This window comes from Paraburkholderia sp. BR10141, assembly GCF_056155635.1.
Genome location: NZ_JBMIQH010000033.1, coordinates 1 through 57,671, shown reverse-complemented (window position 1 = coordinate 57,671; position 57,671 = coordinate 1). Strand labels below are relative to the sequence as shown.

The window sequence follows — 57,671 nt, the reverse complement described above, 5'->3', positions numbered from 1 at the left end:
GGCGCCGTGACCCTCGCAAACGCGCGGGCGCGACGAGGTTTCTGACCCGATGAAAAGACCATCGCTGTCAGCGCCCTTAAGGTTGACCCAGAGCACATTGTCGGACCTCAGGTATAGCATCTCCATTTTCACACTATCGGCACAACTATCCATAGCCCGCTTCCAGATTGCTACAGACATCAATTTTACTTGTTTGATTTCGCTACAGCAGATTGCTATCGTCGATTGCATAGACATTCCGGCGCGGCATTTTCTACTGACGAGCAACACGTTATCGGAAACGAAATATAGGATCTCGCCCCGTTCTATCGAGATTCGTGCGTCACTTCCCGCCATCATCGTCTTTCGCGTCGATGCATTGCCATTACAGGAGAGGAATTCATGAAAAACTGCGTCGCATCTTCAAAAGTACCATCGACGACCGTCGATCTACTGTATGACTATGCTCCGTTTTTGGACCGGGGCGCATCTGTAGGGGCCATCGGAACTCTCTCCTCGAATATCGAAAGTCCACGCGTTGCTATTGTGGGAGCTGGCATCAGCGGCCTTCTGGCCGCGAACGAACTGATGCGAGCAGGTGTATGCGACGTCACTGTGTTTGAAGCTCGCGATCGTATTGGCGGCAGGTTGTGGTCACAGGCGTTTGATTCAGAGCACCCACATCTCATCGCCGAAATGGGCGCAATGCGGTTTCCCCCAAGTTCGACCGGTCTTTTTCATTACCTTGACCGGTATGATATTCCCACCACAGCATCGTTCCCCGATCCTGGAGTCGTTGATACGGAACTGCATTATCGCGGCGTCCGCCATATCTGGCCGGCCGGAAATCCACCGCCGCCTCTATTCAGGCGTGTACACGAAGGGTGGAGAGCTCTTTTGCAGGATGGATGCGTGATCAATGGCACAGCTCTCGTCGCGCCAGCCGAAATTACTGCCATGTTAAAATCGCAGCGCTTGAACGAAGCACGCACCGCGTGGCAAACATGGCTGGATTTATTTCGCGACAGCTCGTTCTATGCCGCCATCGTCACCATTTTCACGGGTCCTTGCCCGCCTGGAGGTACCGCTTGGGAAAGGCCGTACGACTTCGAACTGTTTGGGTCCCTTGGGATTGGCTCAGGTGGTTTTCTCCCTGTCTATCAGGCCGGATTCACTGAAATTTTGCGTCTCGTCATTAACGGTTACATGGACGATCAACGCCTCATCTCGTGCGGAATTTCAACACTGGCTGAACGCATTGCAGGCGAGAATATTTATGGCAACACCGTTTCCGAACGAGTTCGCTTCAGCGGCGTCGGTCGCATCTACAAAGAAGGTTCAGAGATCAAGATCGTGACCGACGATAACGAAATTTCGACCTTTGACCGGGTGATCGTCACCAGCAACAACAGGGCGATGCAGATGGTTCATTGCTTGACAGATGATGAAACGTTTCTCAGCCGCGACGTATCCAGAGCAGTCAGAGAAACTCATCTGACCGGATCGTCAAAACTCTTCATGCTCACCCGAGACAAGTTCTGGATAAACAAGAAACTGCCCATAACCATCCAGTCTGACAGCTTCGCACGAGGCGTATACTGCCTTGACTACGAACCTCACAACCCAGATGGTCGGGGTGTGGTTTTGCTCAGCTACACTTGGGAGGACGATGCTCATAAGTTGCTGAGCGTTTCGGACAAAAAAGAGCGATGCGAGTGCTTCGTCGACGACCTGTCAACCTTCCATCCAGAACTTGCGCGTCACCTCGTCCCTGCAGATAAGGACTATGAACGCTGCGTCCTCCATCATGACTGGCTGACCGACCCGCATTCGTCCGGCGCCTTCAAGCTCAACTACCCCGGCGAGGACGTCTATTCGCAGCGTCTCTTTTTTCAATTTCAGACGGCAAACGATCCAGCAAGCGATACAGGACTCTACTTGGCAGGATGCGGCTGTTCTTTCACCGGTGGGTGGGTTGAGGGAGCCGTGCAGACAGCGATCAACAGCGCATGCGCCGTTATACGTAGCGTCGGGGGTGATCTTTTGCCTGGCAACCCTCTTGACGATATACGCAGTGCCTACAGCTACTAATATCGCACTCCCCGACCTCCCACTTGCAAAATTTCATGCATTTTCACAACACTCTTGAATCACTTCGCGACGTCATAAGGTCTGGAGCAGTTACAGCGGAAGAGATCCGGGATCGCGCACTGAACGCAGACGCTAACCAGACACATCTAAACTGCTTCATACGTGCTCGCAGTCCGGAGGCTCACTTCGCGAGGGCGAGGGACAATCTGCGAGGCGCGCCACTCTACGGCATTCCTTTTTCTACAAAAGACAATATTTGCGTCAAGGGACTCCCTGTAACCGCCGGGACACCGGGCATGGTAGATTGTATAGCCACACGCGACGCACTTGTGGTCAGAAAGCTCAAATCCCTCGGTGCCGTCGTCGCCGGCAAGAACAACATGCATGAACTGAGCTTTGGAATCACGTCCGTCAATCCCCATTGGGGAACCGTGGGCAATCCGGCGGCTCCGGGCCATTTGGCCGGCGGAAGCAGCGGCGGCTCCGCCGCAGCTGTGGCAGCCGGTATTGTCCCGATGGCGATCGGAACCGACACTGGCGGCTCGGTGAGGATACCCGCAGCCTTTTGCGGCATAGTCGGTTTCAGACCAACAAGTGGCCGGTGGTCTTCATCCGGGATCATTCCGGTTTCACGCACGAAGGATTCACCGGGCCTCCTGACGCGTTCGGCAAAAGACGCATTGTTTCTATACGACTTGCTGAGCTCCGATAGCCAAAGCCCGTCAAAACAAACAAATACTCGCTGTCGAATCGGTCTTCCAAGCTCCATGTGGAACGACTTGGATGATGATGTTCGGAAGCATTCCTGGCAGGCGATCAGGCGTCTCACTCGTGCAGGCTTTCAGTGCGTCGACCTCGATGACGCTGTTGTTTCAGAATTAAATAAGTTCGGCACTTTTACTATTCCAGTTTACGAATTTTTTACGGACTTTCCGCGCGCACTGCTCTCGTTTGGATGGGGAAGCAGGGTTAATGCTGTGTTCGACAACATCCATGACAAGTGCGTGAGGAGCATCATTCATCAACACCTTGACGGAAGTCTGATTTCCGCGAAAGACTATTCCGCCGCAGTGCAGAACATTAACGACTTGCGGCTACAAATGAATGCGCTGCTCAACGCTCGATGGATCGATTTTCTAGCTTATCCCACTGTCCCGCGCAGCACTCCTCACGTTAGCGATGCACAGCGTCCGGGACTGTTCGCAGACGTAATACGCAACACCGACCTCGCAAGCAATGTCGCAATGCCCTCCATTACCTTGCCTGTGGCGCCGAACGATGCATTACCCGTGGGATTGAGCCTTGATGCCGCACGTGGCCAAGACCGCCGGCTCCTTCTGATGGCGGCCGCTGTGGAGGAGATTCTTGCTTCGTAGCGTACGCGACTCTCAATCGCGCCGGCGCTGGACTTCCAAACGCTCACGCACTGCCAGGAGGTAAACAGTTCATGCAGATTTCGTTGCAAAGAGTTGGCATGCTTTTTGATGCGGGTAGCTTTGTCGAACATGATCCAAGAGCGGACGCCCACTTCCTCTGCGGCGAGGGACTAATCAATTCGGTCAAGTCATTTCTGGTCATGAATCGTGGACAAGACTGTATGTTCAATGGAACCGGACAATGGCGTACTGCCGAGCAAATCATAAGCACTGTGAATCAGGCCCGGGACCAGCGGGCTCCGTTGATATACATTCAGGATCATTCGGGAGAGGTGGGCAGTTTCGATACAACGAAAGTAATTTCATCAGATATGTCGAGATTGCTTTTGTCTCCAGCAGGGATGGGCAGGGTCAGCGCGTCGCTCGCAGAGTTAGCAGAAGCCAATCTGCTGATCTCAGCAATACTAGGACCGACGTCAGGCCCGTTGGCTCTTCCGATCATGCTCGCCGATCTGGTTTTGATGACTGAGAAAGGGGCTCTATGTATGGGCCGTCCGGATATGGTGAAGGCGATGCTGGCTGAGCAGTCGGATCTTCATTCGCTTGGCGGAACAGACGTTCACTGCCGGGGCTCGGGGTCAGTTCAGCTCGCGTTCAAAGATGAACGCCATTTGTTTGAATGCGTAAGAGATTTTCTACGCTGCCTCGTCAAAGGCACACCGTCGACCACGCTTGAATATGAGGAACCCGACGCAGTCGATTTTGAAAATTTGATTCCGTCCAATCATCGCACCCCCTATGACATGCATCATTTGCTGCTTTCTTTTGTGGACAAAGGCAGCTTCACTGAAACAAACGCCGAATACGCACGAGAAGCATTGACGGGCTATGCGCGCATTAAGGGACATTTCGCGGCAATCGTGGCAAACAACCCGCGATTCAACAGCGGCGCCATCCACCGGAAATCCGCGGCCAAGATGGCAAAAATGATAAACATAGCTGCAAAGACCAGCATGCCAATCATCTTCCTTGCCGACGTTCCCGGGTTCATGATAGGCAGGGAAGCTGAAAGTAGCGGCATATTTTTGGCAGCAGCGGAGTTGTTCAGAGCACATGTCAGATGCCACGTACCTAAGCTACTCCTTGTCGTCCGAAAAGCCTACACCGGCGGTGTGTATGCGATGAGCGGCCCCGGATTCGATCCAATAGCCGTGCTGGCGTATCCGCACGCACACATCGGCGTTTTTAGCCCGGACACGATGGGCAAACTGATGTCTGGTGCTGAAGGCGCTATTAAAGACACGATGCGGAAGCTATCTGACGAGATCCAGAATCCTAATCTTTTAAAGGCTGATGGACTGATTACTGACGTAATAGGAGTGGAAGAGACTAGACAAGAGGTTGTCAGATATCTGTTTCCGACGTGACACGGTCCGTTCCTCACGGAAGATTTGAGCGGACGGTCGCGCGCAATGGCGCCTCGAAGAGGACCGTTCTGCGCCATCAAAATCCCTCAGAAAGTTTTAGTAAAATCGAGGCATCTGACGATGCGCAATTAGCCAGACCTGATCGCTTACGCGCACATAGAACCAGACTGCACTATCAGCCGCTAATCGTCGGCGTTGTCACGTTGTCAGTCCGGCACCGGGACTTTGGACATTTCCGCCCCGAGGACACCACGTCGCTGGACCATACAGGCCCCTTCACCGAACGGCCGTTGGCTCTTCCGCACTTGCCCATCCGCTCAACTATGATGTAGGGCGATATCGGTGCATCAGGCAGGGAAGTCAAATCGTTGAATGCCAGCTGTGGTTTCTGGCGTCTCCTAGTGCCCAGATGTCCTTGAGAGACGGACTCGCTGCTGTGGGTTTCGTGCCGCGCCAACCCAACTGTGACGGCATAGGAAGGACGGTCGGCCGCGATGAGATTGCCGTCCTGTCCGCAGAAGAGCAGGATCGGTGAACAGTGTGGCAATCAACTCCTGCGGCAAGTCAGCTGTGGCTGAATGCCGCCAGTACTTACGACGGAAGCGAAAACGGCATTTAGAATACGAATGTTTCCTATCCAAACAATTGATTTTCGCAATGGCGCGAAGCGATGCATACTAAAACTTACCGTGCAGTCGTCACGGTTATAGTTTGATATGGTTTGAAGTACTACGGTACTGATGTTGCTTGATCTGCTAGGTGCAACCCGCGCACTACCGCCCTCACATCGAATGGCATGCCGAATCGGTTTTTATAGGATGCGCCGGACCAAATAGTTTCGGACCGGTGAAGCGACAGCTGTAAGGCGGCTGCCTGACGATTACCGCTTTAATCTAGGCTCGCGCATAGAGCGCCGATTCGCCGGAGCAAATGAATGCACGTTGTCGATATTGATCAGATGGCCCGGTTCTTCGTGAGATCATTAGAGCTCGTGATGGTGTTCGCTAACGTCTGCGTCGTACTCGAGCTGATCTATCCGGCCTACCGCTACAGTTTTGCGTCATACATTCGAGGCGTGCGGAACTGGATAATCCGCATTGGTTGTGGTGCATTAATCTGGCACCTTTACGCTATGGGGCTGCAGTGGCTAGGGGTGAAACCACTCCTGACAGTCGATTTTGGGGCGTTGTTCCATTCCGGCAACACGATTGTCGGCGTGTTTATGGCGGTTCTTTCTGGCGTCCTGGTTGCAATTGCCGGCGACTTCTTTTACTACTGGATGCACCGCGCACAGCACGCAATTCCGCTCCTGTGGCGCTTGCATGCCACTCATCACTCGATCCGCGAGCTGACCGCGTGGAACTGTAATCATCACATTTCCGAACCGCTTGTTTACGCGGTGTTTGTAGCACTGCCACTCGCGCTAATCCACTTCAATTCCGGCGTCGTGCCCGCGATTGCCATGACGCTAATTAGTTTTCAGGCACATCTTTCTCACTCTAGCACGCGCGTGAATCTCGGGCCGCTCCGATACATCATCGGCGATAACCAGTTTCACCGCATTCACCACTCAATGGAGTCGCATCACCGGCACCAAAACTATGGGTTCTTTACCACCATCTGGGACACGGTTTTTCGCACGGCATACTGGCCGGATAAAGAGGAATGGCCGGAAGTGGGTCTTCGCAACCAACCGGAACCGCATACGGTTCGCGACTACGTTCTGTTCCCGTTTGACCAACGCCGCTGGTTCCGACCGGCGGTCAAAAGTGGCAACAGGATGAGTGAATGATAGTTCCGCAAAGTTACCGCTCATATCCCCTAAAAGCCAAGAAAGACCAATCTCGACTGACATCATCCACCGTATAGGAGACAGCAACCTTATGCCGCGAACGCCATTCCTCGCCGGCTGTGCCGCCACAGCTTTGATGGTTTGCAGTGCAGAAGCACAGGCCGAGGGCTGGTCAGCAACTTCGCCCGAAGCCTCGTCCTGCTATCCGGCCGATCTCCTTTTTGCTTCTAGCTCCTACGGTAGCTATACGTTCAACAATGACGTTTGGGCGCCCTGCCAAGGTGTCGCCGCAGGCAAGCAGACGATCTGGGCCAAGAGCAACGTTGACTGGGGCGTCTCTTCAAAACAACCCGACACCGGCCACATCAAGTCTTATCCGCACATCGGATACGCGGTCAACAAGCCACTCAGTTCGCTTAACTCGCTGACCGCTGTCGTCTCAGCGACCACGCCTTACGGCGGCGCTTGGGAATCGACCTTCGATATCTGGGCCGGAAACAATGCGCACGAAATCATGGTCTGGCTCAACTATACCGGATTGCCTGATGGCTGCGGCAACGTCAAACCGATTTCCGCGAACTGGACGTTCTCCGGCTGTGCGATCCCAATTCAGAAAGATGTCCCGCTGTCGGGTGGTACCTGGAATGTCTACGTGGGCAGCAACGGCCGTAACACGGTCTATTCGTTTCTTCGCACAACAAAGACCGACCACACCACGCTCGACGTGCTGGCGTTCATGAATTACCTCAAGTCGCGGAATTATTTCGATGACGTCGTGCTTGGTGAGGTTCAGTACGGCTTCGAGATCACGTCGTCGCCTAGTGGTCTGTCTTTCGCGTCCAAAAACTTCGCCGTCACCACCGAGTGATGTGGCGGCCTCCCGTCCTCGCGTAAGCGTACGGCGCAGGCCGTTCTTGACACCGGTGAGTGCTTGAGGATTCTCAGGCGTGGTCGTTCTTGAGATGATCGGCAATTACCCACGGAAGCAGTTCGCCGACGCGACTGACTGGATGATCGGCGATACATGCAATGACGTAGCGCAGAGCTTCGGGGTCGAGGCCGTTCAGCTTGGCCGTGGCGACCAGCGCGTAGATTGCGGCAACCCTTTCGCCGCCACTGCCCGAGCCGAAGTGCAGGAAGTTCCGTTCCAGCGCTACCGTTTTGCGTCTTTGCCCTCATGCGATTTGCACGTTTTGATCAAACCATGCTAATCGCCCCCTTAGCGGGAGATGCCAGAATCGCTCGTGCGCTGGATCAAGTCATGCAGAAGATCGAGGTTTCTTTCCAGCGAACCCTTGACGGTGTCGAGACAAAAGGCGCGGCCCGCGGCCTCAGTGACCGTCTTGTTATAGCGGTCCGATTACCATTCGACGACGCGGTTCCACACCGTCGTCGGCAGCGGGCCGTCGCGTTCGATGCCAAGATACAGTCTGCTGGCGTGGGCCTATGTCTGACGGCCACATCCGATGCTGGCCATCAAGCGCTGGCCGCCTGATCATGCCACCGACCCGCATACACCATTCTTGACGATTTCTCGCAGACCCGATCGGAAACACGAGCGCCCCGAACCAGGGGACCTACATGCCGTCCTGCTGCGCAAGCGGCAGGACGCCGGCCAGCGCAAGCACGGGCCACACTGCATGCGGAACTTGCGGCTACCGACCGAAGGAGAGCGGCCCGAGAAAGCTGATGGCGACTGCAAGACCGAGTGACACGCACGCGCCGGACGGCTTCGAAGTAGCACAGCGTCACGCCCGCCATCGCACTACCGAGGACGATGGCGGCGATCCAGCGCCGCCGGAGAAGGTTGAAGCGGCGGTCGCACCACGATTGACGGTACCACGCCCGCGAAACAAAGGCGCACCCAAGTCGTGCTGAACGTACCATATTGTGCCATCACGGGCCGCGGCAACGCGGCACCAAGCTGTACGCTGCACATCGACGCGATGGCCATGATAGGCGCGGGCCCACTTGCACTACGATTTACGCGGACGGAATCCGATTCTTCGCTCATACACGGCTCAGTGACGATGAGGCACAAATCCTAGCAGCACCAATTCGCTTTATATAAATGGTTACTTCTTCTGGATACTTCAATCATATTGATGCCCCTTTTAGTCCATTGTATCGTTGAAAAAGCACCTTATTTGGTATCCAATGGAACACATGGAAAAGATGAACTTGACCACGCTTGGACGGTCGAGCGTCGCGCCAGGGAAGTTGCTGCGAGCCATGCTAGTCTGGATGCTTTACAGCGTTCGCTCGGAGCGCCAACTGATGGAGCAGGTGGCTACATACCGCGGAGAGTAATGCATGTTGCATGAGCACGCTGCGGGTTCGCGTGCCAAACGGCACGAAAACAAGACTTTTCATGTAGTCATGCAGAGCACTTTCCGAAATCTTAGTAGTCTTATGACCTCCGCAACTAAAAATCTGACAGATCCCTTCGGGCGTCGCTTGATTGTCTGCGCCGCCCTGTCGGTTATCCCTCGCCCGGTAGCCGGCGCCATTGAGCGTCTAACACGCTGTTGAAGCGTTTCGTCTTACCATAAATTGGCGTTGCAGATTATCTTGCAAAGGTTCACCCTGCGACTGTCAAAAAATCTCACCGTCGATGGCCGGCTCTGCCTCGAACTAGCAGCTGCTTCATCCGCCACTTACGCTTCAGTCAAAAAGGACGCGATCATCCCTGCTCAGGATATCATCCTACCGCGCTCGGAATTCCGAGCGTCTCGCACAGTCCCTGCTCGACGCGTCGCAGCTCCGCGCGGCCCTTGATGGCCGTAGCGGGTTAGCTATTGTGCGTGACAGGACGGCGAATCAGGGAAACGGCCACAGGCACAAACCGAAACCGAGATGAACTCCGCGCGGCGGGCGCCTACGTGCGGCCGCACCTGGCCAGAGACTCGCAACGAGGCTCGACGTAGCGCAGGCCGAGAGAGAGTTAACCAGCGCGAACGGCCCGCAGCGTGCCGGCTGGTGCATCGTCGCTCTCGATGAGGAACAGACTGCGATCCTTGCCAGCGATCCAGGCCGGTTCACGGCCCCGGCCGCTCCACTCGCGGCCAGTGGCCGGGTCTCGGTACTTCGCGAGAACCGGCTTCATGTGGTACGTGCCACGTCGATATCGCCGGAGCTCGTTCGAAGTAATATCCCACTCGGTCATCTTCTCACGAATCTCCCGCAAAACGTTTTGCCGTTCGTCCTGCCTCGCACTCTCAATGCGCCGGTTCAACTTTTGCAACTCGGCGATGAGGTGCTTGTACGTATCGCCTTTCACCTGATTCTGTCCTCCGTGCTAGTCGATGCGATCAGTTCGAACCGGCCGCCTTCGGTGCGGTCGGCTTCCACGTCTGGAATGCCTTGTCTGGCTTTGTCAAGTTAAGCGATGGAGTTTGCCAAACCCCATTAACAATAGGCATCCTTATCAGATAACCATGCAGTTCGTACCAGTCCACTCAAACCAGCAGCGCAGGTGCGCCTGAAGTTCAGCTCTATGGCAGGCTGCGCTCATTTGATGCCGGGGCAACGCCGAAATGCTGACGGATCGGTCCGAAGCGCGTAAGAAACGCCTGCGTTCGGTGTGGATCGCGAAACCCCTGCGTTTGACACTAACGCCCGCGCGTGGGCTGGTGGCTATTCTCGGCGCGGTTGTTGACCCCGGCAGAGGCCTTCACGAAGAGGTGCTTCACACCGACCAGCTCGGTCACTTCCGCTTTGGCTGCCGGGTAGCTCCGCAACTGGTCGGTAACGATCTTCGTGGGCACCGGGGGTGCGAGCAGAGCCCCCCTGAAGAAGCGTTTGGCCGCAGCCTTGTCGCGGCGCTCTTGCAGCAGCACATCTAAGCTCTGCTCCATGTTCGTCCACCGCGCGTCACAGCACGTACGACTCGCCGCGCAGCTTCACGAACATTTCATCGAGATGCCAGGTGGAGCCAGGCTTTGCGCGCGCGGCTTTCCCGCGCCGCGTGGGCCCCGAACCGGTCGCACCAGTTTCGCACCGACTCGTAGCTGACCATCACGCCGCGCTCGAGCAATAACTCCTCCACGTCGCTCAGGCTCAGGTTAAAGCGGTAGTACCAGCGTACCGCGCAACTGATGATCGCGGCCGGAAAACGCAAACCATAGTACGGCGTTTTGTTCCTCTTCACCCTCTCATTCTAACCGCCTTCGACTTGAAAAAGCCAAACAGACGGCCGCCAGCCATCGTTGTGTCTGCTGGTACAGGAGTTGCCACGGCGTATAAATTGGTCGGCAGCACTCGCCACGCCGCCCAAGCGCGAGCCATCCAGCGCAACGCATTGAGCATCTCGCGCAAGATCGGTTGATCGCTATTCAATGCCTCCTTGCTTGCCGTCTCGCTCGTGAATATCTTTATCGGACAGATCGTGACGGCGGGCTTTGTCGCATCGATTATTCAGATCCAGACGACAGAATGGGCTCGCGAGGATATCCTCCACGTGACTAGTTGGAAATTGTGAGCGGAGCGCCACCCCAATTGCTTGCCAATTGGTAAAGGCACCGCTTTCGGCGAATTCGAAGGCCTTTTTTCGGATTCGCTCGCGCCGCTCCATCGTGTCGGTGTCGATCATATTCTTCATAGTCGTCCAGCTTCAGTGCGAATTAAAACTTGAACTGCAACGGCGTGAGGCCCCGTACGGCTTGCGCCAGCCAGCGCATCTCCTCGGCAGTGACCTTGGCGCCCGGCCGAGGACCGGCTCGACGAGCAAGGCGCTTTGTCCGCCGTTGGCGAAGTCGGCCAGCCAACGATAGACGCTGCGTTCGTTCACCCCGCAGGCCGCCACTACACTCGCCACGTCCTGTCGTTCGCCAACGGCTTCACTGCTTGCTGGCGCATTGCCTGCAACCTCACGTGATCCAGTTTCCGGCCATAGGGATGACGTTTGGATTTCATGCTCGTACTGTCTCGTCATTGTGACAATACTTTGAAAATGTTAGTAAACGCGGTGCGCCACGCGCTAACGGCTTGCCGCACGCTTGCGCACCTGCATTCGCAAAGATACTCATGCGACTCGACATCGACGTTGATATGCATCATATGGTTCTTGGGAGACGGGCTCACCCGTAGAATTGGCGTTGTCACGTTAAGGTACGAGATGCAAGAGCGCACAGGACGTACATTCGCTCAGAAATTGGACGGATCTTGGGTGAGCCTAGTGAAGCGATGCCACCCGGCAGAGCGTGCGTCGAGCTGTTTGCGATAGAGTGATGCACGCAGTAAATGTCGCTTGAGCGCGAAGTGCTGGCGAATCGGTCCGAAGCTCGATAAGAACGCTTGTGTGCGACCAGGATCGCGGAAACCACGCATCCGGCGTTCGCGCTCACGCGTAGGTTGATGGCTGTTTTCGGCACCGTCTCGTAACTGACAACGACAGCGCGCTCGAACAGCAGTTCTTCAATATCACACAGGCTAAATTGGAACCAGAAACACCACCGAACCGCGAGACTAATGATTGCCGCTGGGAAGCGGTGGCCGTGATAAAGCGATTTTCTTTTCTTCATCGAGACATCTTACGTTACAGTGCCCTCGCTAGTCCTGATAGTCGGACATTAACGCAGTTGGGTCGACATCGGCGGTTATTCCCTTCGCGTCATGCCCACCCGCATGACGCGCCTTTTTTCGCTGCATTTACTCCTTGGCAGCATGCTTTCTGCTGAGGTGTGGCTGGCCTGCCGTTAAGAATCTAAACGCGGGTTAGCATCGCTCGCGCCGGGTTTTGACGGCGCCGCACCGATCGACTTCCAGCATGCAAGCATACAGCTCAACGCCATGTGGATAAGACGATTGTCACGCGCGGTGAACGCGAAACCGTCAACTGGAATATCTGAGCGGTCATCTCTCGGCGATGCAATGATTGCGACATTACTATAACTGAACGACATTTCAATTCTTTTGATATTAATTGCCTTGTGTCTCTGCTGAACGCGAGGCACACTTTCTGAAAGTGTGTATAAAGTATTAGATCCGTCGACGAACAATAGATTTGTCAACCCGAGGCCGAACCGCGAGTGCCTATTTGCGCGGGTCTTGCATTCCAACCACGCTAAGCGCACAGGAGGAAAACCCATGGTCCGGCTCACCAATCCCCCGCCTACAGCCACAATTGATGCTTGCCACATAAACCACAGAAATGAACGCACGCTGCCCGTCACAGAACCAATAGCATATAGACTGCAGCCGGGTAGGCGATTAGCACGAGAACCGCGTAATGCTGGTCAATCATGACGTAAGGCGCAACAACTAACCACCGCCGCACTGAACCTGTCATAGGTGAAGGCATGCTCGCTCATTTAATTAATCAGACACATGCTGAAACTAATGAAGCAAGGTAATGCTCTACACGAGTCAGATCGCCCGGTGCCAAAGGGGCATCAAGCTGAAATTCAAGCCCCCTCTGACGACGAGGGCTTGGAGATCTCGTCAGTTGCAGCCGGTCGGATCCTCGACGCGATTCGCGATCTTGCCCCGGACATGCTCGCGCGCGTAACCGAAATCGAAGCCGGACGATGCATGCCGTCCGACCTTATCGAGAAATTGCGATCGATCGGGGTGTTCCGCGTGTTCGTGCCACGCAGCCGTGGAGGATTAGAGTTAGATTTGCCTTGGGGAATGGAAGTGATCAGCGCGTTGGCTCGGCTCGACGGGTCAGTCGGCTGGACCGCGATGATCGGCATTTCATCGGCAATTATGAGCCCTCGATTGCCGAGACGGACTTACGATCTGATGTATCAGGAGAAGTCGGACATCATCATAGCTAGCGTATCCATGCCTGGAGGCACCGCCGAGAAAGTGCCAGGTGGGTGGCAGATCAGCGGCCGTTGGCCGTTCGCCAGTTGTTGCCGCAACGCCGACTGGATGGCGGGTCTGTGTGTCATGTCGGAAGGAGGAAAGCCACTCCTTGGCCCGGCAGGGGATGCCGGGCCAGCCTTGGTCCGGGGTGTCGCCTTGCCGGCCTCGGCTTGGCATATTGAAGACACGTGGCACGCCTCCGGCCTCAGAGGTACCGGCAGTCACCACATAGCCCTACAGAACGTACTCGCGTCGGAGGCCAATTTTTTCGACTTTCCGGCTGGCGCATCATGCGAACCGGGACCGCTTTATCAAGCTTGGCGGCACCTCCAGTCGGTGCTTATTGGCGCGGTCTGCGTAGGCATCGCGGAGGGCGCGTTGTCGGATGTTGCCGAGCTCGCCCAAAGCGGCAGGCAACAACTTCGAGCGCCGGCTCCTATGCGCGACTCGGAGATGGTCTTGGGCGAGCTGGGCCGAATTGAGGCAGATGTGCGTGCGGCGCGGGCGGCCATGCAGGTTCAGGCGGAGAGTCACTGGCGGCACGCCTTGGCCGGCACGCTGAATGGCCAAGCGCTGTACAGCGAGGGCATACAGACTGGAATCTGGATTGCGACGATCTGTGCCCGCGCAGCGCATGCCTGCTTTACCCTGGCCGGCGGTGTCGCAGTGTATGAATCTTCACCACTTCAGCGGCGGCTGCGCGATCTGCAGGCGGCTGCGCAACACGCCATGGTCCACCAGCGGCACTACGCGGAAGCTGGTCGGATGATGCTGGAGCGGGTCGTATGAACGTCAAGGTCGGACAAATGGCCATAGAACGGATTGGGGAACGGCAGGAGGCTTTAGGAGTGGCAGGCCTGCGTATCAGCCTTCCGCATGGCCATACTCAGCGAATTCCAAGCGCGCCAACCTCCCGATCGGTCGGCTTTCCTCCTATATGGTTAGTTATCCGATCGGCGTTGGCAATGCCAGTTCAACCCCTCGCAAGCACACCGGGGCCACACCATGATGACCGTTATAAGGCGCAACTAAGATGCAGAGTATCCAGCTCGCCCCAAACTACGAGATTTCACGAGTGATCCACGGAGGCTGGCAACTCGCGAGTGGCCACTGCACGCCCCGAAGCGAAGATCCCGTGGCGGACCTGGTGGCCTTCGCGGATGCCGGAATAACCACCTTCGACTGTGCCGACATCTATACCGGGGTCGAAGAACTGATCGGTCATTTTAGAAGGCGCTATCGCGATCTGCGAGGGGAAGAGGCCCTCGCCCGAATCAAAGTCCATACCAAATTTGTGCCGCATTTAGACATACTACGGCGCATCAGCAAGTCTTATGTCGAGAGGGTGATCGACCAGTCACTGCAACGCCTCAACCAGGAGCGGCTCGACCTCGTACAACTCCACTGGTGGGAATACCGAGAGCCACGTTGGATCGAGGTGGCGCTGTGGCTCGATGATCTTCGCCGCGCCGGCAAGATTGATAAGATCGGCGGCACCAATTTCGACACTTACCATATGCTGGAGATCGTGAACGCAGGAGTGCCGTTTACCTGCATGCAGGTGCAGTATTCGCTGCTCGACGGACGTCCAGAGCGGCGGATGGCTGCGGCGGCAGTCGAGTACGGTATCCCCCTTCTGTGCTATGGAACCGTGGCTGGCGGCTTCCTCGCCGACAGATGGTTCGGCGCACCGGAACCGACATGGGAGCTGGAGAACCGTTCGCTGGTCAAATATAAGCGGATTATCGACGACATCGGCGGTTGGGATCTATTCCAGGCCCTTCTGACAATGCTCCGCCAGATCGCGGACCGGCACGGATCCGACATCGCCACAGTCGCCAGCGCTGCGATGCTCGACCGACCGGGGGTGGCGGCCGTCATCATCGGCGCGCGCGACCGCACTCATCTAGCCTCGAACGTCGCCATCTCAGGTCTCACCTTGACCGCCAAGGATATGGACCTTATCACCGGAGTTCTGGCAGAAGCGACGGAGCTTGAGGGGGATGTCTATGGGCTGGAGCGCGACGACCAAAACCGTAATCGCACCCGCAAACCCTGATTCACCTCAATCTAGGCCGGTATCCGGATATAAGTTGGAGAGAGTTGAATGAGAAACGCTTTACCGCCTAAGCGGGCCTTCGGCATCTTGGACGACGACGATTTGCGCAATTGGACAACAATACGTGGACCGCCTCGGGCTAGCCGAAGCCTGTCAACAGCGAGGCTTTTACGCCTACCCTCTGGCGGAGCACCATTTTACGGCGCATTGACGACGCCGTTCCTGTCGAGCGTCGCACAGCGCGCCGCGTAATTTCGTCTCGGCCCTCTAGTCATGCTGCTTATAGCCTTCGTCATCCGCTACTTGCGCTTGAAGAGATCTGCATGCTTTATCACCTGAACGGTGGTGGGTTCGAAACAGCACAGGCTCGGCTCTCTTCCGATCAAGCGAGGTTACTTCGGGATAGATGTGGACGCGGTGCCAGAACGTTACTTCAAAGCAAGCGAGATTCTAATGGAGGCGATAAAAGGTGGCGCCCTTTCGTGTCGGGACCACCGTTTTCAGCTAGACAACGGCCCTTTGACTGATGCCCCCATCAAGGTCCGTGCCAACCGCCACCAATGGACCAGAGTCTGCGGGCAGGGCCGCTGCAATCGGCGCAAATATCGCATCCGCAGCGCCCGCGTCGTCTTTCGCAAGACGGCCCCTGAAATGCGAAAACCCGAGGGCACATCACCAGGGGCCAAGACGAGAGCATAACGGTTGCAAAAGCCGCGTCACTCAATCGAAATTAAGAATTCTCAATGAGGCAATATGGGCTACATCATAAAAACGGATGACAGTGCCAGGCTAAGACTCGGCATCCAAAGCCGGTTATACGAACAGTCCAGTGTCGACCTTATAAGCAGAGCCGGCACGCTTCGCGGAAGGAAGATCCTTGAAGTTGGCTGCGGTAGTGGCGCAATGACACTGAATCTGGCGCGCGCGGTTGGACATCAAGGAACGGTGACGGCTATAGATAACAGTCCGGCGCAGCTAGATGCGTCCCGCGAATTGGTAAGAGAAAATGGTTTCAAGAATGTTCGCTTTTTCGAAGGTGACGTTAATTGCCTAGATCATTTGGATAACTCATATGACTTAGTCTATTGTCGGATGGTGCTCCATCATGTGGCGGATGCTGATCACGCGATTCGTGAAATGGTGAATGCGCTCCGCCCAGATGGCCATTTGCTGTGCGAAGAGCCGGTGATTCATGACGGCTCATTCTCTTTTCCACCGTCTGAAGCAATCGATGAGTTTATAAGAATCTTAAGATCTTGTTTTATCGTGAACGGCCGTGATTACAATATCGCCTTCCGTATGGAGAGTGTTATCAGGAATCTCGGTTTGACAATTGAACATTACCGCTTATATCACCCGTTACTCAATTCAGCCAAAGATAGGTTGCTTTACGCGATGAGCTTGAGTGACCTCGCGCCGCAGATGATCAAAAACGGAATAATCGATCCTTCGTCAGCTTCTGAACTTCATGAGAAACTAGTACACGTGGCGAATTCTGAGACAACAATGACTTGGGCGAGGATGCACAGCGTTCTGGCACGGAATTGTTCAAAGGCTTAGAGACGGCTTCATAAAATTGTTGGGCTTGCTGAAAGGTGTTCCAGCAGATCACCCAACAGCCAGCTTAGAAGGCGCTTTGCAGCTCTGTTAAGGGCTGCGCAGTGGAAGAGAATAAGCAGGGAGAACACGACGAAATGCAAACCAGCCAAGGTTTTGGGCAAACCCTCGTAGTTTCTGGCCAGTCGTCTGAGGCGGTTGAGCCAGCCGAAACTGCGCTCCCCCACCCAACGACGCCGCAACAGTACAAAGCCTTCATTTGCCTCCGGCAACCTGACCACGCGAAGCTCGATGCCTTCATCGCGAGCGGCTTCTGTGGGCTCTTCGCCGGTGTAGCCTTGGTCAGCGAACGCGATTCTCACCGTCTCCCCCGTAGCCTGCTCGACCTGTCGCGCCAGTTCCCGATCTATGCACGCTCCTGTTCACTGGGCGGCGTGACATGCGCGCCCAGTGGTTGCCCAAATGTACGCACGGGCAGGGTATATGAGCTTACTACCCGTCATAGCCTGCGCGTGGACCACGCTACCACTTCGACTGCAGAGCGCGTCCATCGAGAATGCCCCCACTGACCCCGGCGATCGTGCGTCACGCAGATAATCAACCGCAGACACTTACCATTTATTTGAAACAGCCTGCCTGGAACCAGCGCTGCGTCTACTGGTAGACCGTCTCCCAAGGCGGAAAGTCATTGGGGGTTAGTTTCCCCAGTCTGGCCTACTGCCGCAGCCCTCTCCCATAGCATCGGACGTCGGATTTCGACGAAGTAATACGATTGATTCGCGAATTATCAACTTCACCAGTCTAACGGACTCCTAGTGTCTGACTATCAAAGCATTCTTGTTTATTACGACGGATCGGAAGAAAGCCAGCAAGCTCTGAATCGTATTCCCGAGCTGCGCTGGCAAGGAGCGGGTGAACTCCATGTGCTTGCTGTTGCCGACATTTCCACTGCACTCATATCGACAGCTGGGATCGTGACCGACCTTGCTTATTCAACATATGTAAGCAATACATCACAGTTGCTGGACAACGCGCTTTGTCGTCTGAAAAGCGAAGGCATTAGGGCGAGCGGCTACCTTTCTCACGGTACAGTGGTCGACAGTGTCGTGCACTACGCGGAGCGATTGAATGCTGGTTTGATCGTGGCGGGATTTCGCCATCGTCAAGGAATTTCGAGGCTATGGCGTGGCCGCCCTTGGCAATTCGATTTGATCGAGCGTTTGGTTGGCCGAATGGTTGTTATTGTCTCTCAAATCTGACGCCAGCATTGAGGTTCCCTCGGTTTTTCGCCTTCCAGAGTTTTCTGGTTACGCGGCCACATCCTTGGCCTGCTGAGCTTTGATGCAGTCTTGCAGCAACCGAACCGGCGATACAAAGCCGAGCGACGAATGAGGACGACCGCGGTTATAAAACACTTCAATGTATCCGAACAGGTCCACCATCGCTTCCTGATGGGTACGGTATCGCGTAGCATGCCCCCGTTCGTTCTTCAGGCTGTTGAAGAAGCTCTCCGTCGGGGCGTGTCCCAACAGTTTCCCTTGCGGCTCATCGAGCAGCACATACCGTATTGCGCCAGCTTGCGCTGGAAGTCGTCGCTGGCATATTCGCTACCCCTGTCCGAATGGTGCAGCGCGCCGGGCTCGGGCTGGCGTCGGAACCATGCCATTGTCAGCGCGTCCGTCACGATGTCAGCCGTCATGCGCGGCTTGATCGATCAGCTGACAACTTCCCGCTTAAACAGGTCCAGCACGATCGCAAGATACAGCCAGCCCTCATCGGTCTAGATGTACGTGATGTCCGATGTATAGACCTGATTCGGCGCTGTCGGCGTGAAAATCGCGCCCCAGCAGATTTTCCGCGACCGGGAGCTTGTGCTTCGAGTTCGTCGTGACAGGGTAACGTCGCTTGTGCCGAGCCCGCATGCCGTTCTCGCGCATGAGCCGCTCGACCCGCTCCTTGCAGGCCGGAAAGCCGCGTGCGCAAACTTCCTCGGTCATCCGTGGCGAGCCATAGGCGTTCTTGACCGCGGCGTGGATAGACTGGATCAGGGCGAGCAACTGGGCCTCTGTGAGACGCTCGCGCCCGGGCGTGCCGCCGCGCATCCACGTCCGATACCGACAGGACCCGCACAGCGCCGACAGCGGATAGTGCCGGCGATGCGAATCAATCCGGGCATACTTCACAGGAGGTCCTTCACGAACAACGCCGCCGCTTTTTTTTCCGATTTCAAGTTCCATCTGCACACGCTTGTTCTCAGCCCGCAGGCGTGAGAACTCCATCTGTTCCGGCGTGGCAGCCTTTGTCCCCGGGACATTGAGTGTGCCTGCCTCATCGGCCTTGACCCAGTTGCGCAGCGACTGGTGGGAAATCCCAAGTTCACGAGCAACATCCCGCGCGCTTTGCCCGTCCTTCACTCGCTTTACCGCGATCGTCCTGAACTCAGCGGTGTATGCCTGCTTTGGTACCTTGAACATCGATTCTTTCCTTCCTTCGGGTCGAGTTTACACATGACCTACTGGAAGGCGAAAATTCTGGGGAAGCTCATATATCCTTATGTCTTACTGTGTCACATAATTAGTTGCGCGCTCTATTGCCGCGCAGGAAGAGAGCCATCGTTGCATGAGTCTTTGTCCAAGCAGGATGCGCAACGTAGTGATGGAATCAGGAATGTGGCGTTGAGCGCGCTGGACTGCCCCGCGGGATGTAATCCGGAGGAAGGGCAGGCAGCGCGCGTTCAAGGAAGTTTTTTATCGCGTCCATCTGGTCGCATTCGGAGTCGCTGAGCCATCAGAAACGCATACGAGGCGATACTCAGTGTGGCGTGGTGGTGAAAGCCACGCCAGCCCCTCCCTTCATGATGACCGAGCCCAAATTCCTGTTTCAGGTCCTGATAGTCGCGCTCGATGCGCCAGCGCATCTTGGTCACGAACACAAGCTGCTCAAGTGTCGCTTCCTCGGGGGCGGTAGCGAGAAAGTATTTGAGCGGCTCCGTTTTGCCATCGGGCCATTCGATGAGCAGCCATTCTTCGTCGCGGACGGCGCTTCGCCAATAGTCGCGATGTGCGGGACGAACCCGTACGGCGGCAAAGCGTGAGGATAGTGCTGCGTTGCTGCCTTCCCGCCAGGTTACGGATTGCCAGGCGTTCACGGGTAATTGCATGTCCAGCTCCTTCACGGCGATCGGCTCGTGGCCGGGCGCACGGCGCAACAATGTCGGCGGCTTGCCGCGCCCGCTCCAGGGCTTGGGCGGAAGCGGCTCCATACCGGGCGCCCACACTGAAGTGCCAGGCCGGATCCCTACCGCATACAACAAACCCAGTTCAGTTATGCTTTCCCGAAAAGCGGTTTTATCGCCGTACCCGGCATCTGCGAGCACAATGCCCGGTGCAATGCCGTATGCTATAGCCTCTCGAAGTTGGGCCAGCGCAATCTGTGGTTTCGTCTCGAAGGTGAGATCGTCGGGAGTGCCGGCATAACGCGCTCGTTCACGGTCGTCAATCCATTCCTTGGGGACATACAGCTGCCAGGCAATCGGCAGACTGCCGCGTTGCGTCGCGATCGACAGGCTCACGGCGACCTGACAGTTGTCCTGCTTTCCGAGCTGCCCGCAGTACTGACGTGCCACCTCGACCGAATGACGTCCCTTCTTTGGAAAACCGGTGTCGTCAATAATCCAGTAATAACCGTTCTCTTCGGCTGCGTGTGCGTTTAACGCAGGCATCACCCATTCTCGTACCCGCTGCAAGACCGCACGGTCAGACCAGTCTGCCCTGGCTACAAAGTGGTGGAGAGACTAGTGCTTCGCACTCGCGTGAAGTGGGTCAATGTGCGCGGCCATTGGCTCGACACTCTTGCGCGACAGGGGCAAAACCAGGCCCGAACAGTAGCCGCTGAGGCCGGCATGGCGATCGGCATGCCCTAACGCCTGCCCAAGTTGATTCGGATATGTCTCAAATTCGTCGACATCTTCTCTCATCGATCGCCCGAAGTCTATAGTATTCAATGCGACCAGGTATCGCTTTGCTGCAAACAGATTTTGTGACAGAGTAAGACTTCTATGGTGCAATGGAAGTCAAGCCCTTTCGCGATCCGTTTTCCCGTCAGTTATCTCCCGAGCGCGACAGGTGGTTATCCACGGCCGGCCGGCGGGGTCGTCTGTTACGACCACGACGCTGGCCGTGGACAACCTGCTCGATCAGATGTTTTGCAATCCTCCATATCAAGCGAGAACAGTAGTGAGGTCGGGGTGTCTGAAGTCCGGACACTTGACCGGACCAACTTCTATCCGTTCCGCCACGAGACCGGGCACCACATACCGCATGCGCAAGGCGCTGGAACCGCCCCTTATGGACGCGCCCCATCTAGAACTACGGTCACCTGCGAAGGTAACCCGCTTACTGTCCGGGCGCGCCGAACCTTCAAATGCTGCTGCCGCTCGACGTTGGCTACTCAGGTCGCTGTCACCTTCTTCGCAGGGGGCTTGAGGGTTGCCCCGAGGGAATCTCGCCGAATTCCAGATAGCGCCATAGCGCGACCGCCAGACGTCTGGCAAGTGCCACAATGCCGATACGTCGCATACGCTTGTCGCCGCCTGCAAAGCGCTCGTTGAACCAATCGCTTAGCTGGCTGCTGGGCTGGAAGCGCAACCAGTTCCACCATCAGCCATCGCGCTCGCTTGTTGCCGATCTTGCTGATGCCCTGCTCAACTTCACTGGTGCCGCTGGCATAGGGCGTCGGGGCTAAGCCCAGGCAGCCGGCCACTTCACGGCGGTTGTGAAACTGCCGCCAACCAAACAGTTCCCTGATCAGGACCCAGGCACTGCCGGTGCCGATACCCGCAAGGAGCGCGAGCCGCGCAATCGCGGGTTGCGCACCGCTGCGCACTTCGCGCTGCTGCTGTACCTCGAGCGCCCTGATCTGGCCTGGCAGCGAGCAACAGCCGTTCGAATTCGCGTTCGATCTCGGAGCGCAGGGCAGGCAACAGCTGTGCAGTGTGCTGCGTCCACCAGTGCGCCCACGCGCGGCCACCGATTCGCTCGGGCCGCAGGTTGTGGAGTACAGCAGCGAGCGGATGCGGTTGCTATGGGCAGTGCGCTCCTGCCTCAGGCGAGCGAGTTCACGGTGTACCCGCCGCTCATCTTCCTGTTCGGGGGTGGGGATACGTGCGACCGCCCAAACCCGGCGCTCACCACCGTAGTAACGCATCAGCATCGACAGAAGCTTGTCGCTGTCGAGACGGTCGGTCTTGACGCGACGTCTGCGCCGGTTCACTTCGATACTGGCTGAATCCACCACCAGGTTCGTGATCTGATGTGCTTCCAGGCAGCGGCGAAGCCAGAAGCCGTCACGCCCGGCTTCATAACAGCTGCGCACCGGGGCATCGATGGTCAGATGACAGCGCGCTTTGGCTTTTGAAATCGCCGTAAAGACCGCGGCCGTATCGCCAGCGGCCACTGTGCAGCGGCTCGGGAGTGCACTCCATCGCCCAGCGAGAGCTTCCAGTTCTTGTCACCCAGTTCAAAGGCGACGTACAGCGATCCGGTGATGGTTGTATCCTGCCCATGAAGGGCCGTGCGAGGCGCATTCATTTGCGTACCACCTCGGAATCCTCGTTTTACTCCAGGAGGCTTACTTCCGCGGCCCTTCCATAGTATCTAGCAGGCTGTTGAAATACACCTCACTGATGCGCGGGATGCCTTTCCAAGAGTCGCTGCGTCGGTTGGGTTTGTGTCGATTTGTTACCGGGCGCTCCCGCGCAAGCCCACTCCTGCCGAGAAGCGTGCGGTCGGTTCCGTCACTTTACAAGACGTGCATTCTAGCGCTCCGATCTTACCGCGACAAAACCATTTACCTGCAGAACAAGCTTTTTCTGGATCGCGAATCATCGATATGATTGATGCGCTCAAAAATATTAACGGCTCATACGAAGCGGATCTGCGCTGTTAGGATTCTCCCGTCGTTGCCACGGAGCCGAGTATGAGCGAAGATTTAGATGCCGTCCAAGCGAATCGTATCGACACGGGGCTCGAGCCAGTTAACGGCGATGCGTTTGATGCTAACGCCCTTGGTTCTGAGCCGTCTTCGCAACGTTTTTCCAGCGTGCTCGCGCCTGCCATGGCTATCGCATCGATGTGCAGCAGCGTGCAGCTTGGTGCTGCATTGTCGCGACCCGTGATGATCCGATACGGTACGCTCAGCACGACTTGGCTGCGTCTTTGTTTCGCGGGATTGGTACTCGCGATCGCGATGCGACCGCCGCTCCATGCCTACTCCCGACAGCGCTGGATCGCCGCTCTCGTTCTCGGTAGCGCCATGGCCGGCATGATGCTGTGCTACTTCGAAGCCGTGCAACGCGTGCCCCTTGGTCTCGGAGTCGCCATCAGCTTCATTGGCGCCCTCTTCGTCGCGATGGCCGGCATCCGCAAATTCCGGATGCTAGTGTGGTGTGGCCCATGGTGGCGATGGTCGGCGTCGTCCTGATTGCGCGGCAGGGCGGCATATGGACCACCTCGCTCGCCGCGCTGGTCTTTCCGATTGGGGCTGCGCTCGGCTGCGCAACCTACATCGTGATGATGAAACGAGTCGGCACGCTGTTCGATGGCCTGCAGGGGCTCTCAATGTCGCTGATCGTCGCGGCCCTTGTCACCACGCCGTTTGGTCTTGCGCAAAGCGGTGGCCATCTGCCCCGCCGCTCAACTGATTGACGCCGCATATCTCGCGGTACTCGTGCCGCTCCTGCCCTACGTACTCGAAATGTTCGCGCTGCGGCGCATGACGGCGTCCGCGTTCGGCATTCTGATGAGCGTCGAACCCGCCATTGCCGCCGCAATCGGTTTTATCGTCCTCGGTCAGCCTATGACGGGCTTGCAAAGCATCGGCACGTTGCTCGTGGTCTGCGCCAGTATAGCCTGCTGTCGCCAAAAATAGGCCGGTGTTGCCGGCAATTGGATCGTCGTCTCGCACTGCATTTTCTTCCAAGTCTTCGAATGTTGCCGAGACACTAACTAGGGATGATTCGCTTCGTCGTTGTATGTGTCGCGCTCGCGATGCTGTTTCCCTTCATGTAGTTTTACTGGAGACTGAAAATGGCCCACCAAGATCGTGCCCGTTTCGAACCGGTTGCAGACTGTGAAATGCAGGCGCTCTTTTCCGCCTCGCCCGACACCGCCGCGTTTCACCGCGGCGAACGGATCGACCGCGAATACTATCGGCGGCATCTCGTCGAGACAGTGCTGCGCATCCGCCTGAACAATGAAATCGATGCATTCGCGCTCTGCAAGATTGGCTTCAAGGACAATCAACTCGCGCAGATCCTCTCGCAATACCTCGCCGAGCAATACGGCCACGAAGGACTCTTTCTGCGCGACATCAAAAAATTTGACCTCACCGCCGAACAGATTGACACCATTCAGCCGCTCCACTCGACCAGCAAGCTGATCAATTACTTGTATCTCAGCATCGAACGCGATGGCCCGTTGCCGACGATGGTGTGGAACTGGTTCGTCGAATGGTATTCGGGCCGCTACAATAAGACGATCACCGAGGCTGCGGGTCGAGCCTTCGGCCACCACACCGTTAAGGGTTCACTTGGCCATATCCAATACGACGAACCGCGCGACCGCGACGGTCTGATGTGCGCCTCCCTCCAGCGGGCGATCGACGGATGGGGTGGCATCGACAAGGCCGAAATGCATCTGCGCAACTTGCTTGGTCGGCGATTACTTCGACGAACTGAAGGCAGAAACCGGGCGCCAGTCGGAGGTGGTCGTCGCATGAGGAGCGCATCATGGCTACTGTCGTAGCAGAGCCCGTCTCATCGGGCACCGCGCCGGTCGCTGCAGCGCAGCGGCTCGGGCATCCGGTACACGCGTTCTGCGCAGATACTCGCATCGTGCCGCCAACGCACCTACGGACCGTCGCGTCGCTGACGAGTGTCGACACTGGCTCGGCTGATGACGTCGCTGCGGCGGTGCGGACAGTCGGAGGCATCGACGCGCTCGTTGCCGGCTTTGAGTACGCGGTCGACATCGTCGCGCAGACGGCCGCACAATTGGGCTTACCTCATCTAGCGCCCGAAGCGGCCGCGCTCACAACGCGACAAATACCGTTGCCGTCGGCGACTTAGCATGTCCAGGCTCGCCGTCCCGCGTTTCGCGTCGATCGCGAAGCGTGGCGACTTCGCCCGCGCGGCGGCGCACGTCGGATTTCCTGCCATAGTGAAGGCGGTCGATGGTTGCGGCAGCCTACTGGTGCGCCGCGTCGATTCCCTCGCGCAGTTGCACGCGATAATCCGCAGCGTCGCGAATCGATCTGTGCCGGACATGGGCCGCGAAGTCGGTCAAGCGATGATGCTTGAAAGTATCTCGACGGCCCCGAGTACAGCGTAGAAGGCTACGTCGGTCCACTCGGTCCGCGCGTGCTTGCCGTTACCGAAAAGATCCTCGGGCCCGAGCCGTACTTCGTCGAGATGGGACATGTGGTCGACGCTACGCTCGACGAGCGCGACCCAGCTCGGCTGAGCGCGTATGTCGAAACGGTGGCGAGACAGATCGGCTTGACGCTGGGCGTGTTTCATGCGGAAGTGCGCATGACGCGCGACGGTCCCACGCTGATCGAAATCACCGTGCGGCTCGGTGGCGACCGGATCTATCGGCTCGTTGAGCTAGCGAAGTCAATCTCGATTACTGTCAACGCTACGCGCAGACCAGTACTGCCGATGTTCTTATTGGATACACGGCTGCCTGTAGTCGCTGAACGCCTCCCCATGTCAGAGCTCCGCATTGCAGCTCAGAAACCACATGAGGCCCGGCACAATAGCTACCAGTATTCGTCTTCTCGAACATTCCAGTGCTTGCACTCCACGCTGGCTCGCCTGTTGCCCACCGCCTACAAGGCAACACCGTCACCGAAAGACCCTTCTTCCCCGGAATCAGTTGACCGCGACAGTTCGCTTTAACGTTGTCCGAGTTTTTGTCGAAGAAGTGCCACATTGCGCGTTATCTATATAACAATCCAGACATTCCCGCCTAGTGCATTCAGGTCGCGGCAGACGCGCTAACTCATTCGGAATCAAGGATCGGGGGCTTGGGTCTGTGGTTATGCCGGCAGACAGAACAATCCCTCGACGAGAAGGACCGGGGACGCACTCTCAGTTAATGCCGAGTGGATTCGGTCCTGCGAAAAAAGACCGGGTACCGGCCTTGTGTCACGCGGCAGCTTTCGCGCTTGCCCGCGTTGCTGGTTTTCTAACTCCTCGCCCGTGGAAACTAGCGCATTCGGATCGCCCCCCCGGCAACGGGCGCGTATATCTTCGATCTCCCTTTCCCGGGACTTCTTCCTCGCCGATGCAATCAGGTCGGCACATTGGCACCGATTTTGCTCTGAGGTAACCCGCCCGGCGGATGCAATAGTGCTCCGGCAAACCAAATCGCGACTTACGAAGGAGACTTGACCATGGCGTTATTGGAACGCGTCGACTGGTACGACATCGCCCGCGCCAACAATTGGACCCCGTCCTACGTGTCGGATTCGGATCTCTTTCCCGACATCATGTCTGGCGCACAAGGTATTCCGATGGTCCAATGGGAGAGCTACGACGAGCCGTACAAGACGTCGTATCCCGAGTACGTCCGTATCCAGCGCGAAAAAGACGCTGGTGCCTATGCTGTGAAGGCAGCCCTGAATTGCTGCCGCAGCTTCGAGGATACCGATCCAGGCTGGCTTTCCATCCTTAAGGCCCATTACGGCGCCATTGCACTCGGCGAGTATGCGGCAATGAGCGCCGAAGCACGCATGGTTCGCTTCGGCCGTGCACCAGGGATGCGCAACATGGCCACCTTCGGCATGCTCGACGAAAACCGTCACGGGCAGTTGCAGCTCTACTTCCCTCATGACTACTGTGCAAAAGACAGGCAGTTTGACTGGGCTCACAAGGCCTGTCACACGAACCAGTGGGGTGCAATTGCCGCCCGCAACACATTTGACGACCTTTTTATGTCCCGCAGCGCGATCGAGATCGCGGTTATGCTCACCTTCGCGCTCGAAACGGGCTTCACCAATGTACAGTTCCTCGGTCTGGCAGCCGACGCAGTCAACGTCGGCGATTTCACTTTCGCAAGCCTGATCTCCAGCATTCAAACGGACGAATCGCGACATGCGCAAATCGGCGGCCCGGCGCTGCACATTCTGATTGCAAACGGCCGTAAGACGGAGGCCCAGAAGCTCGTGGATGTCGCAATCGCACGGACATGGCGCCTGTTCTGTCTGCTCACGGGATCGTCGATGGACTACGCCACGCCGATCGAGCACCGCAACCAGTCGTTCAAGGAATTCGCGCGCGAGTGGATCGTCAGTCAGTTTGAGCGGACACTCATCGATCTCGGCCTCGATTTGCCCTGGTACTGGGACCAGTTGATCAATGAATTCGATTACCAGCACCACGCCTATCAGCTAGGCATCTGGTTTTGGCGTCCCACGGTTTGGTGGGACCCCGCAGCTGGCGTGACGCCCGAATGCCGCGACTGGCTGGAAGAAAAATATCCCGGCTGGAACAACTCGTTCGGCAAGGTATGGGACGTCATTATCGAAAACCTGCTCCTCGGCCGCCGGGAACTTACGATGCCCGAAACGCTGCCTGTCCTCTGCAACATGAGCCAGTTGCCCATTTGCGCCATTCCGGGCGATGGCTGGAACGTGAAGGACTACCCTCTAGACCATAACGGCCGCAGGTATCACTTCAATTCGGAAATCGACCGCTGGGTCTTCCAGCAGGACCCGGTTCGTTACCGCGATCACCTCACGCTCGTCGATCGCCTCCTCGCCGGTCATATCCAGCCACCCGACCTGTTGGGCGCGTTGAACTACATGGGGCTCGCGCCGGGCGAAATGGGCGACGACGCGCACCAGTATGCATGGGTCGAATCGTACCGAGGACCCGTGACAACAAAACAAGCCGCCTGAGGCTGCCACGCAAACGAGGACGACATGGCACTCTTCCATGTGATCTCAAATTTTCAATACGACTTCGTATTGCAGCTGTTGCCGGTGGATACCGGCAATACGATGGATGAAGTTGCGGCCGCCGCCGCGTTCCATTCCGTGGGCCGACGCGTCATCCCACGGCCTGACAAGGTTGTGCGCGTGCGGCGCCAGGGCGCCGGGCAGTTCTACGCGCGCGACGCAAAGCTCGGCGAGACGGATATCAAGCCGATGGAAACGCTCGAATTCATCTTTTGCGACGAATGAGGTCGAAATGAAGTACCAGAAAGTCTGCACGCTCGACGACCTTTGGGCAGGCGAGATGATCGAAGCGGAGGTGGATGGCCGCGTGATTGTGGTGGTGAACTCAGAAGGCGGCGAGCCGCACGCCTTTCGGGGCGCTTGTCCGCATCAGGCGATTCCGCTCGGGGAAGGAAAGTTCGACGGCCGCGTGCTGATGTGCCGCGCGCATCAATGGACCTTCGACGTGAATACCGGCAAAGGAATCAATCCTGGCGACTCCCGGCTTTGCGAATACCCCGCAAAGATCGAGGGCGAAGACGTTCTCGTTGCGGTGGGCAGCGTTGAAACCCTCTTTGCCCATTCCTGAACGTCACAGAGAACCGATCATGACCATCGAAACCACCGCCTTGGCTTACCGCAACAACCGCGTGGGCCCCGTGCTTCGTGCGGGCAGCATTACGGCGGGCGTCATCGAAGCCGCGCACGAAGACAACCCCGGCAAGACGATCCGCGTGGACGACAAATTCGCGTATGTGCGCATCGATACGGATGGCGAACTGATCCTCCGCCGCTCCACGCTTGAGGAAACGCTTGGCCGACCGTTCATGATGTGCGAGCTGGAAGTCAGCCTCAGCTCGTTTTCAGGCCGCATCGAAACAACCGAATGCTACGTGCGGTTTTACTACGAGAAAACGCTTTAACCGGAGACGAGCATGACTGAGCCCGAAGTCCTCAAGCCGCTGAAAACATGGAGCCATCTAGCCGCGCGGCGGCGCAAGCCAAGCGAGTATGAGATCGTCTCGACGAACTTGCACTATACCACCGACAACCCCGACGCCCCCTTCGAACTGGACCCTAACTTCGAAATGGCGCAATGGTTCAAGCGCAACCGCAACGCCTCGCCGCTGCGACATCCCGACTGGAACGCATTTCGTGATCCAGACCAGATCGTCTATCGCACGTACAACCTGCTGCAGGATGGTCAGGAAACTTACGTATATGGTCTCCTCGACCAGTTCTCCACGCGCGGTCACGACGCCCAACTCGCCCGGCCATGGGCGGCCTCGCTCGCACGCGTCTATACCCCCGCTCGCTTCCTGTTTCATGCGCTGCAGATGGGCTCAGCGTATCTGGTCCAGATGGCCCCCGCTTCCACGATCTCCAACTGTGCCGCATACCAGACCGCTGACTCTCTGCGCTGGCTCACGCACACCGCGTATCGCACCAAAGAACTGTCCCTGACTTTTGCGGACCTCGGCTTCGGCAGCGATGAGCGGCGCCGCTGGGAACTCGACCCGCCTTGGCAGGGCTGGCGAAAACTAGTTGAAGAAGCACTCACCGCGTGGGACTGGGCTGAATGCTTCGTCGCGCTAAATCTCGTGGTACGCCCGGCAGTGGAAGAGACCGTATTGCGCGGCCTCGGCGTCACGGCGCGCCAAAACGGCGATATCCTACTCGGCCTTCTTACCGATGCGCAGCTCATTGATACCGAGCGGCATCGGCGTTGGGCCAGGGAGCTCGTTCGCATGGCCATCGAACAGGAAGGCAATCACGCCGTGCTGCGTGCGTGGGTGCACAAATGGGAGCCGCTTGCCATTGACGCCATAACAGCATGGTGCGCCGTCTTGCCGGACGCACGCGGAGCTAGCGCACGCGCGAAGGTAGCCACGCGCGAATTCCGGCGTTCGATCCGACTGTGAGTCAATAGGCCTTGAATGAAGGAAGTGTCGTCGGAAGCCCGCCCGCTCCGACAATTTGGGGAACGTCAAACGTAACAACACCTAGAGCGGAGCTTTAGATCATGAGGACAATCCTTGCAGCTTCGGCGATTGTATGCACCCATCTGCACGATTACCTAAGCCAAGACCATCGGCAGCGGGCTCACGGAGGCGGGCACGCTTCGAGCAAATGTATCGGTGTCGTGGCTTGGTGATCCCGGCTAGCCCTTGCTCCGAATGAATGATGTTGCGGCGTGAGCCCGAGCCAAGCGGCGAGTTTCCCTGGGCGTGTCGATGTCTATCGTTTGTAGGATCCGTCCGTCTGCTCCGACATAAGCGACGGGCTAATTAATCAGTATTTCCTTTCCAAATAGGAAAAATATGAGAGTTCTTTGTGAAATTCTTATTCGTGGCACGTTACTGCTATCTTTTCTTTATGGGGTGCCGGCCCATGCTTGCCTCTCAAAAGTTATCCCGGAAGCGGATCGAAGATACGACGTATTGAATAGCAAAATATTCTATACAGGGCCCGTTACAATTCAAAAGGCGAATGACTTGATAGCGGCGCTGGACGAGTTGAACGCGAAGTACCCGAAGCTAAAATCGATCTATCTATACATCGACAGCGGTGGTGGAGATACGGACGCGGGGTATATTACTTACCGCGCCATCCAGAGTTCGAGGGTTCCGGTAATAACAGTTAATTTAGCCACGGTGATGTCGGCTGCTACGATGATGTTTTGCGGCGCTCAGGATCGCCTCTCCTTTCCTGGGGGACGCTTTATTCTGCACCCGCCAAGCATAGACCTGAGCAACAGGTTTCAGCCGGATCAGCTCAATGTTGCCACGGAAAATTTGGATACCGTCAAGCAAATGCTTTCAGATATCTACAGAAGTTGCACCAACCTGAACGGCAAGGAAATAAATTCAATGATTTACAGTGAAAATAACAGAAAGGTTCTCAGTCCAGATGAGGCTTCTGCAAATGGAATGGTGACTGGCATAGCTCATGAGATTATTGATGCACCGGTGTCCTACTATGTAACGGATCGCGCAAAGTAAGCTTTCTGGGATGGACTGGCTTCCGGTCGCTTTGTCATTAAACAAATCGAACTTGCGCCGGCATTCATGTGACCGAATGCCGGCTCGATCGCACCGCAATCTTGTGGCCCCAATGAATAAATGCGCGCCGGCAAGCTGTTTGCGATAAAGTGAGGCACGTAGGACGCGTCGCTTGAGAGCGAAATGCTGATGGACCGGACTGAAACAATCGCCACCATCACGGAACGCGGTTTCCAGTCGTTCGCATTGCGCTAGGCGATCCTCGATCGTGTTGCGGTGTTCATTGAACGCCAGCCGCTGTCGAACTTGCGCGCGCTCAAGCGGCGTCGGTGTGTCGGCCCCCAATCCGCACGTCCAATGTAGTTCACACCATGCTGGAGCAGGAACGATTTCAGCCCGCATCGCAGCTGTTTAAGGTCTTCTCGCGCCGATGACCAAGCACTGGCCAGATCGCGACACGCTTCATCTTCCACCGCATGGCACATGCACCGCGGACAGATCGCCCGCTCGCAGCGAACGCACCAGCTTGATGGCGTCACGCCGGTCGGTCTTGACGGGCTCGCCGGGTTTGCGCGGGATGAGCGATGGTGCACATACAACATGTCGAGGCCTTCTGCATCAGTCGCCGGCAAAGGCCATAGCCGCGTGGAACTGCTTCGTAGACGATGCGGATGCGCGTCGCTTTGAACTGCAGTCGTTTGCATAAGCGATCATCTTCCATCTGTGACGTGCCGATCTCGCCGAGCAGTTCCACATCGCTCATACCGACCGCATAGGCAACCATGATCGAATCCTTATGAACGTCGCGCCCTACATACAACGTGCTATCGTCTTGCATGCTAGCTTCCGTGCCGGAAACAGTACCTGTTTGGCACCAGTCCCCCGTCCAGGCAGCACACTCGCGCCCGCCGCGAAATGCCTTCTTGACATTCCTGTCTTCCTTTTTCCACTCGCGCATACGTCGCTCGATCCGGGCGATTTGCTCATCAAATCCGCTCAATCCGTTCCACTACTAGCGCAGCGTGTCCGTCCACGCGGCAGGCATCCGCCGCGCTACGTAAGGCAGTAGACCTTGCTCACCGTTCCCTGGAACAGTGCTTCGCGCTCATCGGCGCCAGCTTGCGCAGTCAATTTCCTGAAAGCGTTCCAACCGTTTCTGAATGGGTGGCATCCCTTATCGACAGGGAAATTGCTCTCGCACATGCAGCGCTCCGCACCGAACGCTTCGATACACGCATGCATCCAAGGCTTCCACGCGTGCGCCAGCTCATCCGATGACGGCGGACGTTCGCCCTTTTCAAACGCGAAGCCATTCATACGCATGCCGAGGCCACCAAGCTTCACATAAACATTCGGCAACCCGGCGAGCATGCGCATCGAACGGGACCAGGCATCGAACACTTCCACGCGCTGATTCGCATAGCACGCGATGCGGACGACACCGCCGCAATGGTTGATGATGAAAGGCGTATCCGGAAAGGCCTTTGCCATGTCGAACAGCTCCGGCAATTGCGGAAAGAATAGCCATGCGTCGTACGACAGGCCCAGCGGAGCCAGTTGTGCAACGCCCGCCCGATAGTCGGGGTCAAGCAGCAGCCCTCGCGGCGGCGCCGAAAAGGGATTGGCGAGTGTCTGGTCCGCGTCCCATGTAACGAGATGTCGAATGCCACAGAACCGGCCATCGCCGGCGTGCAGTTCCGCTTCGAGAACATCGCGCACCGCCGCGCCCCGTCGAAGATCCGCGTAGCCGATCATACCTTTCGCTACCTGTGGCTTGCCGCCTTGCAACGCCGCGGTGACGCCAGCCACGTATTCGATTTCGCCGACCGGGCGCAACGACTCCGGACCCGAGGCGCGATACCGTGTCAGCGCCTGCATGAACACGGAGGCGGTGATGTTATGACCCGTGCGCGCGTCCTCGAGGTACTCGTCGAGAAGGTAGGTCCAGCCCGGTCGTTCGTAAAAGTGATGATGCGCGTCGATGATCGGCATATCGGGTTCGAGCGCCCCTTCGCCACCGGAGGCGAGCCAGTCGGCACTAACGGGGCAGCTAGTTGTTGGTTATACTCACGGAATGCGTTTCCTCTTTTTCAAATGCAAGACGCGCGCTGATAGCGGGCAACAACATCGATGTTGCGAGAGCGCCGAGGACCTGAGGGCGTCGGAACGAGGGACGTGGCTCCATTCTTAATCTCCGCGACCGAAGGCGTAGAGGGAAAAGGTCAGCAAGGTCGTGATACCCAGCACGATCGAAAGACCAGAAGCCGGCCTCGCCGATGCCCAGCAGCAGCCGGATCGCGTAAAAGCTCTTTGGGCCCACGGCCAGCGCTGTTGCCGCTGCGAAGAAGCCCCACGTGATCACGATTCGCGCGAGCCAGCGCGGCCCACCGAAGCGGTACAACGCCAGGTTGCTCGGAACCTCGAACACGCAGTACCCGGCGAACATGATGCCCGCGCCCCACCCGAACTGTGTGGCGGTCAAACCAAGATCGCGATTCATCGTCAACGCCGCGAAACCGACGCTCGTGCGATCCAGGTCGTTGAAGAAGTACGCAAGCGCGATCAGCGGAATGAAACGCCACGCCGCCTTCCTGACCGCGGACTGCACATGAGCGGACGCGAACGCGCTGCCCGTTGCGATGTTTGATGAGATGGATGTCATGTCGTTTCTCCGCGCGGCGGCCTCTCCTGCTTCCGCGGCTCGATGATTCCATGTGTCTTTCGTGTTACGTGGCTGCTTCAGGCGCTGGCGAGTTCGTTCGCCGAAGGCTTCGACGCATCGCCAGGCTGCCTGTACGCACACTTGAGGACACCGAACTCGGTCAATTGCCTCACATCCTCCGGCCTGTATTCGAGACCCATCAGAAGCGCTCGCGTGTCCTGACCCAGTGAGGGCGGTCCCGCGCGCAGTTGCAAGCGCTCGCCGCCGAGCGTCAAGGGCCGCAGCGGCGTCCTCGTCTCGATGGGCCGCCCTGCGCCACTGGCATCGGACGGCAAAGCCACCTCGGCGAGCCCGAAAGCGTCGCAGAACAGTGCCCATTGGGTATCGGAGACCACCACCAAAAAATCTGCTCGCCGTTCTTGACCGAAAACACGTCGTAGACAGCCCACGCGAAAATGCGGTTCGGCATCGGCGCCGCGGCCTGGCCCGTCACGGCAAACTGCATCATGTGCTGGGCTACGAGGAACACATTGTTCTCGAACAACGCGCTGGGCACTTCCTGACCGCGGCCCGTGCCTTCGCGTTGAGCCAGCGCCGCCATTGCGCCGAACATACCGCCCATGATGTCGTTGACGCTCGTCCCGGCGCTTAGCCGTCTGCCCTCGGGCCCCGTCATGTAAGCGAGTCCGCCCATCATTTGCACGACTTCGTCGAGCGCGGTGCGATGATCGTACGGGCCGGGCAGAAACCCCTTGTGCGACGCATAGACGAGACGTGGATTGACCCTGGAAAGCGCGACATACCCGAGGCCTAGCTTGTCCACTCTTGAAGTTTTCGCTGAACACCGCAGCCCCGGCAAGCAGCTTGTGGACGATTTCCACGCCACGCGGGTCTTTCACATCGACCGCAATGCTTTTCCTGTTCCCGTTGAACGTGCCGAAGAAGCCCACTCCGGAGCCGCACAAGGCACGTTCGCTGGCACCGATCCCTGCCCCCCGCGAAATCAATACTTCCCCAACCGGTCGGATAATCCCAGCCTAGGCCGACGCGGTACCCGTGACCCAGAAAGCCGTGGTTACCTTTGACTACATCGTGAAACGCCGGCGGATTAGCGGCCGCAGTCTTATATATCGATGCGCCGGGGAAACCGAATGTATTGTCACTGGCTGACAGCAAGCGAGCGAAGAGCCCGACGAATCTCGGTGAGGCCAAGCTTGTTCCGCCAAACGGCGAGGCATTGCCGTGCCGTAGATAAGCGCCCCAGTTTCCGCCTTTGCATCAAAGGGAATGTCGGGCACGCCGCGCCCAGATGGACCCGCAGAGGACCTTAGCGCAGATTGCCACGGCGGCATTGGTCCGTAGGGGCGAGTGCCGCCCCCTGTCGCCCACAGGACTCCTTCTTCCACCCATCGTTCCAGACGCATAAGCTCCGCTATGAGTTGTGTAAAGCGCTGTTCCGCCAACAGAAATGACGTGCGGGGACGAAGACGGCAATGAAAGCATCGAAACCGCTCCTGTCCGCTCGTCAGCCGGACTTGAGGCTGCTGATGGACCACTCCCGGCAGATGTTCAAAAGACAAGTCAACCGAAGTTCACAACGTGCATCAAGCGATGAGTCGCATCGTGACGACTCAGACAAGCACCAATATGACTCGCTCACCAACTTCAATTGTTAGCCCGAGCCGGCAGGGATTCACGCAGGCTATCAAGAGAGATATGACGCTCTCCGTCGGCTTCCTGAAGAACTCTGAACACCTTTTGCTCAGCGGGCGTGGAAATGACAAAGTCGTTGTACGCTTTCAGCAGGAGATTTCGATAAACCAAGAATAAGGTTGCGTCGTGATCCGCGGACAGGTCCTCCGACTGTCTGATGTACTGGAAGAAACGCCTTAGTATATGTAATCGACTTACGTCCACCACCTTGTCGTCATATGAGATGGCGAAGAATCGGAAGAAGTCCTCAGCCGACGAAAGCCGGTGCAGTTTATCGATCAGTACTTTCATGTTGTTACTCCGCATGACAAAGTTGGCCGCAAAGCCGTGCGTAGCGAGGCGGCGAGTTTTATATGCCATCGTTAAGCGCTTTCAAATTGACGAAAGGTATTAACTTGTCTGCGCCTTCTAACTTAGCGGCCGACGGCACGCAAGGTCCGTGCCTGTCCCACCTAAACCTGGAAGGTGTTGTGGCATGCATCGCCATTCCCGATCACCGTAACAGGGGGCCGGTCTCACGTTGCCTTTGTCTGAATCGTCGGGATTGTCTGGATTGTGACAGCGTGGCGCGTTGCGCGAAGCGCATCCAGTCCGCTTCGGTTGCCGGCGAAACTTTACTGAACATGAGTTGGGACGTTGCTGGCGCAACTCAGTCTGCTCGGGCCACTAAGAACGGACTTGGTCGCCGGATAGGTCAATAGTTTATCCGTCACGAGTTTGGTCTGCGAAAGCCAGCGGGGCGATTCGAAGCGTGTCGTTTGGTTACGACTAGAACCTGTCTGATGAGTGACACAGGTCAAGACTACCTTTCCAAGCGTTTGCGGTTACAGCGGTATCGCCTGCGTCGATAAGACTTCCTTTAACACCTTGAAGCTATGCAGTTCCCGTACTCCCGGCAGGTGCAACGCTTGTGCAGCATGCAACCGGTTGAAGCTTTCGTTGCCGCGTGCTCGAACGAGCAAGATATAGTCAAACCTCCCGCTCACTGCGTGGCACGCTACGCAGCCAGACACCTTCTGCGCCGCTTTCTCGAATGAGACAAACGCCTCGGGCGTCGAGCCGTCCAGCACGATCCCGATTACGGCGAACATGCCCGCGCCTAGAGCCTTCGCGTCGAGCAGTGCGACGACTCTTCGTATCAGTCCCGTCTCCTTGAGTCGTTCCACACGCCGCAGGCACGCAGGAGCACTGCGTTTCACTTTCGCTGCAAGGCTGACAATCGATAGCGAGGCGTCTTGCTGCAAGTGTCTGAGGATCGCGCGGTCTACGGAATCCAAGACGGCTATGCCCTTCTGGGCGACGACTGGATGCTCTATCAATTTCATTTCACTCATCTCCCATCCGAAGAATTAGATGTCATCCGAAAAATGTATCGTTGTTTCATGCGTTATCCGTGCAACTCGCTCTCCCCGAGCGAGAGTCGCCTGCGCCAACCATTCTATTTCTGCTAACTTCGCGCCGTTGTTCCGCCTGCGTTTCCCGAGCGTGGCGCTAGTTTCTCTGTGTATAGGATAAACTTAGTTTAACGTCGAATGTAGACGTCCAAGATCGCAAACTTCAACTGGTTAAAGAGAACGTGTATCGACTCGCGATGAGTCGCAAGGCTCGCGCCGCGGATCTCGCTCACTTGTTTGCTATGGCGCAAGGAGATCTCCACCTTGCCGTTCCGCGCATTGCTTCACTCTTGCACACTCACCTCAGCAATCTAATTCCGTACCTGAGCGATAGTATTGCGAGCGATGTGGCGCAGTACTTGCTTTCCTTCCTCGTGCAGATTCACATTGTAGAGACGGATATAGTTCTCTATTAATTTTCCAGGAAAATCTATGATCTCCCAACGATCAAGCATATCGACAGAACCCGCGTGTGAATTTTTTACGTTCACGGCCCGAGCAGCAAAAGAAGCCGCCGAGCTTGTCGCGCAGAGCCACGAAGCGCCGCTTTATATTCGACTGCGTGCCGAATTTCATGCGGGAAGACAGCCGGAATATTTTATTGTCCTGGTTGACTCCGTAAGCGATTCCGACACGAAGGTGCTTACACAGGGCCTCACTGTGTTCGTGGACGAGACTAACCTACGTTATTTTATCGGCACGCAGATCGACTATGAGGAAGATACCCCGCTTCCGCGCTTCGTGATTGAAAGTCCGATCGCATCAACATCCTGCGGCCGAAGTGAATCATTTTCCTCATGTCCGCGCTAACATCGTAGCAGCCTGATATTTATCCCGCTTGCACGTGGTCTCGATGCAGAACAAGATGGTGAAGCGGCGACGCGCGGACCACCGAATGCAATGAGAGTCGTGCAAGCCTAGGTTGGTTTGCGCGCTGGTATCAACAGTACCAGAATGAACGCACTTACGGGTTCATTCAGTCACCTAACACCCGTTGCCCAGCCATATGTGAGTACCGCTGGGCAAGCAATCATGCTGGCATCAGCCTGCGGAGCACCAGTCGCAACTGCGCTGGATTGACGCCATACCGTGGTGCGCACACGCGTACCGGGTTCAATCTCGATGCCAAGCGCTGTCGGCAAGAGCCGCGGACTCGACAAGGGTCTCGTCGCTCGCCAGCTTTGATTGGATCCGCAATGCACAGAACCTGATCCTGACAGGGCCACTGGCGCCGGAAAAGACTGCTTGCCTGCGCCTTCGGCCAGCAGACTTGCCGACACGTGCCTTTCCGTGCTTTACGTGGGCTTCGCCCGGCTATTTGAGGTATTGAAGCGACAATCACGCCGGCACGCGGTACTCGATCATTACCAACCAATTTCCCCCAAGCACTGGCGCGCCCGGCTCAAATCGCCCACGCTTCCCGATACGAACTGAGCATCCATTGATGCTCCCAAGCTTGCAGCGAAGAGGCGATTCGATGTGCAAGAATGACGCGCCTAGTCCGATCTCGAACAGTCGCGGTAGAATTGAACTCTACGCCGCACTCCCCCTAGCATGGTCGACTTCACCAAAACGGCCGCTCAACTCGCCGGAAATAGGCAGCTGCACCTCAGTCCTGGACGACGGTTCGAAATCGCAACAAACTTCACGGCGATCAAATTGATCGGGATCGACGTGGCGAACGGGCGGAGCTTCCAGTTCTTCTCGCCCAGCTCAAGAACCATGTCCAGGCGGACACCTAGCGTCGTATTCGTCCACGGAGGGCTGTGTCAGACGCGTCCGTTTGCGTGCTCCTCGGAGAAGATGAGCGCGCGAATCCCGCTCTACACCAGTAGGGCTTACTTCCCCTGCCCTCTTTCATTGCATCAAGTCAATTCATCGAGATTTACAACTTCCAGCAGGGGCTTTTAGAGGATAGTTGCTAATCGGACTACGGAGCGCGGCCATACCCGCGTGCTGTGGACAACTAGTAAAAAAATCGTGCGGACCGCGATCCGCCGAGCGGCCGCGCACGATCGCCCACGTCGAGGGGCTGGGCAAACCAAGTCTAGGCAACAATCATTCTGTCATCAGCGAACAATGTCATAACTGTAATCAGTCTTTGCAATGTCGATTGTACTCGCATCGAGCTTTTCGAAGAATTCGTCAAGTAGTGCTAATAGAACGCGCAATCCTCCCTCATATCCCCACGTCGGGAAACGGTGATAGTGGTGCCGGTCAAAAATAGGAAACACGAGTCGCACTAGCGGTGTTCGCGTATCACGCTCCAAGTATTTCCCATGAGTGTTGCCGATCAGGAAATCGACTGGTTCGGTAAATAGCAGCGAGCGCAGATGCCAGAGATCGCGCTTCGGATAGGCGCTGCATCCCGCACCGTATGGCGACGCGTCCAACAACGCCTTGACCTTCTCGGCCCAGCCGTCGTTACCGTTTGTCGACACAACATGCACCGGCTCTGCACCGAGCTCGAGCAGGAATTGCGTGTAACCTAGCATCTGATCGGGATCGCCGTAGAGCGCATAGCGTTTGCCATGGAGAATAGCCTGACTGTCCGCCATTGCATCAACGAGTTGCCCCCGCTCCCTTTCCAGTTCAGGCGGAATCGGTCGGCCCGTGACACGCGATATCTCCATGAGGAAATGGTCGGTACCAGAAACGCCGACTGGCGAATTAAGCACAATTACCTCTTGGCCGTGTTCCGCGATATACTTCGCCGTCTTTTCGCAGCAATATTCTTGAAAAATGAACGTTGCTTTCGCATTCAGGGCACGTTCAACTTCTTCCTTCGTGGTCCCACCCTCGTACATGCGGAATTCGCCATCCGTTGGTGTGTTCCATGTGTCGGAAGGATCGCAGATGATGTTGACATTCACGCCGAACAGATCGAAGATACGTCGAACCTCCTTGATGTTGCCCACCACGAAACCGTCAAAGCCACCGATAAAGTTTACACTCTCGTCCTGCACACGTATGAGTGGTGTTGCGGTACCGGCCTTGCCGTCCCAGAAGTGTTTGAGAATGCCCAGTAGAGCGTTGTCGTAACCCGTCACATGACTGCCGACAAACGCGGGCGTATGAGCGAACGGCACGTCGTAGTCTTGCGGAACGCTTCCCTTCTGCTTACTATTCTTGATGAATGCATCGAGGTCGTCACCGATGACCTCTGCCATGCAGGTCGTCGATACGGCGATCATCTCGGGCTTATAAAGGTTGTATGCATTCGCCAGACCGTCGATCATATTATTGAGACCCCCGAAAACCGCCGCGTCTTCGGTCATTGACGAACTCACGCACGACGTCGGCTCCTTGAAGTGCCGCGAAAAGTGTGAGCGATAATAGGCCACGCAGCCCTGAGAGCCGTGCACGAACGGCAGTGTCTTATGAAAGCCGTTTGCCACAAATACCGCCCCCAGAGGCTGGCAGGCCTTCGCTGGATTGATGGTTAGCGAGTCGCGCGCGAAGTTTTTCTGCTTGTAGTCTTCAGTCTTTGTCCATTCGGCAACCTCTCTCACCGCCTCATCAGGATGGTTAAACTCAAAATGTTGCTTCTTGTTTCGCAAAAGCTCCTGATATTCCGGCTCGCGAAAGAGCAGTTCGTGATCGAGAATTTTGTCGCTTGATTGGGGCATGACTCGCTCCTGAATCGATTTCCTGAAGAGCCGTCCGGCGACACGGCCGTACCGCCAACGGGGCCACCTGGCTCACGCTGCCTTTTTCCAAGGTGACTTGGAGAGATTCCAGACAGGACTCGAAATTGCCATGTCCATGTCGCGCGCAAAGATCGCGAATCCGTCGTAGCCGTGGTACGGTCCTGAATAATCCCAACTGTGCATCTGGCGGAAAGGAACACCCATCTTCTGAAAGACGTACTTTTCCTTGATTCCTGAACCTACGAGGTCCGGCCGCATGCATTCGACGAACCGCTCGAATTCGTAGCCGGTCACGTCGTCGTAAATTAGCGTGCCGTCGTGAATGTGATGCGTAGTGCGCTGATAGTCATCGTTGTGGGCAAACTCGTAGCCTGTGCCAATGACTTCCATGCCGAGGTCTTCGTACGCCCCGATGACGTGGCGCGGGCGAAGGCCGCCTACAAAAAGCATCACTTTCTTACCCTCGAGGCGTGGCTTATATCTCGCGATTACCGCATCCGTGAGCAGACGGTATTTGGCGATCACTTTCTCGGCCTTGGTCTTGATCGTGTCGTCAAATCGGCTCGCAATCTCTCTCAAGCTCCTTTCAATCATTGTGGGACCAAAAAAGTTGTATTCGAGCCAAGGGACACCATACTTCTCTTCCATATGCCGGCTTATGTAATTCATTGACCGGTAGCAGTGGAGCAGGTTAAGCTTTGAGCGCGGCGTATTCTCCAGTTCAGCGAGCGTGCCGTCGCCCGACCACTGCGCAATAACGCGCAAACCCATCTCCTCAAGGAGAATGCGGCTTGACCATGCGTCGCCACCGATATTGTAGTCACCGATGATCGCAACGTCGTACGGAGTTGACTCGAGCGCGGAATATTTATTCGGATCGACACGGTCGAACACGCAATCGCGAATCGCATCGTTTGCGAGATGATGCCCAAGCGACTGCGATACGCCGCGAAATCCCTCGCAGCGTACGGGTACGATTGTGTGCCCGCCATACTGTGCGCTCTTCTTCTTCGAAACTGCCTCGATGTCATCGCCGATCAGACCGATCGGGCATTCGGTTTGAACTGATATGCCTCTGTTGAGCGGAAACAGCTCCTGAATCTCATCGACGATTTTGTCGAGTTTCTTGTCGCCACCGAACACAATGTCCTTCTCCTGAAAGTCAGAAGTAAATTGCATTGTGACAAACGTATCGACTCCGGTTGTTCCGACATAATAATTGCGGCGCGAACCCCACGAATACTGGCCGCAGCCGACTGGTCCGTGACTGATGTGAATCATGTCCTTGATCGGCCCCCAGACCACGCCCTTCGAACCGGCATATGCGCAGCCGCGAATCGTCATCACACCAGGCAGCGACTTAATGTTGGACTTCACCCCACAGTCCGGCTTACCCTGCTCGAAAGTGCATAAATGCTTGGCCCGCCGCTTGGCCATCTTCTCCGGGTAAGCTCGCAGCACTTCGTCAATGAGAGCCTTGTGAGCGGCCTTACGTTCTTCAACCGTTTCGGTCATTACATATCCATAAGTGGAGAAATGGGATCGCCGGGATCGGTTGCCGTACGCCGCACGGCAACCGTCATCCCCGCAGCCGTCAAGCGGTCAGCTCAGCCGCTGTCTTGCCAACCTTCGCCTCATCGACCTGCGACATGATTCCTTTTTCCATCAGGAGATCTTCGAGTTCGTCCATCGTGATCGGCGTTGGGATCACGCCATTGCCGGCGTTGTTATGCACCTTCTCTGCAAGCGCACGATACTGGCCGGCCTGTGCGCTCTCTGGCGCGTACTCGATCACAGTCATGCGGCGTAGTTCCGCATGTTGCACGACGTTGTCGCGCGGCACGAAGTGGATCAGACGTGTGCCGAGCATCGCTGCGAGCGATTCCGCAAGCTCGAGTTCCTTGTCGGTCTTGCGCTCGTTGCAAATGAGGCCGCCCAAACGCACACCACCGCTGTTGGCATACTTGAGAATCCCTTTTGAGATATTGTTCGCAGCGTACATAGCCATCATCTCGCCTGACATCACGATATAAATCTCCTGTGCCTTGTTCTCGCGAATTGGCATTGCAAAGCCTCCGCACACCACGTCGCCCAGCACATCGTATGAGACGTAGTCCACTCCGTCGTAGGCGCCATTCTCCTCCAGGAAATTGATCGACGTAATCACACCGCGACCCGCGCAGCCGACACCCGGCTCGGGACCGCCCGACTCCACACAGCGTATGTCTTTGTAGCCAATCTTCATGACATCCTCGAGTTCGAGGTCCTCCACAGAGCCGGCTTCCGCCGCGAGAGAGAGAATTGTGTCCTGCGCCTTCGCGTGCAGTATCAGCCGTGTCGAGTCTGCCTTCGGATCGCAGCCGACAATGAGGATCTTTTGCCCAAGGTCGCTGAGCGCCGCGAGCGTGTTTTGCGACGTGGTCGATTTTCCAATCCCGCCCTTTCCGTAGAATGCGATCTGCCGAAGTTGAGCCATCGTGGTACTCCATTGAGATAGAAGGATTAAACCAAGGTTGCCAATCAAGGCTGCAAAGCCGCGATCATGTCCTCAGCGTGCAGTGTCCATATGATCTTCTTCTGTGGAGTCACGCATTGGCCGGATGGTGTCCGCGCGGATCGCTATAGTGCAGTTTCTATGCCAACACTCCAGAATCGTTGAAATGCCATGCACATCGCGCTTTGAGAAAACATGTCGGCATGGCGCCTACCGACGTTCGCAGCGTCGGCTTCCTGACAAATCGTGCGTTGTTGTCACAAACCAGATTTTCACCACCATTTTCGGCCCACCTCGCTCAATGGCAGTGGGCCAGAAAGGGAGGGAGGGAGGGAGGGAGGGAGGGAGGGAGGGAGGGATGTGGTGGTACGAAAGTTGCAAGTGAAACTCCATCCTTCTTGACCGATTGCGAACTGTCACTGCCAATTCACAAGTTATTCAAACTTAAGAGGAGAACCTAATGAACGATATGACTATTGACAAGGAACTTGACCAGACCGTTTTCGCCCGCTTGCAACTCGAGGGCCGTTTACTCAATGCAGTGTTCAAGGGTCCCACCAGTACACCTCGGCGCATCGGTTTTCGCGGCGAACTCGCGCTGCGCTTCGGACCGCAACTCGCTGATGAAGCGCGCCCGCCAGAGCTGTCTTGCGAGCAGGTCATGGCAGTGGCCGACGTCGGCAACCCGCATCTCATATTTTTCGCGGGGTGGTTATTGAGCTTCGAACATCTGAAAGACGTCGCCGAAGTGTTGGGAGACGCACTCTCGCCCAACGGAAAGTACTTTCTGTTCTGCGACAACATCGATCTCTCGAGTCGCTATCAGGCGCACTATCAGGGCGCAGTATTCTATGTCCTCCCTATCGTGGAATCGACGGTCTACAACGAAATACTTGAGCTCCTGTATCTCGACAAGGCAGAGCTGAAGAAAAAGGACACAGCGGGAAAACTCGACGCCGTCGCCGACGCCGGGTCGAAGTTCGACTTGTGTTTCGATCCCATCAGTTACGCGCATGGACTCGAACTGATGGGCCCAGTCCGTGATCCTAACGAAAACAGACCGGTCTAGGTTGCATTCCGCAGCGATGCTTCCTCATGAAGAATCCTCCACCATGCACACAAGCTATCACAACGCTCACCTAATCTAACTGGAGAATTTCCATGGCACTGCTAATCGATGATGCCGCACGTCGAAAAGGGAACGCTCAAAGCCTCCCGCACGCTGATGAGGGTCTGCAAGCTCGTGCACGTTCGTCAGTCGCTAGATGGCTGTCGGCACACGACTTTCCGGATGCCCATTCCTGCAGCGTTGACGGAATAACGCCGCTGATGCTCGCAGCGATGCATGGGGAAGACCGTATCGTCGCCGCGTTGCTCGACGAAGGTGCACCCGTCAGTGCGCTCGACGACAACGGAAACGATGCGCTATGGTACGCATGTCTATGCGGAACGCCCGGACCGATTCTACGGTTGATCAGTGCCGGTCTTAATGTCGATCATGCCAATGCGCACGACGTCACATACCTGATGCAGGCAGCCGCCAACGGCAGAGTCGACGTCATGTGGTTGCTAATATCCCTTGGTGCGAGTAACAGCTTGGTCGCGCCAGATGGGCGAACCGCTTTCGACATGGCCACGGATTTTGGACTACAGCTGCTGCTAACGGTAGACCGACTCAAAAACGGCATGTGCGAATCGTCGCGTTTCGCCGATGATGCTCCGTCGCACAACCTTGCCCATTGAGGAAAACTTCTCGTGCCGCTTTACGACTATGTATGCCGCAACTGCAATTTTCGGTTCGAGACACTTGTGCGCACCAATTCGTTGGCGTCTTGTCCGCGCTGTAGCAGTAATGCGATGGATAAGCAGGTCAGCGCACCGTCCGCCCCTCCACGCAACAAGGCACTCATTACGGCAGCACGCCGCCAGGCCGCTCGTGAAGGGCATTTGAGCAATTATTCCGCGGCTGAGCGCATGCAATTATTGAATCGACCTTGAAACGCCACAATGAGCCGGCGCCTGTCATTCCATATCTGGCTTGCAAAAAAGTTAAGTCCAAGGAACATCATATGTCGCCGCAGTCTATTTACCTCTGTGCACAAGAATTCCTCGTTGTAAATCCTCGCAACGGGAAACAACTCGGTAGACTTGCAAACACAATTCAATATGTCTCTTCTGCGTTCCTGATCGGGATATCAACATGGACAATGCCCGCATACTCGCAGAGCATGGATTCCCATATGGAATCATTTGACAGATTCATGGCTGACACGAAAGCTGCCGCCGCTCAGGATTTTATTGGTCACCCTTGGCTAGGGTCCGGGGCGCATCTTGAGTCAGACAATCAGCCTCCAATATCGCGCACCTACAAAGTCAATGATCCGTCTGCTTTCGAAGTGATGCGCCAAGCGATTATTGAACGTTACAACGGAGTACACGTCTCAGGGAGCTTTATTGCGAACGGCCAAACCTATGACTGCGTTCCGGTGATGGAGCAACCTGCTGTCCGGAGATATCAAATAAGGAAAATCGCAACACCTCCACAGTTAGCGTCAGCGACAAACCTCAACGGTGACTTATCCAGCCGATCGGTAGGGTCGTCGGAACAGTTGCAAAACGGCGTGAATACGCCAAGCTGTGGTACGGGCAGCGTCCCCTTGAATAGAGTCACACTGGAAGAGCTTAGTCGATTTACGACAGTAGATGCATATCACAGAAAGGCGCCTCCACCGATGACCAGGCTCCCGTCAAGCAGCGAATCAGCGAATGCACCCTTTATCGCGAGTCAATTACTCTCCGCGGATACCTATACACACAAATATGCGACATTCGAGCAAAACGTCGAGAATCTCGGGGGCAACGTCACGTTCAATGTCTGGAATCCGAAAGTGGATGCTGCGGCGGGTCAGTTCTTTAGTTTGTCCCAGATCTGGATTATTGGTGGAGACAGAGCCGGCGGTGCAAACCCTTTACAGTCAGAAGAGACTGGCTGGGTAGTCTCGCCTTCCAAGTTTGGGGACAATCTGCCGCACTTCTTCATCTACAGCACCGCCGATAACTACGTGAACACCGGATGCTGGAACAACAGCTGCGGGGATTTCGTGCAGGTTTCGGAGAAAGCGGTACTCGGGGGCGCGTTAGTTGACATCAGTTCTCCCGGCGGTCAACAGCACGAGTTCAGTGCCGGATATCATCGCGACGCACACGGGAACTGGTGGCTCTTTCGTGACGGCGTGGCGATTGGTTACTACCCCGCGGAGTTCTATCAAGGCGGACAGAACAGTCATAACGCGACCTTGATTTCGTTTGGTACAGAAACAACTGGGCTTACGTCTTGGCCAGGCGCCGGTAGTGGTAATTGGGACAGCCCACTATATGGCCACGCAGCTTATCAGCGCAACCTCTACTACTACAACCTCGCTGACACTGCTGCCTGGGATGATCCGCACTTGTCGGTGCGATCGACCTGCTACCACGCGGCCGGTCCATTCAGCAACGGAGATGGCGGTTATATTTCCGCCGATAACCACAATCCAAGTTGGTGGACCCGATACGTCTTCGTTGGCGGCCCAGGCGGAACACAGTGCAGGTGAAGACGGCATAGAGCGCGTGATTCCTATTGTTCTATGATGCATAGCACCGCCTAACATCCCGACGCCTCGCGCTAGCGAGGTTTCCACATGTTGCGTTTGGCAGTTGGTTCATCGAGGCATCCTACGTGCGCGATGCCGAACGAGGCGGCGAGCTGACCCGGAGCCAGCCTTAAACGGCACACGAAAACCGCGAGACACCGACGGTCAACCCACCTTCCCGTGACCGAAAACCGGTATTGCAATTCGTAGGCCAAGCGTTCGCCGTCACTGACTAATTGCGTACGTCCGCTCACCGATATTCTGCACTGTCCTCCTCACGTCGAGGCAGTTGATATCGGCAAATACAGGCGAGGCCCTAAGCCGGCCAAGATAATCCATGTGCAATCTATGGGATGAGATGTGCAGGGTGCGCTGGCAATTGCGTCACCCAGCCCGATGCCCAGCACACGCAGGGTCATCGAGCTGCCGAGCGTCGATTCACCGCGACAACGGCATCGCTGCGCCGAGCGACCGTAAGCTCGAACGAATCGAGCGTCGGACCACCGCTCCAACGACTCAAAAGCCCGGGAAAACACTAGATCGCCGTAGTGTGGTATTCAAGCTCGCAAAGTGCGAATTCTTCAGTCGCCATCGCAAAACGCCTCTTCTGCCAATATTAGCATATCCGCTTGCGCTGCCTCCGTGGTCACATTAATGCAAAAGCCGGTCCATGTCGCTAGATAGACCCGGCGACCACGGAACTCGAGGAAGGGCTTCTCATCGCTTAGCTCGACTGCGGTGATCCGAATGATACGCACATCGGGATAGCGCTTTCGCCAAATTACCGCGGCTTCCTGCAGCGTCGGTTCGGTACAAACCAGCTCAGTTATCGCATGAATCTGTTCCACAGTAAGGCCCATGTCATTCCCACCCGCCTGACACGCGCCGCGCCTCGACAGTTACCGGAAGCGAGGTGTCGCTCGCAAGTTCGGGCAACTGAAACTCCCAGCCGTTAGCAAGCGTAATACGTCCACCCCAAAGCTGCGCTCCATCGATGTAGACGATTGGCTCCTCGACATCCTTCTTCGGAACATAGGCCCTGAATACGCCATTGTCATCCTTTCGGATTGTGACCTTCACGTTGATATCTCCCGGGTTGGTTAAGCGATTCGCGCCACCAGACGTATGGCTGCAACAACCGGCGGACATGCCGCACGTGCGCAGTACGATCCCGCCTTATCCCACACAAACTGGCTGAGTTAAGGGAGTCCACCATCATCGAACGGCTCGCTAATGCGCTCAGCGCTTAGCGTCGGCATCTGCGCGCAGTTCTCCTTCTCCATATCGGCGTGCCACGAACCGATCCAGCGAAGCGCGTCGGCGCGCCTCCCCAGTTGGGCGAGCACGTCCTGCGGCAGGCGATCGAGCGTGCAGAGCTCCTTCGCGCGCATTCCAACGCGGCGGTCTCCTTCGAAAAAGTGAACCGCATAGACGTAGAACCGCTGCAGAAACGTGCCGATTGCAGTGACATAACCGGCATCGCCTTGGCTCACGAGCAGCTCCCCCATAGCCTTACCGTTGTATGTACCGTCGTTACGAATCACGGCACGTGCAATCACTCGCTCGCCAACGGCGAACCGTGGTGGAAAAGCAAGTTCGACTGCATCGTCGCTCTCGACGTCCCTCACGCCCAGCTCATTTAAATACCGCGATGCACGCTTCATGACACCTCCCGTGGCAATGAGTTACGTCGGCGTCCGATCGCACTCGCGTCGATGCGCGAGACGCTCAACTCGCCTGCGCCGCCGCGCGCGCGGCGGCGCCAAATGCATGATTGCCACTGTTGAATGCAAGGCCACACCTGTCTTGTGTTTCGACGAAGTCGACGGTAAAGCCGTCGAGCAACAGCCGAGTTTCTGCCGGCAAGAAAATCCGCAGTCCATTGATCTCCGTAGTCTCATCACCGGGCTGCGCATCGGCCGTGGCGCTCAGTCCGGCTTCGTATCTGGAGCAACCGCAAGTACTCACACAAATACGAACGCCCGCACCGGATGGCAGACCGGAAAAGCGCACGATACGGTGAAGGAACTCTTCGGCGGCGGGTGTCACTGCAAAATTTGGCAACATGATTTAAAAATCGTCGAATTGAACAATCGTCGGGTACACTGCGCAAGGCAAGCGGAACAGAGCGCTAGGCCGGCACGATGCACCCGTCCACAGGGCACGCCGCCACGCATTGCGGACTATCGAATTGCCCCTCGCACACGGTACATTTTCTCGGATCAATTGCGAAGACGCCGCCTTTCTCGATGATGGCGACGTTTGGGCATTGTGGCTCGCAAGCCGAGCAGCCAGTGCAGGCGGAGGAAATGATCTTTAGGGCCATACCATGCACTCCTTGTGATGATTTTCGGTGTAACCGAGCACGTCAGGACGACTGCGCTACCTGCCGCTCAAACAGGGGCGTCTTCTCCCACCCTAGTCAACCCGATCTGTGGGATTGTCGCGTCGCCGCGGTCCGCGTGGTCAATTTCGCCAGTCGTGAGACGGCCACAATAATCGGTGAGCCATGCAAGCGCGGCTTTTTCGATTGGTTCGTGGGCGTACATATCCACGGGTTCGATTCCCGCTTCTAATAGCGACTTCCGTGGGCACAAGCCAATCTTTGCAACCAGCACAGCATGGCAATCGTTGATCGCGTGTACGATCGGCCGCAAGTCATCCTCATCGCCATCGCCGCCGCGGCAATAGGCGCCCACGCGGCGGTGCGCGACAAAGAGGGCTCCAGCGGCGCTGACCTGGAAAATCTGGAACTCGGAAGCGTGGCCGAAATGTGCGTTGACGAGCCCATCTCCCTTCGTCGCAACGGCAATCCGCACCTCGACATCGCCTAGCACCTGGGTCGCTCCTGACAAGCTTCGTGTCTTATGTTTCATCTCGCGCTCTCCATCGCTTGCGGCGTCCACGCGGCGTTGACGTGTACTGCCAAGATCAAGCTTGTCCACGGCGTCCATGTGTTCGATGCTTGCAAGCGAAAACTCGTGATGGCGGTCTTCGCCCAGAAGGCCTACGGCATCTGCACGACATTGCCGGCAATGGCGCATTAGGGCCGCGCCGCCCATGCAGGCGTCCTGCACGGCCTTCAACTCGCGAGCGGTAGGCTCGCGCTGGCCACGGCCACCGAAATACGTGCCGTGCGTAGGATCCGAGATCAGCGGCATGATGTTGTGCAAAAACGCACCCCGCCTCTTTACTTCACGATTCACTTCGACCAGGTGCTCGTCGTTGATGCCAGGGATGAGTACCGAGTTGATCTTCGTAAGTACGCCACGCGCGCTCAACATGTCGAGCCCTAGCATCTGCCGCTCGTGCAGAATTCGCGCGGCCTCTTCGCCCGTGACTCTGCTGTGATCCCAAAAGATCCATGGATAGATCTTTTCGCCGATGACAGGGTCGACCATGTTGATAGTGATCGTCACGTGATCAATGCCGTAATCGCAAATTTCGTCGACATAGTCAGGCAGAGAAAGGCCGTTCGTCGAAAGACATAGCTTAATTTTCGGCGCGAGTTCGCGAAGCATACGAAAGGTGTCGAACGTTTTGTTCGGATTGGCCAGTGCATCCCCCGGGCCCGCGATCCCGACGACAGTCAATTGCGGAATCCTCGAGGCGACGGTCATCACCTTTTTCACGGCCTGATCCGGCGCGAGCTTCTCTGATACCACACCAGGCCGCGACTCGTTCGAGCAATCATACTTTCGGTTGCAGTAGTTGCATTGGATATTGCAGGCGGGCGCCACTGCGACATGCATGCGCGCATAATGGCGATGCGCTTCCTCCGAATAACACGGGTGATCTCTGATCCTTTCCCACACCTCCGCATTGATGTTCTCTGGTGCGTCGGTCGAACAGCAACTTGACCCGGCTGGTGCGCCATTTGAATCGGGGCGGCCGTATCCGGCAAGTGGATCCGCGGCCGACACCGATGGCATGATGTGTGTGACTCCGGCGCCGTCGGCCAAGATCAGAGCGCCGGCATTCGCGCAGTCGTGCATGGTATCTCTCCGCAATGAACGGTGGGTGTGCCATTGCTCCCAGCGAAATCCATGCCATCGCGAAAACGCACGATGTGCGAGTGGACGATACTTGAAGCCGAGAGCATCGCCGTGTGCTCCGTCACCATGACACATGGGTAGTCCAGCCACGCTGGCGCTGTGTCTCAGTTCTTATTCATTTGAATTACTCGCGATCAAAGCAACCGCTTTCGCGTTCGCCGATAACCCGATCGGCCAGATTCAAGCGCGACACTGTTGGGAATGGCACATTCCCGACGCGACTTATCACACCAAGTACTCCGAATCCCGACATGATGCCTTTCAGGTTCAAACAGAACCATACTCCGGCCGGAACGTCCCATTGGCACGATGTTTGCGGCGCAATCGACACCTCTGGAGAGACTTGACATGCATCTTCCAATTATCAATGACACGACGCTCCGCGATGATGAGCAGACTGCAGGAGTCGCATTTCGCGCCGAGAAAAAATGCGCGATCGCGAGCGCCGTGTCTCAGGCCGGCGTGACGGAACTCGAAGTCGGGGTTCCCGCAATGGGCGACGAGGGAATGGCGTGCATAGCGGAAATTTCCGGCTTAAGTCTCGACTCTCGTATAGTCGTTTGGGGACGCCTCACCGAAGGCGACCTCGCGGCGGCATTGCGTTGCAATGCCGATATCGCTCACCTCTCCATCCCTGTTTCGGATATTCATCTGCGCCACAAGCTGCAGCAGTCCCGTACGTGCGTTCTGCGTCAAATTGACCGCATAGTCGACATAGCAATCGGAAGTCGCGCAACCATTTCTCTCGGCATGGAAGACGCCTCGCGCGCGGATCCTTCCTTTGTCATCGAAGTGGCTCAATGCGCACAGCAGCAAGGGGTTCAGCGCTTGCGTTTCGCAGACACGGTCGGCGTGCTGGATCCGTTTAAGACATACCAGGCGATTGCGGCGCTGCGCGTTGCCGTGGACCTCGAGATCGAAATCCACGCGCACGACGATCTCGGGCTTGCCACAGCCAACACGTTAACGGCCCTTGCGGCAGGCGCAACACATGCCAGCACCACCGTCAACGGTCTAGGCAAGCGAGCCGGCAACGCGGCGCTAGAGGAAGTCGTGATGGGAGCACGTCATCTTCTGCGACGAGATACCGGCGTCGACACTAACGCGCCGCCCGGTATTTCGTTGCTGGTCGAACATGCGTCGGGCCGAGCCGTCTCCTTTGGAAAAAGCATCATCGGTCGAGGCATTTTTACTCACGAAGCGGGAATTCACACAGACGGCCTTTCCAAACACGTCGCAACCGACGAAGGATTCGATCCTGCAGAGGTCCGCCGGCAACGGTCTACAGTGCTAGGCAACCATTCTGGGTCTCAAGGCGAACGTGACGCATATGACGCTTCGGGCCTGAAGGTATCGGAGCGGCTTGTGCCGCTACTGCCGCCGCACATCCGCGCCTTCGCCACGCGACATAAGAAGGCGCCTAGCGCAATCGATCTCCGCCGCTTTTTGAGTGAGGTACGGAGCACGCGAGTCAGAGCGTCCTGGAGGCCGCTCATAGCGAGAAACGGACTTAGGAGGAGCAAACCCATGGAAGGACTTATCCGAGACTTCGTCCATTTTCATCTATGGAGGATTTCCGCGTCTCTTTTGCATTGCCCTCGACAAAAGGATAGTGAAGTTGAACCGCCTGCACATCATGAAACGTTTCTTTCGGTACATCGAACAACAGGACGACGCGCCGCCCTCCACGACGGCTGATCTATCACGGCTTGCTGCGGAAGGCCTGCGACGACTTCGTTGTATCCGCGCCCCCTGAACAACGAGTGTTTAAAGTCTTTAGAAGGCCGCCGACCGCCATGTCGTCTTCCTGAAAAGCCTGTGCGCGTCGCAGTCGGCACCCAGCGGCGTCTGATTAGGAGAATCTCAATGCATATTGTCGTTTGCATCAAGCAAGTACCGGATTCTGCCCAGATTCGGGTTCACCCTGTGACCAACACCATCATGCGGCAAGGCGTGCCGGCAATCGTCAATCCTTACGATCTCTTCTCGCTAGAAGAAGCGTTACGGCTAAAAGACCGCTTCGACGCATGGGTCACGATACTTTCTATGGGACCACCACAGGCCGAGGACGCACTGCGTAGATGCATCAGCTACGGTGCAGACGACGCCGTGCTCATCACCGACCGGTCGTTCGCCGGCGCCGACACCCTCGCCACTTCTTATGCGTTGGCCGCCGCGATCCGCCAGATCGCGAGTGAACGCTCAGTGGATATGATCTTTGCAGGCAAACAAACGATCGACGGTGATACAGCCCAAGTCGGCCCGGGCATCGCGACGCGCATGGACATCCAACTGCTTACCTACGTGTCGAGAATCCTCGAGATCGACCTCGGCAGACGCACGATCATGGCCGAACGCCGTGCTGAAGGGGGCGTTCAGGTACTCGAGACTGCGTTGCCGTGCCTTGTCACGATGCTTGAGAACACGAACGATCTGCGTTTCGCAACACTGCCCAGAGTAATCCATGCCGCTGGCTTCCCCGTGCGCAAGTGGAACCGCCAGCAGGCCGGGATCGATGACGCCAGCAAGATCGGGCTGAAGGGTTCACCTACCGTCGTACGTAAGGTGTTCGGCGCAACGCCGCGTGCAGAAGATACCGAGATGATCGAATTCGACGAGTCGAGTCTCCAGGACGCGGCGGCTCAACTTGTGCGTAAGATCTTTACTCGCCATCCGACGCTAGAGATGGACCTGCGGCTCACGGAGAGGAATGGATGAATTCGCTTGTTGCTTGGAAACAAAAACCGGCCGAGCCGATCGCACACGCTAACGGCTGCAGCGTAGAACTCCCCGACCGTATGAAAGACTATCGGGGCGTGTGGGTCTTCATCGAGCACGATCGTGGCCGTGCGCACAGCGTATCGTGGGAACTGGTCGGTGAGGCTCGCAAGCTCGCCGATAAACTCGGCAGCGACGTCGCTGTCGCGGTACTCGGTGGTACTGAAGAGCCACTCGAGCAGTTTGCCGCTGAGGCGTTCACCTTGGGTGCGGACAAAGCGTATGTCATCCACGATCCGGTGTTGCGCGGTTATCGCAACGAACCGTTCACGAAAGGCCTGTCAGATCTGGCTAGCAAGTACTGCCCCGAGATACTGTTGCTCGGTGCGACTTCAATGGGCCGAGATCTCGCGGGCTCTGTCGCAACACGGCTTCTGACTGGCCTTACAGCCGACTGCACTGAGTTGAATATCGATCCCGCCTCGCGTGTACTAGCTGCGACGCGGCCGACCTTCGGCGGCTCTCTGCTTTGTACGATCATGACGCTCGAATCCCGCCCTCAGATGGCGACTGTGCGTCCACGAGTCATGCCCATGCCGCCGGCGCAGCAAGGCCGCAGTGGCGAGATCGTGCAGGAAACGCTCGGGATGATCGAGGCCAATATAGTAACCAAATTGCTTGACTTCATCCCTGACGAGACAAGTGATCAAATCAACCTTGCCTACGCGGACGTGATCGTGAGCGGCGGCAAGGGACTCAAGAATCGCGAGAACTTCATGCTGCTATTCGAGCTGGCGCAGGTGCTCGGTGGCGAAGTCGGCGCGAGCCGCCCATGCGTTCAGGCGGGTTGGGTCCGAGCCGAACGCCAGATCGGACAGACCGGCAAAACTGTCAGGCCCAAGCTTTATATCGCCGCGGGAATCTCTGGTGCGATCCAGCATCGGGTCGGAATGGAAAGCTCTGACGTCATCGTCGCGATCAACACCGACCCAAACGCACCGATTTTTGATTTCGCACACTACGGCGTTGTGGGGGACGCAATGCGCGTACTACCGGAACTAACACAGGCCTTTAAGCAGCACCTGATACCGCAGCGGCTAGACTCGTAAGGAAAACAAACATGATAACCTCCCCCAAATTCGACGCCATTGTGGTCGGAGCTGGACCATCAGGCAACGCCGCAGCCTACGTTATGGCGAAAGGCGGCCTGAAAGTGCTTCAGATTGAACGCGGCGAGTATCCCGGAAGCAAAAACGTTCAGGGCGCGATCCTTTACGCCAATGCACTGGAACAGATCATTCCGGACTTCCGTGACGATGCCCCTCTCGAGCGCCACATCATCGAGCAACGCCTGTGGATGCTCGACGATACCTCGTTTGTGGGCACGCACGCGCGCAGCGAAGACTACAACAATCCCCCATATAACCGTTACACGATCATACGGGCACAGTTCGACAAGTGGTTTTCGTCGAAAGTACGTGAAGCAGGCGCTTTGCTGATCTGCGAGACCACCGTGAATCGCCTGATAATGGACGGAGACCAGGTTGTCGGCGTGCAATGCGACCGCCAACACGGTGAAGTTTATGCGGACATCGTGGTCCTCGCGGACGGCGTCAATTCGACATTGGCGCGTAAGGCAGGTTTTCACGGCGAAATCAAGGCGGGCAATGTCGCGCTGGCTGTGAAGGAGATTCTCTTTTTTCCTGAGGAAACAATTTGCCAGCGGTTTAATGTTGCCGATAACGAAGGCGTCGTCATTGAGATGGTCGGCCGAATCACCGATGGCATGGCTGGAACCGGCTTCTTGTACACTAACAAGGAGTCGCTGACAATCGGCGTCGGCTGTATGCTGAGCGACTTCAAAAACAACTCGAACCGTACAAGCCCATATGTGTTACTTGAAAAAATGAAACGTCATCCGTCCATCGCCCCGCTCATCGCTGGCGGTGAAATGAAGGAGTACTGTGCGCATCTGATCCCCGAGGGGGGCTTCAATGCAATCCCGGAAGTGTACGGGAACGGCTGGATGATCGTCGGCGATTCCGGTGGCTTCGTCAATTCCGTACATCGCGAAGGTTCTAATCTTGCCATGACGACAGGACGTCTCGCCGCGGAGACCGCGATAGCCGCAAAAGCCTCCGGAGGCCACAGCTATCGGGCTAGCGCCCTCTCCGGGTACAAGGCCGCGCTCGACAAGAGTTTCGTTATGAAGGACCTGTTCAAGTACCGAGACATGCCGAAGATCTTGCATCACAATCCGCAGTTTTTCACCACATATCCTGATCTAGTCGCTAAAGCGGCTCGGACAATGATTACGGTCGACGGCGTGGACAAGCAGACAAAGAAAGTGGATGTCATGGCGAGCTTCCGCAAAAGTCGCTCACTAACAGGCCTGGTGGGCGACGCATACAAACTCTGGAGGGCCTTCCGATGACCAGACTTACTGTGAACATCGACGAGAAGCTATTCCAAAACCGTTACCGCGTTGACGTTGGCCGGCCACACGTCAAAATAAGAAATCCCGAAACCTGCATTAATGAATGTAGCGATAAAAGCTGTACGTTCGTCTGCCCCGCTTCCTGTTATCGGAATGAGAACAACGGCGCCGTGACACTAATTACCGACGGTTGCCTTGAATGCGGCAGTTGTCGCATTCTATGCGGGGAACACCACAACCTTTCCTGGGAGTATCCGAGGGGTGGTCACGGAATCCAGTTCAAGTTCGGATAGACGAAAACGACCTCGTCATTTCGGCTTCCGCCTACCACAGGAAGGTGCAGAAGGCTTATCGCTTCGGAGCAAATCAATGAATATCCTTACTGGCATTGAGTCGGCAGATCTGTTTGGCGGCGCCGTGCCTCCTTCCGTATTGCGCTTAATCGAGGACACACGTGGCGGCCGCTGGGACGATGTGACCGCTGCATTGTGGACCGCCGTTCTTTCTCACCCGCGCTGCCTGCCACCCTACTATCTGCTATACAAGTTTCACGCGAACCGGGGCGAACTTGGCGAGGCGAAGGAAGTTGCAACCAAGGCTTTGACAGCTGCAGCCCGGGAAGCGTCAATTGACATTGACTGGTGTGCCGTACAGCCAGGCGACACAGATTTCACGATTCCTGGACCGGCACGCTTTTGGCTCTTCACGCTGAAGGCGCTGGCCTTTATCAGCGTTCGCCGCTGCGAACGCGCGGTTGCCCTGAGGCTCCTTGCGAAGCTGCGCCGGCTGGATCCGGCCGACTGCGTCGGCTTCAACGTGGTGGAAGCCCTTCTCGCGCAGTCCGGGCGTCGATAAGCCCTACCGGCAGGCCAGCCGTCGGCTCTGATGTGATGGACGACCCCCGCTACCCAGCGAGGGGTTTATGCCAAAGTGGAGAAGTCGTGACGTTCACGGCAAAGGAGCGTTCATCATGAATATAGCGACTGTTGGACTGGATCTGGCCAAGAGCGTGATGCAGGCTCACGCAGTGAATTCGCAAGGCGAAATCGTTGTACGCAAACAGCTAAGACGCGCGAATGTACTTCGGTATTTTGCTACGCTCGAACCGTGTGTAATCGGCATGGAAGCGTGCGCCTCGTCGCACTACTGCGGCCGTGAGCTCACCAAGCTCGGACACACCGTTCGACTGATCGCCCCGCAGTTCGTCCGGCCTTACGTAAAGAGCAACAAGACCGACGCGGCCGACGCCGAAGCAATCTGCGAGGCGATAACGCGACCAAACATGCGCTTTGTACCGCTCAAGACGCAGGCGCAACAGACAGTGCTGTCGCTGCATCGCGCACGCGCCGGCCTAGTCAAATCACGCACAGCACTTGCCAACCAAATACGCGGGCTTCTTGGCGAATTCGGCATCGTGCTGTCACAGGGTATCCAACTGCGTGGCCAACGGGCCATGGCCGCTCCTTCCACACGTGATGATGGACATTCTCAGCCGTTCCGGGCGTTAATCCAAATGCTCGTCGAGCACTTGCGCGAACTTGGCAGCAAGGTGGCTGAGCTCAAAGGTCGTATCCGCGCGATCCATCGCACGGATGCGCCCGGTCGGCTTCTCGAAACAATACCCGGGATCGGGCCACTTACCGCGTCGGCCCTCGCAGCCTCGATCGGCAACGCCGGATCTTTTCGCAGCGGCCGCGAACTTGCTGCATGGCTGGGTGTGGTGCCGCGTCAGCATTCTTAGGGCGGCACGCCGCGTCTGCTGGGCATCAGCCTCGATCCGTGCACGCGCGCAGGTCTTCGTCGATCCCCGCTCGATCGAACTGCT

The 57,671-nt window shown here is 56.7% G+C and carries 47 protein-coding genes and 17 pseudogenes; 37 read left to right on the top strand and 27 right to left on the bottom strand.

Going from position 1 to position 57,671, the window contains the following annotated elements; all coding sequences use genetic code 11:
* The first annotated feature begins 381 nt into the window (after positions 1-381).
* The 5 genes from ACOJB8_RS32685 to ACOJB8_RS32665 all read left to right on the top strand — a co-directional run bounded on the left by ACOJB8_RS32685 (position 382) and on the right by ACOJB8_RS32665 (position 7,533).
* The gene (locus ACOJB8_RS32685; protein WP_475016244.1) at positions 382-2,070 is read left to right on the top strand and encodes an NAD(P)/FAD-dependent oxidoreductase; all 1,689 of its coding nucleotides are present in this window, start codon (positions 382-384) and stop codon (positions 2,068-2,070) included.
* Between the two features lie 35 nt (positions 2,071-2,105).
* On the top strand, positions 2,106-3,446 hold the full coding sequence (locus tag ACOJB8_RS32680; RefSeq protein ID WP_069268319.1) for an amidase family protein: 1,341 nt from the start codon (positions 2,106-2,108) through the stop codon (positions 3,444-3,446).
* 71 nt (positions 3,447-3,517) lie between these two features.
* Positions 3,518-4,873: a carboxyl transferase domain-containing protein gene (locus tag ACOJB8_RS32675; protein WP_475016242.1), complete on the top strand. Its 1,356-nt coding sequence runs from the start codon at positions 3,518-3,520 to the stop codon at positions 4,871-4,873.
* Between the two features lie 934 nt (positions 4,874-5,807).
* Positions 5,808-6,665, top strand: coding sequence for a sterol desaturase family protein (locus tag ACOJB8_RS32670; protein WP_475016240.1), 858 nt, complete (start codon positions 5,808-5,810; stop codon positions 6,663-6,665).
* A 91-nt stretch (positions 6,666-6,756) separates the two neighbouring features.
* The gene (locus tag ACOJB8_RS32665; protein WP_475016238.1) at positions 6,757-7,533 is read left to right on the top strand and encodes a GH12 family glycosyl hydrolase domain-containing protein; all 777 of its coding nucleotides are present in this window, start codon (positions 6,757-6,759) and stop codon (positions 7,531-7,533) included.
* Between the two features lie 73 nt (positions 7,534-7,606).
* On the opposite strand, the pseudogene ACOJB8_RS32660 reads toward ACOJB8_RS32665, so the two are convergent.
* Positions 7,607-7,810 (bottom strand): annotated as a pseudogene (locus tag ACOJB8_RS32660) (transposase domain-containing protein); the annotation flags it as partial.
* A gap of 116 nt (positions 7,811-7,926) precedes the next feature.
* Between ACOJB8_RS32660 and ACOJB8_RS32655 the strand changes: the two are divergent.
* Together ACOJB8_RS32655 and ACOJB8_RS32650 are read left to right on the top strand one after the other, a co-directional pair.
* Positions 7,927-8,160, top strand: coding sequence for a hypothetical protein (locus ACOJB8_RS32655; RefSeq protein ID WP_475016237.1), 234 nt, complete (start codon positions 7,927-7,929; stop codon positions 8,158-8,160).
* Between the two features lie 662 nt (positions 8,161-8,822).
* Positions 8,823-8,954, top strand: a pseudogene (locus ACOJB8_RS32650) (transposase); the annotation flags it as partial.
* Between the two features lie 655 nt (positions 8,955-9,609).
* Here ACOJB8_RS32650 and ACOJB8_RS32645 read toward each other — a convergent pair.
* The 6 genes and pseudogenes from ACOJB8_RS32645 to ACOJB8_RS32620 form a co-directional block, all read right to left on the bottom strand.
* Entirely contained in the window at positions 9,610-9,945 is a 336-nt protein-coding gene (locus tag ACOJB8_RS32645; RefSeq protein ID WP_069268313.1) for an H-NS histone family protein, read from the bottom strand.
* 147 nt (positions 9,946-10,092) lie between these two features.
* A pseudogene (locus ACOJB8_RS32640) lies at positions 10,093-10,815 on the bottom strand (IS6 family transposase).
* 37 nt (positions 10,816-10,852) lie between these two features.
* Positions 10,853-11,042, bottom strand: a pseudogene (locus ACOJB8_RS32635) (transposase); the annotation flags it as partial.
* A complete protein-coding gene (locus ACOJB8_RS32630) occupies positions 10,996-11,265 on the bottom strand; it encodes a hypothetical protein (protein ID WP_069268312.1) in 270 nt (89 codons plus the stop codon). The pseudogene ACOJB8_RS32635 and the gene ACOJB8_RS32630, both read right to left, overlap by 47 nt.
* 25 nt (positions 11,266-11,290) lie before the next feature.
* Positions 11,291-11,579: pseudogene (locus ACOJB8_RS32625) on the bottom strand (helix-turn-helix domain-containing protein); the annotation flags it as partial.
* Between the two features lie 231 nt (positions 11,580-11,810).
* Positions 11,811-12,187: pseudogene (locus ACOJB8_RS32620) on the bottom strand (transposase).
* A gap of 805 nt (positions 12,188-12,992) precedes the next feature.
* On the opposite strand from ACOJB8_RS32620, the gene ACOJB8_RS32615 reads away from it, so the two are divergent.
* The 3 genes from ACOJB8_RS32615 to ACOJB8_RS32605 all read left to right on the top strand — a co-directional run bounded on the left by ACOJB8_RS32615 (position 12,993) and on the right by ACOJB8_RS32605 (position 17,094).
* Positions 12,993-14,264 (top strand): acyl-CoA dehydrogenase family protein, encoded by a 1,272-nt coding sequence (locus ACOJB8_RS32615; RefSeq protein ID WP_475016235.1) that lies wholly within the window; start codon positions 12,993-12,995, stop codon positions 14,262-14,264.
* Positions 14,265-14,508: 244 nt separating this feature from the next.
* A complete protein-coding gene (locus ACOJB8_RS32610; RefSeq protein ID WP_475016234.1) occupies positions 14,509-15,534 on the top strand; it encodes an aldo/keto reductase in 1,026 nt (341 codons plus the stop codon).
* A gap of 753 nt (positions 15,535-16,287) precedes the next feature.
* A complete protein-coding gene (locus tag ACOJB8_RS32605; RefSeq protein ID WP_342950197.1) occupies positions 16,288-17,094 on the top strand; it encodes a class I SAM-dependent methyltransferase in 807 nt (268 codons plus the stop codon).
* Positions 17,095-17,201: 107 nt separating this feature from the next.
* Here the strand turns inward: ACOJB8_RS32605 and ACOJB8_RS32600 are convergent.
* Positions 17,202-17,453 (bottom strand): annotated as a pseudogene (locus tag ACOJB8_RS32600) (transposase); the annotation flags it as partial.
* A gap of 453 nt (positions 17,454-17,906) precedes the next feature.
* Here ACOJB8_RS32600 and ACOJB8_RS32595 point away from each other — a divergent pair.
* Complete coding sequence (locus ACOJB8_RS32595; protein WP_342950196.1) at positions 17,907-18,350, top strand: universal stress protein; 444 nt, start codon at positions 17,907-17,909, stop codon at positions 18,348-18,350.
* 48 nt (positions 18,351-18,398) lie between these two features.
* Here the strand turns inward: ACOJB8_RS32595 and ACOJB8_RS32590 are convergent.
* The 3 pseudogenes from ACOJB8_RS32590 to ACOJB8_RS32580 form a co-directional block, all read right to left on the bottom strand.
* Positions 18,399-19,565 (bottom strand): annotated as a pseudogene (locus ACOJB8_RS32590) (IS3 family transposase).
* Positions 19,566-19,752: 187 nt separating this feature from the next.
* Positions 19,753-21,067: pseudogene (locus ACOJB8_RS32585) on the bottom strand (IS701 family transposase).
* Positions 21,068-21,551: 484 nt separating this feature from the next.
* Positions 21,552-22,679, bottom strand: a pseudogene (locus tag ACOJB8_RS32580) (IS110 family transposase).
* 388 nt (positions 22,680-23,067) lie between these two features.
* On the opposite strand from ACOJB8_RS32580, the gene ACOJB8_RS32575 reads away from it, so the two are divergent.
* The 12 genes from ACOJB8_RS32575 to ACOJB8_RS32520 all read left to right on the top strand — a co-directional run bounded on the left by ACOJB8_RS32575 (position 23,068) and on the right by ACOJB8_RS32520 (position 31,091).
* Positions 23,068-23,571 carry an EamA family transporter gene (locus ACOJB8_RS32575; protein WP_475016232.1) on the top strand — a complete coding sequence of 168 codons (504 nt, stop codon included), beginning with the start codon at positions 23,068-23,070 and terminating at the stop codon, positions 23,569-23,571.
* Positions 23,544-23,795: a DMT family transporter gene (locus ACOJB8_RS32570; protein WP_342950270.1), complete on the top strand. Its 252-nt coding sequence runs from the start codon at positions 23,544-23,546 to the stop codon at positions 23,793-23,795. The genes ACOJB8_RS32575 and ACOJB8_RS32570 overlap by 28 nt, the downstream gene beginning before the upstream one ends.
* On the top strand, positions 23,752-24,018 hold the full coding sequence (locus ACOJB8_RS32565) for an EamA family transporter (RefSeq protein ID WP_475016230.1): 267 nt from the start codon (positions 23,752-23,754) through the stop codon (positions 24,016-24,018). The genes ACOJB8_RS32570 and ACOJB8_RS32565 overlap by 44 nt, the downstream gene beginning before the upstream one ends.
* Positions 24,019-24,176: 158 nt before the next feature.
* Positions 24,177-24,893, top strand: a complete 717-nt coding sequence (locus ACOJB8_RS32560) for a hypothetical protein (RefSeq protein WP_475016228.1) — start codon at positions 24,177-24,179, stop codon at positions 24,891-24,893.
* A gap of 324 nt (positions 24,894-25,217) precedes the next feature.
* Positions 25,218-25,478 (top strand): hypothetical protein, encoded by a 261-nt coding sequence (locus tag ACOJB8_RS32555; RefSeq protein ID WP_475016227.1) that lies wholly within the window; start codon positions 25,218-25,220, stop codon positions 25,476-25,478.
* A gap of 29 nt (positions 25,479-25,507) precedes the next feature.
* The gene (locus tag ACOJB8_RS32550; protein WP_475016225.1) at positions 25,508-26,047 is read left to right on the top strand and encodes an ATP-grasp domain-containing protein; all 540 of its coding nucleotides are present in this window, start codon (positions 25,508-25,510) and stop codon (positions 26,045-26,047) included.
* Positions 26,048-26,544: 497 nt separating this feature from the next.
* On the top strand, positions 26,545-28,050 hold the full coding sequence (locus tag ACOJB8_RS32545) for a ferritin family protein (protein WP_069268306.1): 1,506 nt from the start codon (positions 26,545-26,547) through the stop codon (positions 28,048-28,050).
* A gap of 24 nt (positions 28,051-28,074) precedes the next feature.
* The gene (locus ACOJB8_RS32540; RefSeq protein ID WP_342925261.1) at positions 28,075-28,335 is read left to right on the top strand and encodes a toluene-4-monooxygenase system B family protein; all 261 of its coding nucleotides are present in this window, start codon (positions 28,075-28,077) and stop codon (positions 28,333-28,335) included.
* Positions 28,336-28,342: 7 nt separating this feature from the next.
* A complete protein-coding gene (locus ACOJB8_RS32535; RefSeq protein WP_475016222.1) occupies positions 28,343-28,678 on the top strand; it encodes a monooxygenase system ferredoxin subunit in 336 nt (111 codons plus the stop codon).
* Between the two features lie 19 nt (positions 28,679-28,697).
* Positions 28,698-29,012: an MmoB/DmpM family protein gene (locus ACOJB8_RS32530; protein WP_342925259.1), complete on the top strand. Its 315-nt coding sequence runs from the start codon at positions 28,698-28,700 to the stop codon at positions 29,010-29,012.
* Positions 29,013-29,024: 12 nt separating this feature from the next.
* Positions 29,025-30,011, top strand: coding sequence for an aromatic/alkene monooxygenase hydroxylase subunit beta (locus ACOJB8_RS32525; protein WP_475016221.1), 987 nt, complete (start codon positions 29,025-29,027; stop codon positions 30,009-30,011).
* 399 nt (positions 30,012-30,410) lie between these two features.
* Complete coding sequence (locus ACOJB8_RS32520) at positions 30,411-31,091, top strand: ATP-dependent Clp protease proteolytic subunit (RefSeq protein WP_342925257.1); 681 nt, start codon at positions 30,411-30,413, stop codon at positions 31,089-31,091.
* A 216-nt stretch (positions 31,092-31,307) separates the two neighbouring features.
* Here ACOJB8_RS32520 and ACOJB8_RS32515 read toward each other — a convergent pair.
* The 7 genes and pseudogenes from ACOJB8_RS32515 to ACOJB8_RS32485 form a co-directional block, all read right to left on the bottom strand.
* Positions 31,308-31,929, bottom strand: a pseudogene (locus ACOJB8_RS32515) (transposase); the annotation flags it as partial.
* A 42-nt stretch (positions 31,930-31,971) separates the two neighbouring features.
* Positions 31,972-32,100: pseudogene (locus ACOJB8_RS32510) on the bottom strand (IS110 family transposase); the annotation flags it as partial.
* A gap of 44 nt (positions 32,101-32,144) precedes the next feature.
* A pseudogene (locus tag ACOJB8_RS32505) lies at positions 32,145-33,219 on the bottom strand (amidohydrolase family protein).
* A gap of 60 nt (positions 33,220-33,279) precedes the next feature.
* Positions 33,280-33,753: pseudogene (locus tag ACOJB8_RS32500) on the bottom strand (MFS transporter); the annotation flags it as partial.
* Positions 33,754-33,830: 77 nt separating this feature from the next.
* Positions 33,831-34,769 (bottom strand): annotated as a pseudogene (locus tag ACOJB8_RS32495) (CoA transferase); the annotation flags it as partial.
* A 649-nt stretch (positions 34,770-35,418) separates the two neighbouring features.
* Positions 35,419-35,757 (bottom strand): nitrogenase stabilizing/protective protein NifW, encoded by a 339-nt coding sequence (gene nifW, locus ACOJB8_RS32490; RefSeq protein WP_069268345.1) that lies wholly within the window; start codon positions 35,755-35,757, stop codon positions 35,419-35,421.
* Between the two features lie 533 nt (positions 35,758-36,290).
* Positions 36,291-36,791, bottom strand: coding sequence for an Lrp/AsnC family transcriptional regulator (locus ACOJB8_RS32485; RefSeq protein ID WP_475016271.1), 501 nt, complete (start codon positions 36,789-36,791; stop codon positions 36,291-36,293).
* 501 nt (positions 36,792-37,292) lie between these two features.
* On the opposite strand from ACOJB8_RS32485, the gene ACOJB8_RS32480 reads away from it, so the two are divergent.
* The gene (locus ACOJB8_RS32480; RefSeq protein WP_083245583.1) at positions 37,293-37,670 is read left to right on the top strand and encodes a HesB/IscA family protein; all 378 of its coding nucleotides are present in this window, start codon (positions 37,293-37,295) and stop codon (positions 37,668-37,670) included.
* Positions 37,671-37,878: 208 nt separating this feature from the next.
* Entirely contained in the window at positions 37,879-38,190 is a 312-nt protein-coding gene (locus ACOJB8_RS32475; protein WP_475016269.1) for an ATP-binding protein, read from the top strand.
* 739 nt (positions 38,191-38,929) lie between these two features.
* On the opposite strand, the gene nifK is transcribed toward ACOJB8_RS32475, so the two are convergent.
* The 3 genes from nifK to nifH form a co-directional block, all read right to left on the bottom strand.
* Positions 38,930-40,489 (bottom strand): nitrogenase molybdenum-iron protein subunit beta, encoded by a 1,560-nt coding sequence (gene nifK, locus ACOJB8_RS32470; RefSeq protein ID WP_475016219.1) that lies wholly within the window; start codon positions 40,487-40,489, stop codon positions 38,930-38,932.
* 72 nt (positions 40,490-40,561) lie between these two features.
* Entirely contained in the window at positions 40,562-42,025 is a 1,464-nt protein-coding gene (nifD, locus tag ACOJB8_RS32465; RefSeq protein WP_069268296.1) for a nitrogenase molybdenum-iron protein alpha chain, read from the bottom strand.
* 79 nt (positions 42,026-42,104) lie between these two features.
* Positions 42,105-42,986, bottom strand: coding sequence for a nitrogenase iron protein (gene nifH / locus ACOJB8_RS32460; RefSeq protein ID WP_069268295.1), 882 nt, complete (start codon positions 42,984-42,986; stop codon positions 42,105-42,107).
* Positions 42,987-43,464: 478 nt separating this feature from the next.
* Here nifH and ACOJB8_RS32455 point away from each other — a divergent pair, with 478 nt between their 5' ends.
* The 4 genes from ACOJB8_RS32455 (at position 43,465) to ACOJB8_RS32440 (ending at position 46,597) form a co-directional block, all read left to right on the top strand.
* The gene (locus ACOJB8_RS32455) at positions 43,465-44,073 is read left to right on the top strand and encodes a hypothetical protein (protein ID WP_069268294.1); all 609 of its coding nucleotides are present in this window, start codon (positions 43,465-43,467) and stop codon (positions 44,071-44,073) included.
* Positions 44,074-44,165: 92 nt separating this feature from the next.
* A complete protein-coding gene (locus ACOJB8_RS32450; protein ID WP_069268293.1) occupies positions 44,166-44,747 on the top strand; it encodes an ankyrin repeat domain-containing protein in 582 nt (193 codons plus the stop codon).
* A gap of 12 nt (positions 44,748-44,759) precedes the next feature.
* Positions 44,760-45,002 carry an FmdB family zinc ribbon protein gene (locus ACOJB8_RS32445; protein WP_083245582.1) on the top strand — a complete coding sequence of 81 codons (243 nt, stop codon included), beginning with the start codon at positions 44,760-44,762 and terminating at the stop codon, positions 45,000-45,002.
* On the top strand, positions 44,999-46,597 hold the full coding sequence (locus ACOJB8_RS32440; RefSeq protein WP_475016215.1) for a neprosin family prolyl endopeptidase: 1,599 nt from the start codon (positions 44,999-45,001) through the stop codon (positions 46,595-46,597). The genes ACOJB8_RS32445 and ACOJB8_RS32440 overlap by 4 nt, the downstream gene beginning before the upstream one ends.
* A 620-nt stretch (positions 46,598-47,217) precedes the next feature.
* On the opposite strand, the gene ACOJB8_RS32435 is transcribed toward ACOJB8_RS32440, so the two are convergent.
* The 6 genes from ACOJB8_RS32435 to nifB form a co-directional block, all read right to left on the bottom strand.
* Positions 47,218-47,496, bottom strand: a complete 279-nt coding sequence (locus ACOJB8_RS32435) for a hypothetical protein (RefSeq protein ID WP_069268291.1) — start codon at positions 47,494-47,496, stop codon at positions 47,218-47,220.
* Position 47,497: 1 nt separating this feature from the next.
* Positions 47,498-47,716, bottom strand: a complete 219-nt coding sequence (nifT, locus tag ACOJB8_RS32430; RefSeq protein WP_069268344.1) for a putative nitrogen fixation protein NifT — start codon at positions 47,714-47,716, stop codon at positions 47,498-47,500.
* Between the two features lie 119 nt (positions 47,717-47,835).
* A complete protein-coding gene (locus ACOJB8_RS32425; protein WP_368619633.1) occupies positions 47,836-48,300 on the bottom strand; it encodes a nitrogen fixation protein NifZ in 465 nt (154 codons plus the stop codon).
* A 64-nt stretch (positions 48,301-48,364) separates the two neighbouring features.
* Positions 48,365-48,703, bottom strand: a complete 339-nt coding sequence (locus ACOJB8_RS32420; protein WP_475016212.1) for a HesB/IscA family protein — start codon at positions 48,701-48,703, stop codon at positions 48,365-48,367.
* 64 nt (positions 48,704-48,767) lie between these two features.
* The gene (locus ACOJB8_RS32415) at positions 48,768-48,962 is read right to left on the bottom strand and encodes a 4Fe-4S binding protein (RefSeq protein WP_083245579.1); all 195 of its coding nucleotides are present in this window, start codon (positions 48,960-48,962) and stop codon (positions 48,768-48,770) included.
* 67 nt (positions 48,963-49,029) lie between these two features.
* Positions 49,030-50,631 carry a nitrogenase cofactor biosynthesis protein NifB gene (gene nifB, locus ACOJB8_RS32410; protein WP_475016210.1) on the bottom strand — a complete coding sequence of 534 codons (1,602 nt, stop codon included), beginning with the start codon at positions 50,629-50,631 and terminating at the stop codon, positions 49,030-49,032.
* Between the two features lie 408 nt (positions 50,632-51,039).
* Between nifB and ACOJB8_RS32405 the strand changes: the two are divergent.
* The 8 genes and pseudogenes from ACOJB8_RS32405 to ACOJB8_RS32370 form a co-directional block, all read left to right on the top strand.
* Positions 51,040-52,158, top strand: a pseudogene (locus tag ACOJB8_RS32405) (homocitrate synthase/isopropylmalate synthase family protein); the annotation flags it as partial.
* Positions 52,159-52,303: 145 nt separating this feature from the next.
* Positions 52,304-52,502, top strand: a pseudogene (locus ACOJB8_RS32400) (nitrogenase-stabilizing/protective protein NifW).
* Between the two features lie 55 nt (positions 52,503-52,557).
* Entirely contained in the window at positions 52,558-53,409 is an 852-nt protein-coding gene (locus ACOJB8_RS32395) for an electron transfer flavoprotein subunit beta/FixA family protein (RefSeq protein ID WP_342925357.1), read from the top strand.
* Positions 53,406-54,518 (top strand): electron transfer flavoprotein subunit alpha/FixB family protein, encoded by a 1,113-nt coding sequence (locus tag ACOJB8_RS32390; RefSeq protein ID WP_475016208.1) that lies wholly within the window; start codon positions 53,406-53,408, stop codon positions 54,516-54,518. Before ACOJB8_RS32395 ends, ACOJB8_RS32390 begins: the two co-directional genes overlap by 4 nt.
* An 11-nt stretch (positions 54,519-54,529) precedes the next feature.
* Positions 54,530-55,843, top strand: a complete 1,314-nt coding sequence (locus tag ACOJB8_RS32385; RefSeq protein ID WP_475016206.1) for an FAD-dependent monooxygenase — start codon at positions 54,530-54,532, stop codon at positions 55,841-55,843.
* Positions 55,840-56,139, top strand: coding sequence for a ferredoxin family protein (locus ACOJB8_RS32380; RefSeq protein WP_475016204.1), 300 nt, complete (start codon positions 55,840-55,842; stop codon positions 56,137-56,139). The genes ACOJB8_RS32385 and ACOJB8_RS32380 overlap by 4 nt, the downstream gene beginning before the upstream one ends.
* Before the next feature lie 76 nt (positions 56,140-56,215).
* Positions 56,216-56,701, top strand: coding sequence for a hypothetical protein (locus ACOJB8_RS32375; protein ID WP_069268286.1), 486 nt, complete (start codon positions 56,216-56,218; stop codon positions 56,699-56,701).
* Between the two features lie 115 nt (positions 56,702-56,816).
* Entirely contained in the window at positions 56,817-57,587 is a 771-nt protein-coding gene (locus ACOJB8_RS32370) for an IS110 family RNA-guided transposase (protein ID WP_475016202.1), read from the top strand.
* Positions 57,588-57,671 lie beyond the last annotated feature (84 nt).

What these genes read in the sequence shown, in the direction of transcription:
- nifW (WP_069268345.1), bottom strand. Translation starts at nt 35,757, where the DNA reads ATGAAAGTACTGATCGATAAACTGCACCGGCTTTCGTCGGCTGAGGAC.
- nifK (WP_475016219.1), bottom strand. Translation starts at nt 40,489, where the DNA reads ATGCCCCAATCAAGCGACAAAATTCTCGATCACGAACTGCTCTTTCGC.
- ACOJB8_RS32390 (WP_475016208.1), top strand. Translation starts at nt 53,406, where the DNA reads ATGAATTCGCTTGTTGCTTGGAAACAAAAACCGGCCGAGCCGATCGCA.
- ACOJB8_RS32395 (WP_342925357.1), top strand. Translation starts at nt 52,558, where the DNA reads ATGCATATTGTCGTTTGCATCAAGCAAGTACCGGATTCTGCCCAGATT.
- ACOJB8_RS32605 (WP_342950197.1), top strand. Translation starts at nt 16,288, where the DNA reads ATGGGCTACATCATAAAAACGGATGACAGTGCCAGGCTAAGACTCGGC.
- ACOJB8_RS32685 (WP_475016244.1), top strand. Translation starts at nt 382, where the DNA reads ATGAAAAACTGCGTCGCATCTTCAAAAGTACCATCGACGACCGTCGAT.
- ACOJB8_RS32375 (WP_069268286.1), top strand. Translation starts at nt 56,216, where the DNA reads ATGAATATCCTTACTGGCATTGAGTCGGCAGATCTGTTTGGCGGCGCC.
- ACOJB8_RS32530 (WP_342925259.1), top strand. Translation starts at nt 28,698, where the DNA reads ATGACCATCGAAACCACCGCCTTGGCTTACCGCAACAACCGCGTGGGC.
- ACOJB8_RS32670 (WP_475016240.1), top strand. Translation starts at nt 5,808, where the DNA reads ATGCACGTTGTCGATATTGATCAGATGGCCCGGTTCTTCGTGAGATCA.
- ACOJB8_RS32630 (WP_069268312.1), bottom strand. Translation starts at nt 11,265, where the DNA reads ATGAAGAATATGATCGACACCGACACGATGGAGCGGCGCGAGCGAATC.
- ACOJB8_RS32415 (WP_083245579.1), bottom strand. Translation starts at nt 48,962, where the DNA reads ATGGCCCTAAAGATCATTTCCTCCGCCTGCACTGGCTGCTCGGCTTGC.
- ACOJB8_RS32540 (WP_342925261.1), top strand. Translation starts at nt 28,075, where the DNA reads ATGGCACTCTTCCATGTGATCTCAAATTTTCAATACGACTTCGTATTG.
- ACOJB8_RS32675 (WP_475016242.1), top strand. Translation starts at nt 3,518, where the DNA reads ATGCAGATTTCGTTGCAAAGAGTTGGCATGCTTTTTGATGCGGGTAGC.
- nifH (WP_069268295.1), bottom strand. Translation starts at nt 42,986, where the DNA reads ATGGCTCAACTTCGGCAGATCGCATTCTACGGAAAGGGCGGGATTGGA.
- ACOJB8_RS32435 (WP_069268291.1), bottom strand. Translation starts at nt 47,496, where the DNA reads ATGGGCCTTACTGTGGAACAGATTCATGCGATAACTGAGCTGGTTTGT.
- ACOJB8_RS32665 (WP_475016238.1), top strand. Translation starts at nt 6,757, where the DNA reads ATGCCGCGAACGCCATTCCTCGCCGGCTGTGCCGCCACAGCTTTGATG.
- nifB (WP_475016210.1), bottom strand. Translation starts at nt 50,631, where the DNA reads ATGCACGACTGCGCGAATGCCGGCGCTCTGATCTTGGCCGACGGCGCC.
- ACOJB8_RS32560 (WP_475016228.1), top strand. Translation starts at nt 24,177, where the DNA reads ATGGCCCACCAAGATCGTGCCCGTTTCGAACCGGTTGCAGACTGTGAA.
- ACOJB8_RS32655 (WP_475016237.1), top strand. Translation starts at nt 7,927, where the DNA reads ATGCAGAAGATCGAGGTTTCTTTCCAGCGAACCCTTGACGGTGTCGAG.
- ACOJB8_RS32385 (WP_475016206.1), top strand. Translation starts at nt 54,530, where the DNA reads ATGATAACCTCCCCCAAATTCGACGCCATTGTGGTCGGAGCTGGACCA.
- ACOJB8_RS32485 (WP_475016271.1), bottom strand. Translation starts at nt 36,791, where the DNA reads ATGAAATTGATAGAGCATCCAGTCGTCGCCCAGAAGGGCATAGCCGTC.
- ACOJB8_RS32575 (WP_475016232.1), top strand. Translation starts at nt 23,068, where the DNA reads ATGAGCGAAGATTTAGATGCCGTCCAAGCGAATCGTATCGACACGGGG.
- ACOJB8_RS32370 (WP_475016202.1), top strand. Translation starts at nt 56,817, where the DNA reads ATGAATATAGCGACTGTTGGACTGGATCTGGCCAAGAGCGTGATGCAG.
- ACOJB8_RS32570 (WP_342950270.1), top strand. Translation starts at nt 23,544, where the DNA reads ATGGTGGCGATGGTCGGCGTCGTCCTGATTGCGCGGCAGGGCGGCATA.
- ACOJB8_RS32545 (WP_069268306.1), top strand. Translation starts at nt 26,545, where the DNA reads ATGGCGTTATTGGAACGCGTCGACTGGTACGACATCGCCCGCGCCAAC.
- ACOJB8_RS32455 (WP_069268294.1), top strand. Translation starts at nt 43,465, where the DNA reads ATGAACGATATGACTATTGACAAGGAACTTGACCAGACCGTTTTCGCC.
- ACOJB8_RS32380 (WP_475016204.1), top strand. Translation starts at nt 55,840, where the DNA reads ATGACCAGACTTACTGTGAACATCGACGAGAAGCTATTCCAAAACCGT.
- ACOJB8_RS32480 (WP_083245583.1), top strand. Translation starts at nt 37,293, where the DNA reads ATGATCTCCCAACGATCAAGCATATCGACAGAACCCGCGTGTGAATTT.
- ACOJB8_RS32555 (WP_475016227.1), top strand. Translation starts at nt 25,218, where the DNA reads ATGTCCAGGCTCGCCGTCCCGCGTTTCGCGTCGATCGCGAAGCGTGGC.
- ACOJB8_RS32420 (WP_475016212.1), bottom strand. Translation starts at nt 48,703, where the DNA reads ATGTTGCCAAATTTTGCAGTGACACCCGCCGCCGAAGAGTTCCTTCAC.
- ACOJB8_RS32520 (WP_342925257.1), top strand. Translation starts at nt 30,411, where the DNA reads ATGAGAGTTCTTTGTGAAATTCTTATTCGTGGCACGTTACTGCTATCT.
- ACOJB8_RS32450 (WP_069268293.1), top strand. Translation starts at nt 44,166, where the DNA reads ATGGCACTGCTAATCGATGATGCCGCACGTCGAAAAGGGAACGCTCAA.
- ACOJB8_RS32525 (WP_475016221.1), top strand. Translation starts at nt 29,025, where the DNA reads ATGACTGAGCCCGAAGTCCTCAAGCCGCTGAAAACATGGAGCCATCTA.
- ACOJB8_RS32615 (WP_475016235.1), top strand. Translation starts at nt 12,993, where the DNA reads ATGCTGAAACTAATGAAGCAAGGTAATGCTCTACACGAGTCAGATCGC.
- nifD (WP_069268296.1), bottom strand. Translation starts at nt 42,025, where the DNA reads ATGACCGAAACGGTTGAAGAACGTAAGGCCGCTCACAAGGCTCTCATT.
- ACOJB8_RS32680 (WP_069268319.1), top strand. Translation starts at nt 2,106, where the DNA reads ATGCATTTTCACAACACTCTTGAATCACTTCGCGACGTCATAAGGTCT.
- ACOJB8_RS32425 (WP_368619633.1), bottom strand. Translation starts at nt 48,300, where the DNA reads ATGAAGCGTGCATCGCGGTATTTAAATGAGCTGGGCGTGAGGGACGTC.
- ACOJB8_RS32610 (WP_475016234.1), top strand. Translation starts at nt 14,509, where the DNA reads ATGCAGAGTATCCAGCTCGCCCCAAACTACGAGATTTCACGAGTGATC.
- ACOJB8_RS32535 (WP_475016222.1), top strand. Translation starts at nt 28,343, where the DNA reads ATGAAGTACCAGAAAGTCTGCACGCTCGACGACCTTTGGGCAGGCGAG.